This window comes from Alkalilimnicola ehrlichii (genome assembly GCF_003399765.1).
Classification (GTDB): domain Bacteria; phylum Pseudomonadota; class Gammaproteobacteria; order Nitrococcales; family AK92; genus AK92.
In genome coordinates, this window is the sequence record NZ_NFZV01000011.1 from 1 (window position 1) to 57,237 (window position 57,237).

Annotated in this window: 59 protein-coding genes, 1 tRNA gene and 2 pseudogenes (1 of these 62 only partly in view); 11 read left to right on the top strand and 51 right to left on the bottom strand. The window is 57.4% G+C overall.

Going from position 1 to position 57,237, the window contains the following annotated elements:
• The 3 genes from CAI21_RS23180 to CAI21_RS11600 all read left to right on the top strand — a co-directional run.
• A partial coding sequence (locus CAI21_RS23180) for a hypothetical protein (protein ID WP_220348055.1) occupies positions 1-3,104 on the top strand: 3,104 nt, incomplete at its 5' end.
• 14 nt (positions 3,105-3,118) lie between these two features.
• Entirely contained in the window at positions 3,119-4,177 is a 1,059-nt protein-coding gene (locus CAI21_RS11595) for a hypothetical protein (RefSeq protein ID WP_116302432.1), read from the top strand.
• 428 nt (positions 4,178-4,605) lie between these two features.
• Positions 4,606-4,992, top strand: a complete 387-nt coding sequence (locus CAI21_RS11600; RefSeq protein ID WP_116302433.1) for a hypothetical protein — start codon at positions 4,606-4,608, stop codon at positions 4,990-4,992.
• Here the strand turns inward: CAI21_RS11600 and CAI21_RS11605 are convergent, their stop codons facing one another.
• The 5 genes from CAI21_RS11605 to CAI21_RS11625 form a co-directional block, all read right to left on the bottom strand.
• Positions 4,993-5,661, bottom strand: a complete 669-nt coding sequence (locus tag CAI21_RS11605; RefSeq protein WP_116302434.1) for a polysaccharide deacetylase family protein — start codon at positions 5,659-5,661, stop codon at positions 4,993-4,995.
• The gene (locus tag CAI21_RS11610) at positions 5,658-6,221 is read right to left on the bottom strand and encodes a YkoP family protein (protein WP_116302435.1); all 564 of its coding nucleotides are present in this window, start codon (positions 6,219-6,221) and stop codon (positions 5,658-5,660) included. Before CAI21_RS11610 ends, CAI21_RS11605 begins: the two co-directional genes overlap by 4 nt.
• A complete protein-coding gene (locus CAI21_RS11615; RefSeq protein WP_181919400.1) occupies positions 6,218-6,901 on the bottom strand; it encodes a glycosyltransferase in 684 nt (227 codons plus the stop codon). Before CAI21_RS11615 ends, CAI21_RS11610 begins: the two co-directional genes overlap by 4 nt.
• Entirely contained in the window at positions 6,817-7,317 is a 501-nt protein-coding gene (locus CAI21_RS25970; RefSeq protein ID WP_116302437.1) for an MGDG synthase family glycosyltransferase, read from the bottom strand. The genes CAI21_RS11615 and CAI21_RS25970 overlap by 85 nt, the downstream gene beginning before the upstream one ends.
• Before the next feature lie 446 nt (positions 7,318-7,763).
• Positions 7,764-8,345, bottom strand: coding sequence for an HPF/RaiA family ribosome-associated protein (locus CAI21_RS11625; RefSeq protein ID WP_116302438.1), 582 nt, complete (start codon positions 8,343-8,345; stop codon positions 7,764-7,766).
• Between the two features lie 384 nt (positions 8,346-8,729).
• Here CAI21_RS11625 and CAI21_RS11630 point away from each other — a divergent pair, with 384 nt between their 5' ends.
• From CAI21_RS11630 to CAI21_RS11650, 5 genes are all read left to right on the top strand, one after another.
• Positions 8,730-9,476: an SIR2 family NAD-dependent protein deacylase gene (locus CAI21_RS11630; protein ID WP_116302439.1), complete on the top strand. Its 747-nt coding sequence runs from the start codon at positions 8,730-8,732 to the stop codon at positions 9,474-9,476.
• A gap of 53 nt (positions 9,477-9,529) precedes the next feature.
• Positions 9,530-10,306: an ATP-dependent DNA helicase DinG gene (locus CAI21_RS11635; RefSeq protein WP_116302440.1), complete on the top strand. Its 777-nt coding sequence runs from the start codon at positions 9,530-9,532 to the stop codon at positions 10,304-10,306.
• Complete coding sequence (locus tag CAI21_RS11640) at positions 10,276-11,673, top strand: helicase C-terminal domain-containing protein (protein WP_181919389.1); 1,398 nt, start codon at positions 10,276-10,278, stop codon at positions 11,671-11,673. Before CAI21_RS11635 ends, CAI21_RS11640 begins: the two co-directional genes overlap by 31 nt.
• Positions 11,674-11,902: 229 nt before the next feature.
• On the top strand, positions 11,903-12,388 hold the full coding sequence (locus CAI21_RS11645; RefSeq protein ID WP_258868940.1) for an ABC transporter substrate-binding protein: 486 nt from the start codon (positions 11,903-11,905) through the stop codon (positions 12,386-12,388).
• A complete protein-coding gene (locus CAI21_RS11650) occupies positions 12,352-13,071 on the top strand; it encodes an ABC transporter substrate-binding protein (RefSeq protein WP_258868096.1) in 720 nt (239 codons plus the stop codon). The genes CAI21_RS11645 and CAI21_RS11650 overlap by 37 nt, the downstream gene beginning before the upstream one ends.
• 68 nt (positions 13,072-13,139) lie before the next feature.
• Here CAI21_RS11650 and CAI21_RS11655 read toward each other — a convergent pair whose 3' ends face one another.
• The 3 genes from CAI21_RS11655 to CAI21_RS11665 form a co-directional block, all read right to left on the bottom strand.
• A complete protein-coding gene (locus tag CAI21_RS11655; protein ID WP_116302444.1) occupies positions 13,140-13,409 on the bottom strand; it encodes a hypothetical protein in 270 nt (89 codons plus the stop codon).
• Between the two features lie 613 nt (positions 13,410-14,022).
• On the bottom strand, positions 14,023-15,312 hold the full coding sequence (locus CAI21_RS11660) for an SPOR domain-containing protein (RefSeq protein ID WP_116302445.1): 1,290 nt from the start codon (positions 15,310-15,312) through the stop codon (positions 14,023-14,025).
• Between the two features lie 20 nt (positions 15,313-15,332).
• Positions 15,333-15,560, bottom strand: a complete 228-nt coding sequence (locus CAI21_RS11665; RefSeq protein ID WP_116302446.1) for a hypothetical protein — start codon at positions 15,558-15,560, stop codon at positions 15,333-15,335.
• 190 nt (positions 15,561-15,750) lie between these two features.
• Between CAI21_RS11665 and CAI21_RS11675 the strand changes: the two genes are divergently transcribed.
• On the top strand, positions 15,751-16,284 hold the full coding sequence (locus CAI21_RS11675) for a PadR family transcriptional regulator (protein ID WP_116302448.1): 534 nt from the start codon (positions 15,751-15,753) through the stop codon (positions 16,282-16,284).
• A gap of 95 nt (positions 16,285-16,379) precedes the next feature.
• Here the strand turns inward: CAI21_RS11675 and CAI21_RS11680 are convergent, their stop codons facing one another.
• Positions 16,380-17,369 (bottom strand): NAD(P)H-dependent flavin oxidoreductase, encoded by a 990-nt coding sequence (locus tag CAI21_RS11680; RefSeq protein WP_116302449.1) that lies wholly within the window; start codon positions 17,367-17,369, stop codon positions 16,380-16,382.
• A gap of 253 nt (positions 17,370-17,622) precedes the next feature.
• Positions 17,623-17,698, bottom strand: a tRNA-Glu gene (locus CAI21_RS11685).
• A 222-nt stretch (positions 17,699-17,920) separates the two neighbouring features.
• On the opposite strand from CAI21_RS11685, the gene fliK reads away from it, so the two are divergent.
• Positions 17,921-19,183 carry a flagellar hook-length control protein FliK gene (gene fliK, locus CAI21_RS11690; RefSeq protein ID WP_181919391.1) on the top strand — a complete coding sequence of 421 codons (1,263 nt, stop codon included), beginning with the start codon at positions 17,921-17,923 and terminating at the stop codon, positions 19,181-19,183.
• The gene (locus CAI21_RS11695) at positions 19,170-19,460 is read left to right on the top strand and encodes an EscU/YscU/HrcU family type III secretion system export apparatus switch protein (RefSeq protein ID WP_116302451.1); all 291 of its coding nucleotides are present in this window, start codon (positions 19,170-19,172) and stop codon (positions 19,458-19,460) included. Before fliK ends, CAI21_RS11695 begins: the two co-directional genes overlap by 14 nt.
• Before the next feature lie 55 nt (positions 19,461-19,515).
• Here CAI21_RS11695 and CAI21_RS11700 read toward each other — a convergent pair whose 3' ends face one another.
• The 41 genes and pseudogenes from CAI21_RS11700 to CAI21_RS11890 form a co-directional block, all read right to left on the bottom strand.
• Positions 19,516-19,920: a DUF2802 domain-containing protein gene (locus tag CAI21_RS11700; protein WP_116302452.1), complete on the bottom strand. Its 405-nt coding sequence runs from the start codon at positions 19,918-19,920 to the stop codon at positions 19,516-19,518.
• Positions 19,907-20,092: a hypothetical protein gene (locus CAI21_RS11705; protein ID WP_116302453.1), complete on the bottom strand. Its 186-nt coding sequence runs from the start codon at positions 20,090-20,092 to the stop codon at positions 19,907-19,909. The genes CAI21_RS11700 and CAI21_RS11705 overlap by 14 nt, the downstream gene beginning before the upstream one ends.
• 16 nt (positions 20,093-20,108) lie before the next feature.
• Positions 20,109-20,588: a chemotaxis protein CheW gene (locus CAI21_RS11710; protein WP_116302454.1), complete on the bottom strand. Its 480-nt coding sequence runs from the start codon at positions 20,586-20,588 to the stop codon at positions 20,109-20,111.
• Between the two features lie 125 nt (positions 20,589-20,713).
• Positions 20,714-21,496, bottom strand: coding sequence for a chemotaxis protein CheW (locus tag CAI21_RS11715; RefSeq protein ID WP_116302455.1), 783 nt, complete (start codon positions 21,494-21,496; stop codon positions 20,714-20,716).
• Positions 21,489-22,282, bottom strand: a pseudogene (locus CAI21_RS11720) (ParA family protein). The gene CAI21_RS11715 and the pseudogene CAI21_RS11720 overlap by 8 nt, the downstream one beginning before the upstream one ends.
• 33 nt (positions 22,283-22,315) lie before the next feature.
• The gene (locus CAI21_RS11725; RefSeq protein WP_116302456.1) at positions 22,316-23,413 is read right to left on the bottom strand and encodes a protein-glutamate methylesterase/protein-glutamine glutaminase; all 1,098 of its coding nucleotides are present in this window, start codon (positions 23,411-23,413) and stop codon (positions 22,316-22,318) included.
• A gap of 36 nt (positions 23,414-23,449) precedes the next feature.
• The gene (locus tag CAI21_RS25600) at positions 23,450-24,595 is read right to left on the bottom strand and encodes a chemotaxis protein CheA (protein WP_309544688.1); all 1,146 of its coding nucleotides are present in this window, start codon (positions 24,593-24,595) and stop codon (positions 23,450-23,452) included.
• Positions 24,592-25,500, bottom strand: coding sequence for an Hpt domain-containing protein (locus CAI21_RS25605; protein ID WP_309544689.1), 909 nt, complete (start codon positions 25,498-25,500; stop codon positions 24,592-24,594). The genes CAI21_RS25600 and CAI21_RS25605 overlap by 4 nt, the downstream gene beginning before the upstream one ends.
• Before the next feature lie 120 nt (positions 25,501-25,620).
• A complete protein-coding gene (locus tag CAI21_RS11735; protein WP_116302457.1) occupies positions 25,621-26,370 on the bottom strand; it encodes a protein phosphatase CheZ in 750 nt (249 codons plus the stop codon).
• A 5-nt stretch (positions 26,371-26,375) separates the two neighbouring features.
• Complete coding sequence (locus CAI21_RS11740) at positions 26,376-26,756, bottom strand: chemotaxis response regulator CheY (RefSeq protein ID WP_116302550.1); 381 nt, start codon at positions 26,754-26,756, stop codon at positions 26,376-26,378.
• A 158-nt stretch (positions 26,757-26,914) separates the two neighbouring features.
• Positions 26,915-27,643 (bottom strand): RNA polymerase sigma factor FliA, encoded by a 729-nt coding sequence (locus tag CAI21_RS11745; protein ID WP_116302458.1) that lies wholly within the window; start codon positions 27,641-27,643, stop codon positions 26,915-26,917.
• A 232-nt stretch (positions 27,644-27,875) separates the two neighbouring features.
• Positions 27,876-28,754, bottom strand: coding sequence for a MinD/ParA family protein (locus CAI21_RS11750; RefSeq protein ID WP_472974025.1), 879 nt, complete (start codon positions 28,752-28,754; stop codon positions 27,876-27,878).
• Positions 28,744-29,979, bottom strand: a complete 1,236-nt coding sequence (gene flhF, locus CAI21_RS11755) for a flagellar biosynthesis GTPase FlhF (RefSeq protein ID WP_309544691.1) — start codon at positions 29,977-29,979, stop codon at positions 28,744-28,746. Before flhF ends, CAI21_RS11750 begins: the two co-directional genes overlap by 11 nt.
• A 150-nt stretch (positions 29,980-30,129) precedes the next feature.
• Positions 30,130-32,223: a flagellar biosynthesis protein FlhA gene (flhA, locus tag CAI21_RS11760; protein ID WP_116302459.1), complete on the bottom strand. Its 2,094-nt coding sequence runs from the start codon at positions 32,221-32,223 to the stop codon at positions 30,130-30,132.
• On the bottom strand, positions 32,223-33,377 hold the full coding sequence (gene flhB / locus CAI21_RS11765) for a flagellar biosynthesis protein FlhB (protein ID WP_116302460.1): 1,155 nt from the start codon (positions 33,375-33,377) through the stop codon (positions 32,223-32,225). The genes flhA and flhB overlap by 1 nt, the downstream gene beginning before the upstream one ends.
• 464 nt (positions 33,378-33,841) lie before the next feature.
• Positions 33,842-34,621 (bottom strand): flagellar biosynthetic protein FliR, encoded by a 780-nt coding sequence (gene fliR / locus CAI21_RS11770; protein ID WP_116302461.1) that lies wholly within the window; start codon positions 34,619-34,621, stop codon positions 33,842-33,844.
• Between the two features lie 15 nt (positions 34,622-34,636).
• Positions 34,637-34,915 carry a flagellar biosynthesis protein FliQ gene (gene fliQ / locus CAI21_RS11775; protein WP_116302462.1) on the bottom strand — a complete coding sequence of 93 codons (279 nt, stop codon included), beginning with the start codon at positions 34,913-34,915 and terminating at the stop codon, positions 34,637-34,639.
• An 18-nt stretch (positions 34,916-34,933) separates the two neighbouring features.
• Entirely contained in the window at positions 34,934-35,668 is a 735-nt protein-coding gene (gene fliP, locus CAI21_RS11780) for a flagellar type III secretion system pore protein FliP (RefSeq protein ID WP_116302463.1), read from the bottom strand.
• A complete protein-coding gene (gene fliO / locus CAI21_RS11785) occupies positions 35,669-36,136 on the bottom strand; it encodes a flagellar biosynthetic protein FliO (protein WP_116302464.1) in 468 nt (155 codons plus the stop codon).
• 11 nt (positions 36,137-36,147) lie between these two features.
• Positions 36,148-36,591, bottom strand: coding sequence for a flagellar motor switch protein FliN (fliN, locus tag CAI21_RS11790; protein WP_116302465.1), 444 nt, complete (start codon positions 36,589-36,591; stop codon positions 36,148-36,150).
• Complete coding sequence (fliM, locus tag CAI21_RS11795; RefSeq protein ID WP_116302466.1) at positions 36,588-37,610, bottom strand: flagellar motor switch protein FliM; 1,023 nt, start codon at positions 37,608-37,610, stop codon at positions 36,588-36,590. The genes fliN and fliM overlap by 4 nt, the downstream gene beginning before the upstream one ends.
• Before the next feature lie 3 nt (positions 37,611-37,613).
• Positions 37,614-38,129, bottom strand: a complete 516-nt coding sequence (locus CAI21_RS11800) for a flagellar basal body-associated FliL family protein (protein ID WP_116302467.1) — start codon at positions 38,127-38,129, stop codon at positions 37,614-37,616.
• Positions 38,130-38,533: 404 nt separating this feature from the next.
• Positions 38,534-39,505, bottom strand: coding sequence for a flagellar hook-length control protein FliK (locus tag CAI21_RS11805; protein ID WP_116302468.1), 972 nt, complete (start codon positions 39,503-39,505; stop codon positions 38,534-38,536).
• Positions 39,478-39,765, bottom strand: a complete 288-nt coding sequence (locus CAI21_RS11810) for a hypothetical protein (protein WP_116302469.1) — start codon at positions 39,763-39,765, stop codon at positions 39,478-39,480. The genes CAI21_RS11805 and CAI21_RS11810 overlap by 28 nt, the downstream gene beginning before the upstream one ends.
• Positions 39,766-39,829: 64 nt before the next feature.
• Positions 39,830-40,252: a flagellar export protein FliJ gene (fliJ, locus tag CAI21_RS11815; RefSeq protein ID WP_181919392.1), complete on the bottom strand. Its 423-nt coding sequence runs from the start codon at positions 40,250-40,252 to the stop codon at positions 39,830-39,832.
• A 77-nt stretch (positions 40,253-40,329) separates the two neighbouring features.
• Entirely contained in the window at positions 40,330-41,694 is a 1,365-nt protein-coding gene (fliI, locus tag CAI21_RS11820; RefSeq protein WP_116302471.1) for a flagellar protein export ATPase FliI, read from the bottom strand.
• The gene (locus CAI21_RS11825; RefSeq protein WP_116302472.1) at positions 41,691-42,407 is read right to left on the bottom strand and encodes a flagellar assembly protein FliH; all 717 of its coding nucleotides are present in this window, start codon (positions 42,405-42,407) and stop codon (positions 41,691-41,693) included. Before CAI21_RS11825 ends, fliI begins: the two co-directional genes overlap by 4 nt.
• A pseudogene (gene fliG / locus CAI21_RS11830) lies at positions 42,407-43,392 on the bottom strand (flagellar motor switch protein FliG). The gene CAI21_RS11825 and the pseudogene fliG overlap by 1 nt, the downstream one beginning before the upstream one ends.
• A gap of 22 nt (positions 43,393-43,414) precedes the next feature.
• Positions 43,415-45,139 (bottom strand): flagellar basal-body MS-ring/collar protein FliF, encoded by a 1,725-nt coding sequence (gene fliF, locus CAI21_RS11835; protein WP_116302473.1) that lies wholly within the window; start codon positions 45,137-45,139, stop codon positions 43,415-43,417.
• Between the two features lie 53 nt (positions 45,140-45,192).
• Positions 45,193-45,507: a flagellar hook-basal body complex protein FliE gene (gene fliE, locus CAI21_RS11840; RefSeq protein WP_116302474.1), complete on the bottom strand. Its 315-nt coding sequence runs from the start codon at positions 45,505-45,507 to the stop codon at positions 45,193-45,195.
• 234 nt (positions 45,508-45,741) lie between these two features.
• Entirely contained in the window at positions 45,742-45,966 is a 225-nt protein-coding gene (locus CAI21_RS26275) for a helix-turn-helix domain-containing protein (protein WP_181919393.1), read from the bottom strand.
• Positions 45,967-46,010: 44 nt separating this feature from the next.
• Complete coding sequence (locus CAI21_RS11845; RefSeq protein ID WP_220348065.1) at positions 46,011-47,186, bottom strand: sigma-54 dependent transcriptional regulator; 1,176 nt, start codon at positions 47,184-47,186, stop codon at positions 46,011-46,013.
• Between the two features lie 419 nt (positions 47,187-47,605).
• Complete coding sequence (fliT, locus tag CAI21_RS11850; RefSeq protein ID WP_116302475.1) at positions 47,606-47,929, bottom strand: flagellar protein FliT; 324 nt, start codon at positions 47,927-47,929, stop codon at positions 47,606-47,608.
• Entirely contained in the window at positions 47,930-48,325 is a 396-nt protein-coding gene (gene fliS, locus CAI21_RS11855; protein WP_116302476.1) for a flagellar export chaperone FliS, read from the bottom strand. It lies immediately after the preceding gene.
• A gap of 43 nt (positions 48,326-48,368) precedes the next feature.
• On the bottom strand, positions 48,369-49,742 hold the full coding sequence (gene fliD, locus CAI21_RS11860; protein WP_181919394.1) for a flagellar filament capping protein FliD: 1,374 nt from the start codon (positions 49,740-49,742) through the stop codon (positions 48,369-48,371).
• A gap of 55 nt (positions 49,743-49,797) precedes the next feature.
• Entirely contained in the window at positions 49,798-50,136 is a 339-nt protein-coding gene (locus tag CAI21_RS11865) for a flagellar protein FlaG (protein ID WP_116302478.1), read from the bottom strand.
• Positions 50,137-50,209: 73 nt separating this feature from the next.
• Positions 50,210-51,031, bottom strand: coding sequence for a flagellin N-terminal helical domain-containing protein (locus CAI21_RS11870; protein ID WP_181919395.1), 822 nt, complete (start codon positions 51,029-51,031; stop codon positions 50,210-50,212).
• Between the two features lie 212 nt (positions 51,032-51,243).
• A complete protein-coding gene (locus tag CAI21_RS11875; protein WP_116302480.1) occupies positions 51,244-52,311 on the bottom strand; it encodes a pyridoxal-phosphate-dependent aminotransferase family protein in 1,068 nt (355 codons plus the stop codon).
• Positions 52,312-52,341: 30 nt separating this feature from the next.
• Positions 52,342-53,139, bottom strand: coding sequence for a LicD family protein (locus tag CAI21_RS11880; protein ID WP_116302481.1), 798 nt, complete (start codon positions 53,137-53,139; stop codon positions 52,342-52,344).
• A 1-nt stretch (position 53,140) separates the two neighbouring features.
• Complete coding sequence (locus tag CAI21_RS11885) at positions 53,141-53,860, bottom strand: phosphocholine cytidylyltransferase family protein (RefSeq protein WP_116302482.1); 720 nt, start codon at positions 53,858-53,860, stop codon at positions 53,141-53,143.
• Positions 53,861-53,938: 78 nt separating this feature from the next.
• Positions 53,939-57,237, bottom strand: partial view of a Mur ligase family protein gene (locus CAI21_RS11890; RefSeq protein WP_116302483.1) — the 3' portion only. It continues 343 nt past the right edge of the window; the window shows 3,299 of its 3,642 coding nt (coding positions 344-3,642); its start codon lies off the right edge, out of view; the stop codon is at positions 53,939-53,941.

Consider the following 57,237-nt stretch of genomic DNA (forward strand, 5'->3'; position numbering starts at 1 on the left):
CGGACGGCATGACCGTGCGCAGCCACAACGGCAACGTCACCATTCAAGCGGCCCGGAACATTCGCCTGACCGGCCGCGGCGGCGGCGATATCACCGTCGCGCAAAGCGGCGCCGGCTTTAGCGTCAAAAAAGACGGCACGGTGCGTCTGTTTGGCAACACCGTGACGCTGAAGGCCGATCAGGGCGTCACCTTCAACGGCCCGATCTGTTATGAGACGGGCTGCGACAATGCACCTGAGCAGGTCAACGTGTCGGCCAACCGAACTACGACACCGATTCCGCAGCTTGTCAGCGAAGCCGACGAAGGAATGCTAGTCCAAGAATCAATAGCAGACGTCACCTGGTCTTTAACTGAAGCCCCCTTAGATCAAGTTATCGATTTCACCTTCCGCACACGCGCACTTGGCGGCAATCGCTCGGCAGAAATCGCTATATTGGAATGCAGCAGTGGCGGGCAACGCCGCCGCGTCGCTCATTGGCAACTACCTCTCAACGCTGATACCACCCTGCACACAGGAAGCTGGCAACCAGAGGGGAGCGATCTTGGGCAAGTTGATGAACAAAGCCTGAACGGCCCCTTAGACTATCAGATTGAGGTTAGGCTTGAAGATGCTGCCCCCGCGACCAGCCGCACACCCTTGCGCCTGTTGCAGAACTTGATAGTGAACGCACGTAGCTCCGATAATCAGACATTACCTGACGGAAGTCGTTTACAATTGCGGGACGCTTACGGTCGTCTAAGGGACGCTACCGTCCGGAGAGGGAAGGTCGGATTTGCCGCCGTTCCGCTCGGCGTGATGGAACTGAGCGCCCCCTTCATCGGCAACGGCAGCTCAACAACAGTGAACAGTGATGACACTTCGAGTGATGAGGTTGCCGTAGAGAGCCTCGGCAACGCCTGCAGAATACCGTTACTGTGCCGTAACGGCAGAGACCGCCGTGTCGGCTTTACTTATCAAGCTGACACCAACCTTGAAATCGAAATGCCCGCAATAGGCCAGCCGTTCTTTGCTGTCTCGACCATTGAGGATCAGAACGAGTGGACACTGACAGGCATCCCCGATAGTTATCACGGTTTCGAAGGTTATCGTAGAAATGTGCTATGGGATCAATTTTTGGGATTTGGCGGTACAGCGCCAGGCGAGCTACAGGGAACGAAAAGCGGCACATTCCTCAATAACGATTACAACGATCAGTATGAGGTCATTCCGGATAGGGCCGTCCCTCCACAGTGCCAGTTTGCGAACTTTACGGCTAGCGGGATTCTCAAAGATCCGTCAATCGACCGTCTAGACGTTCGATTGCTGAACGAGCAAGGCCAGCCATTAAGCTTTGCCGGCGACATAGAAGAGACGATTAAAACTGTCACCGCGCAGCTTAATGGACAACGTTGGACCGTTACCCTCCCCCCACTGGCAAACCCTTACTTCGGCATTGCAACCTTAGAAATCAAGGCATTCTATGGCGGTGAGCCATTAGCACACTCATCGTCTGTACTTCAGAGAGACATCCTTTTGCTTGGTGTCCAAGCAGGTTGGGCGGAAGGAACACAACCACGCACACATGCCGACGAACGAATCGTTACGGATTTTACCGATTTAGACTTTATTCGCGACGATGCCGGGGATGACTCTGCTGCCACCGAAGCGGCCTCTCGATTCCGTACTCGACGCATGCAGACCTTTACGATTGACAATGTCGAGCGGCCACTGCCGGCCTACATCGATGGCGAGTGGTCAACCGAACAGTCATTAGCACCTCGTATGCCGGAAGCTTACGCCGAACTTCAGATCCTGGGGCTAGGCAGCGATCGGGCGGTAAGCCTTTATGAGGCTTATGCCGAAGAGCTCGACGCTTCGGGTGACCGCCAGATGGTAAGTTGCCGCTGGTCAGGGGCGCTTCGCTTTGGCGGAGGGGCGTTACGCACTCCTACAGACTCTTTCGCGCCAACACGCTCAGATATTGAAAGTATCAACGGGAAAGCCGAAGTAGCTCTAAGCGAATTCCGCAGCGCTACGCAATACTATCACACACCGGCACTACCTCCTGAGGCGGAGATCCAACAGCGAAAACCGTCGTTTGAAAAACGGTCCTGGCACAATAGCTCAAACGAAGCGCTAGAATTTGACAGTTTTGTACTCCCCTGGCACCCAGCTTTAGGCACCTGGAAAAACCAGCAAAACAATATCATTGAAGGTAACGAGGCCGGCGCGGACGAGCATTATTACCAATACAAGGTTCGCGGCGGCGATATACAGCTCACTGCGAATACACAGGTTCTCGGCAGTAGCTTTGAGCTTTCTCTGCCTATAGCTCGCATTGAAGGTAAAAACCCGACAGTTGGTGATGTTCGCCAGATCCTCGATAGGAATTTTCTCCACGAGACTCTAGCCCCTTACCAATCGGGAACTCCAAGCATAATCGATGACGAGCTGTCAACCAGAGAAAAAATTGAAAAAATTATCGAAACATTCGGGTTTGAAGAGTTCATCGAACTCTTTATAAAACTTCTCTGGCATGAGTCGGAGAGTCAGCTTCCAGGTTCCCGTAAGATATCAAACAACAAAGAAATTTATCACTTCATGCGCCAGAGGTCCCGTTATCGTCGTTATAACGGAGTGTATAACCTTCGCATTCAAAACTGGCCACAGTTTGGACCGCCTGGGGGATGGGGGGTAGCTCAGCTAGACAACCCGCCTCCTACCCAAAACCAAATATGGAACTGGAAAGAAAATGTAACAGGAGCCTTTCAACTCCTTGTCAAGAAACTGTCGGAGGCGCTAGACAGAAACTTTGTTTTTGAAGGATCTAACACTCAAACAGTGTACAACACAAACGAAGATTACAAAAAAGAGTTCGAACAGTATGTAGGCGTGCTTAGCAAGGAACCAAAGCACGTTTGGCAAGGCAATGAATGGTACAGCAACCGTATTCGGTCCGGCAGAATAGCTCAAACTGTACTAATCAGCCCCAACAGCACTAATGAAGAAAAGAATGATGCAGCAAAAGTACTATTATGGATTGCCTTAGGAAGTTATAACGGGTGGAATTTTAGAGGCATACTGTACCCAGGAAAAGTTGGCCTCAACCTTGGAAACTACTAAAACCGAAGATTCGCATGGCGACAAACCTGACTATAAGCACCACCATCTTTCGTTGCCTGGTAATCGGGCTGGCTTTGTTTAGCACTGCCTGCGGCGCTGCCTCATCGCAACAAGCCGAACCTACGGACGACGAGAAGCCCTACAACTGGCAGATATTCTTCTTCGACCCTGGCGACTACGAAACCTGTTTCCAGCAATCGACTCCGACCAGGGCTAACTCTCAGGAAACAACCGAAGGCGCTCGCACTTGTTTATTGCCGGATTACGCTAAGATTAAAACCGAGGGCGGCATTAGCGACATCAGGGTCAGGCACTGCACGGACGCCAACGACAAGCTACAAGGCGTCCTTTGCATCATAACGATTAACCGGGAAGGGCAAGGGTGGACGGAAGCGTATTCAGTCATTGATTTTCGAGATTCGTCACTGATACAGGAGCGAATCCCGATATTACGGCGCGGAGCTATCGACCCTAGCCCCTCTGCCTACCTCACTCCTGACGGCAAGTACTTGATCGACCGCAACGGCCTAGGTGTCTATGACATCGAGCAAGGGAAACCGCTCACGCAACCGCTTCAAACCGATGGATATTATCTCTCGGACCTGACGACAGTCAGGCCGGACGGCACACTTGCCTTTAAGCTGCTCACCGCGGAAGGCCATGAGGCACGCCGAGGTAAAGCGTACCAAGCCATTTTGGACGACATCCTCGCCGCCGAAGGCGTAGATTTTCCCTATGAAGAAGCAAAGCCAGAAGGCTTTGACCCTCGATACACGCAAGCCTATATTGGCGCGGGCGATCTGGCGCTCTACCCTGATTTCCCTTGGCTGCAAACATGGGAGCGAGAAGACCTGGGGCACCCCTTCCATTGCAAAGTAACCCCCGACGGGGTGCTCAGCGCATGCCGATTGTACGCCCGGCCTAATGCGCAAGGCGAAACCCAAGGTTGGATACTGGTCGATAACGCCACAGGCGTTCCCCTTCAGCATTTCCCTAACATCGCATCACGCTTGCGGGACACCTTCTGGATGTGGACCGGGCCTGCCGAGGAACATCCGGGCTACTCGTGGTAAGGAGAAAAAGCAACGTGCCTGGAGGGTGCCCCCATACGCTTCAGGCACGCTGCTTTTCTCGCTTTAACCGCCGAGAAAAGTGCGTTTATGTACAAAGCTTCCCTTTCTAAGCCCTTTCGTCCCTTGAATAGACCACTCGCAGTACACAACTTTCTAATACTGTTATAGAAGTTCCAGGAGAGGCCGATGCTCAAACGCTACTTGCTTATCGGCTGCCTGGCGGCGGGCCTTGGCTTAGTCGCCTGCGAATCGGCAGAAGAGATCCCTCACGATCAGCCACCCACGCCGGACGTCTCGCCGCCGGAAGAACCAGACGACCCGGTCGTCGAAGAACGCGCCGAAGCACGACCCGACCAAGCGCCGGAAGTTAACCTTTCGCTGTTTTTGAATCGTTACAGGAAGGCGAACCGGATCGTGCCGCGCAGTTTGTGGCCAGAAATACCTTACAGGTGGACGAGGAAGAGCTGGCTACCAGTTTGGAACAGCTATCGAATGTGTTTCGCGAACTCGACGAAGAAGAGCCGATTTCGATTCTAGCCGTCGAAGAACAAGGCGAATTTGCCATTGCCGTTACGCGCTTTCGCTATACGGAGAGCCCGGATGGGATGCCGGAGCTCCGCCCCATCGTCATGGTTCAGGACGACGGCGCGTGGCGCGTCGACTGGGAACTGATGGGGATGGAACCGGTACAGGCATTGGCCATGTCGCCCCTGGCCCATCAACTAGAACCTTTATACGACTGGTACAACGCGGAGCAGGAACAGCTCGAACTGGAAATCGTTGCCGGCACCAACGAACCCGAGCCGAGCGGCTAATTAAGCCGGATTCGGTTGAGTCCTGAGGCTATCCGTCAAAGTCGACGAGCGTAAACCCGTCTCCCGCCACCGACGCAGTAGATCCGGCAAAATACCCACGGTTACCTCCGGACGGTTATGGCGGTTAGGCGCATCGTGCAATAACACCACATCGCCATTTTCCACTCTAGCCAAACGCCTCCGAACGCCAGCCTCGGTTCCCCACGGCCCCCAATCGATAGCGCTGCGACTCCACAACACGGTGCGCTGGCCTTGCGCGGCCGCCTCCAGCACCATACACCGTCGCAAACGCCCGAATGGCGGGCGAAACCAGTATATGCGCTCGCCACTAATGTCAGCCAAAATACGCCCCGCTTCCCGAACCTCCTGCCTGGCAAGCGGCACGCTCAATCGCCATGGATGACGATGGCTACAGCCATGACTGCCAAGCTCATGGCCTTCGGACGCAATCCGGCGAGTTAACAGCGGGTAACGCCGGGCCTGATCGGCCAGCAGGAAAAATGTCGCCCGCACCGAATGGGCCGCCAGCAAGTCAAGAATGGCCGGTGTATAGCGAGGATCGGGACCGTCGTCGAAACTTAACGCCACCCCGTTAACGCCGGGCGCTAGGCGGCGCCGGACCAATCCGCCCCAGAACAAACTGTCCCAATGCGTTGCCATACGGCTCATCGCGGCTTCCTTCCATCCGCAAAATGCTCCAACAGCTGCTCCCGCGATAGCCAGAACTCATAAGGCTGTAAGCGTTTTCCGACCCGGCGGGCGGTGGCGGGATTGAAGGCATAAAGCAACACGCGCAAGTAGGCGCCACGCAACCTTGCACGCCAAGTCAACGGTAACGGCTCCGCCTCGAAACCGACTTTACGGCCATGCGGCGGAATCCAGGTCACGCCATGGAAGCCGGCCACATTCTGTAGCTCCGGATCGTGCTGGACCTTATCGGCAAGCGTTTGCAAAGCCGTCACAAGAAGCCGTGCGAAGACAAAGCCGCCATGAGAGCGCCCGCGCGCGGCTTGCTCGCGACTCAAAGCGCTGTTGTTAAAATGCAGTTCGGCAACCGGCACCCCCGGCTCCAAACGCACTCCGCCCACCAACTCTTTCGCCGGCCCTCGATAGCGCTGACGCTGGATAAAGATCAAGCTGCCAACGGGCTCCAACCGATGGAAGCGACAGTAAACTCGCTCTATGCCGCGAAAGGCCGCATTGAGCACACGCCAAGCAGGCACCGTCATGGGTTATTTCCTTTATGTTCACCCAGCGCTTGCGGCATTACCGTTTGCAGCACCGAGCCGGCAATGGCCCCAGCGCCCTCACGCCAACCGTACGACCACGCTTTGGCTTGCAGCTGAGCCAGTAGCAAAGGGTCTGCCAACCATTGGCGCAACCGGCTAATCAGTTGCTCCGAATCAACCGCTTCGCCTAATCCATTGGCTTCCAAAAAAGCGACGTTAAAGCTTTCCTGGCCGCCCAAAGAACAGACCGCGAGGAACGGACGACCGCAGGCTAAGGCTTCCGAGACGCTCAAGCCACCGGGTTTACCGACAACCACATCGGCAGCTCGCACCAACATCGGCATCGGCACGTCATCGTCGAAGATACGCAACCGTCCCGGATAGTTGCCGCTTAGGTCGAGCAGACGGTGCCGATCGGTCTGACCGCCGGCGGCAACCAATAGCTCGCAATCGAGCTCGCACTGCAAAATAGGCTCCAGCGCTTCAACAGCGCCAATACCGCAGCCGCCCCCAGTTACCAATACCGTCTTCGCAGCGTGCGGGACACCAAGCTGGGCTCGGGCCTCTTGTTGCGCAACCGGGTGCCGAAAGCCGTTCAGCATCGGTATCCCTGTGACGGCAATCGCCGATTTCGGCACGCCATGGGCCCGTAGTTCGGAGGCCATTGCCGAGGTCGCCACGCAAAATAATCCATTGCCGAACGCAACCAGATGTCATGCACGCCGTAGTCGGTTAAAACGCCGATGGCGGGAATAGTCACTTCATCCCGCCGCTTTAAATGCGATAACACGGCGGCCGGCATCATTTGGGTGGCTATTATGGCTTGGGGGCGGAATGCTTGGATGCGCTGTTTAAGACGACGCGATAAACGCGTGTGCATCCAGATCACCAGCCCGCGCCGTATCAAATTACCGTGTTTGGCGGCACGGTGAGTGAACGTTCCCAACAAGTTGAGAAAATCGTACGATCCAAGTTGGTACCGGCAGCCGGGAAACTCGACCGACCGGGAAACCAGTGAGATAACACGCGTTCGATAGTATCCAACAGCTCTTGAGGCAATTCCGGCTGACGAAAAACTCTCGCCACCGCTCGGCATCGAATTGATAAAGCTGATCGTAGAGTCGCGGATGTTGCGTGACTGCTTCTAAGTACCCTTCTTTAACAGCGCCACTGACCCGCGAGTCCATTAAAGACCAAAAGTCGACATACTCGATCTCGACGCGCGGCTCGCGTTCGGCTAAAGCTTGCGCTACAGCTTGTGCGGCCTTTATATGCCCGAAACCGAGCGTAGAACTTAGTATTAGAATCCGCATCCTTGCCTCTTCCTGGGAACCGGTCCTACGGGTCAAGCCGCCCCATCATTGGGCACGCTGACCCTTACGTAGGCTAGAAATCTTCTCGTAGCTATCGTCAGGTATCAGAAACCCGGGCAAGAATTGATCTATAGGCCTCCCTAACAGCAGGCAAGGATAGCGGCGATACGAACGCTTCTGGATTCGCATAATCTATTGGCGGGTTTTGGAAAACCTGTCAATAACAGCGTTACGGCGCGGACATACGCGAGCCCGGCTTAGCGACGATCTGCGCACTACTCGCTTGCGGCCCCTCTTCGCCCATTTCCGGCATGAAACGCACTTCCGTACCCACTTCCAAACGGTCGAAGTCGTCATGCAGAACGCTATGCTTATGGACGTAGAATTCTTGTCCGTCTTCGGTTTGTATAAAGGCATATCCGTCGTCGCGGAACATCCGCACTACCATGGCGTAAGATTCGCCTTCCGCGACCTGCACCTTCACATGGCCTCGACGCCGCTGGGTGGTCGATTTCAGCTTCCGTTCCATAATCTCGAACGCCTCCCGCACGACGGTGCTAAGCTGTACATGCGGCTCGACATTCCGCTCTTTATCGACAACCAACTCCTTACGCTTGGGCAAGGTCAGTTCGATCCGTACTCGAAAAGGGTTGCCGGTGTGCCGGTGCGCGTGAGGCCGCTCTACGACTACCCGGCACGAAATAATGTCATCAGCCATGTTGTCTAAACGACGAATACGCTCGCGGATAAAGTCCTCGTTATAGTCGGAATGGGAAATGCCGTTAAAGGTGATTTCAGCCGGGACCTGCATTAGGGCCTCCTGTCCTCATCGGCGCAAACGCCTGACCTGTCAGGATGCGCCGGTCTAAACCCGACGCAACACTTTGCTATATGCTTACAGAGGAAACCTGGGAGCCCGGAGCGGGGGTTCCAAGCGCGCGCGCTAGGCAAAAAAACACCGGTCGTAAGACCGGTGCCTCAATAACAGACAGGAGGTTTAGTCTTATTGGCTAGAAGCGGGCTAGCCGCCCCTCCTGCCCCTCACCTTGTCCGCAGGATCGATTATTCCTTAAGGCGCCGGTTAAGGTTGGGCCTTCGTCACAATTCGACTCTGGGCGTCCCGACCTTGATACGATGAAGCGACGGAGGTCACAAACAGCCGCAACTACTGATAACGGGAGGCTCACGAGTGACGATGGTTACTCCAGAATTGATAGATGCGCTCAAAAATAGCCGCAGAGTCGCCGCCATCACCGGCGCGGGCATTTCCGCCGAGAGCGGTATTCCTACTTTCAGGGATGCTCAAACCGGCCTCTGGGCCAAGTACGATCCCATGCAATTGGCCACTCCGGAAGCGTTCTTAGAAAACCCGGAACGGGTGTGGAACTGGTATGCATGGCGGCGCGAGCTACTGGCCGCCTGCCGTCCCAATAAGGGGCATCAAGCCCTGAGCCGAATAGCGCGACACATTCCCGAGTTTCAGCTGATCACTCAGAACGTCGACGGCCTTCATCAAGCCGCCGGCAGCCAGGACGTCATCGAGCTCCATGGCAATATTCAACGGACGAAGTGTTTCGACCACGGACACACCGTCGAACAGTGGGACGCGCAACAGGCGCCGCCGCCCTGCCCTTACTGCGGCAGTCTGTTACGGCCGGATGTTGTTTGGTTTGGCGAGATGCTGCCGGTGCAAGCCTTGCAGCAGGCCGAGCAGGCGGCGGCAAGATGCGAAGTTTTTCTAAGTATCGGCACGTCCGGCCAAGTCTATCCCGCTGCCGATTTGGCCTACCAGGCCTTAGCGAGCGGCGCTATGGTGGTAGAAATCAACGCCGAGCCGACCCCCCTAACCGCCCGAGCGCATTATGCGTTCACCGGCAAAGCGGGCGACCAGCTCCCCCGTCTTCTTGCCGAGATTTGGCAAGAAAGCGTGCCTGACGCCTGATAGAATACAGGCTCCGATCCACTTCAACGCGCCTAGCCTGCGCGAGATGCCCGATGCCATTAACCGAGACGACCAAAACCCAGATTCGCGAGGCGCTAGGCGCCATACGCGAAGCCCTGCCGGGCTTTCGCAACCGTCCGAGCCAACGTCGCATGATCGCCGAGATCGCGAAAACGCTGGCTGGCGAATACGGGGATAGCCGGATTATCGCCTGCGAAGCGGGAACCGGCACCGGCAAAAGCCTGAGTTATCTGTTGGGGGCTATTCCGGTTGCTCAGGCACTGGGCAAACAAGTCGTTATCAGTACCGCGACGGTGGCTCTGCAGGAACAACTGCTCAACCGGGATTTACCCGCCCTTGCCACGCATTCGGGCTTAAAATTCTCGTTCGCTCTGGGTAAGGGCCGGCGCCGTTATGCCTGCAACCTCAACCTCGCCCGCCTAGCCGGGGAAACCAGCCCGCAAGAAAGCTTGTTCGACGAACCCGTGGCGGCCTGGAAACACGCTCCGCAAGCCTCGGAATTGGCGGCGGTCAAGGCAATGCGGCAGGCGCAACGAGAAGAGACCTGGAACGGCGATCTCGACGCGTGGCCGGAAGCGCTGAGCAACGACTTCATTCAAACCGTCACCACCGACCGCCACGGCTGCCTCGGTAACGTCTGCCCCCATATCCGCCACTGTTCGTTTTCCGGGCACGAGATAACTTACGCGACAGCGCGGTCATCGTCGCCAATCACGACCTGGTCCTCGCCGACCTCAGCATGGGCGGCGGTGTCATACTCCCGCCCCTCGAAGACACGGTGTTCATATTCGACGAGGCCCATCATTTAGCCGACAAAGCGGTGAAATACTTCAGCGCCCAAACGCGCTTGCGAGGCGCGCGGGACTGGCTCAAACGTATTCCGAAGCTGTGCTCCGATGTGCTCGAAGTATTACCTGGCGATCCGCGTCAACAACGCCTGGCAGACGAAGCGGCCGACCTTGCCGGCAAGTGCATGGGGTTGTTAGAACAAGCGCATGAAGACCTGATGCTGCTGTTTCCGGAACTGGAAGGCGAGCGCCCGCTGTGGCGCTTTGCCAACGGCGAAGCGCCGGAGGAGATTCGCCGCATGGCGAGCACACTCCACAAACCGGCCAAAACTATCGGCGACAACCTCAATTTCTTGCGCAACAAACTCATCAAGGCCTTGGACGAAGGACACGTCGCGCCGAGCCGGGCCGAACAACTCATTCCCGACCTAGGCTTCTTATCGGCCCGTTTAGAGACATTTCAGGCGCTATGGCAGATGATGGCCAGCGAGGATCCGGCGGACGCACCGCCGACGGCGCGTTGGGTGGAAATAACCGGCCAAAGCGGTCGCGCCGATATGGATTTCCAGTTAGCCGCGTCTATGATCGCCCCCGGCGGACTTCTGCGCAAAGCCCTGTGGGATATCTGCGCGGGCGCGGTGCTAACGTCCGCTACCCTAACCGCACTGGGCCGCTTCGACCGATTACGGATGAACACCGGCCTTCGCGACGACGACGGCACGCAGTACCTTCGCCTCGACTCGCCGTTCGACTATGCCAGCCGCGCCGAGCTGTATCTTCCCTGGATGCGAAGCGACCCGAGAGACCCGCAAGCGCATACCAACGAAGTCAGTGCTTTACTGGAGAAACTGATTGATCGAGACGAAGGCACGCTGGTTCTATTCGCCTCGGGTTGGCAGCTCGATGCAGTTTATCAACAGCTTCCCACGTCGCTCCAAGCTCATATTTTGCGGCAAGGCGAACTACCGAAGGCCGCAATATTACAACGCCACCGCGAACTCATCGAAGGCGGCGCCGGCAGCGCTATCTTTGGACTTGCCAGCTTTACCGAAGGCGTCGATTTACCCGGCGACCTCTGCCGTCATGTGATCGTCGCCAAGATACCGTTTGCCGTCCCTGACTCTCCCGTGGAGGCAACTCTATCGGATTGGCTCGAAAGCCGCGGCCGCAATCCTTTTCTCGAAATTACGGTACCCGACGCCAGCCTCAAACTCATCCAGGCCTGCGGCCGCTTAATCCGCTCCGAAGCCGACTCCGGAAGAGTGACGCTACTTGATCGCCGCTTACTGACAAAACCCTACGGCCGCCAATTACTCGACGCCCTTCCCCCGTTTCGGCGCCGAATTGAACGCCAAGCGCCTCGCCCCCAATCTAACACCATCGCTTAGGGAAACGCTTCGATTCTCGTAAGAGAATATCGGCCGCTCTCCTGCACCAGAACACCGGCAACGACAATGGGCACAGGCGCACTCCACACATTGGCCAACCGGCAGGAGGCGCGATGCTGACAAAACTACTGGTCGTATTTCTCGCCTGCTTAGTGTTTAGCACAACCAACGCCAGGCCAAACGACACGGCTGGCGAGCCGATCCGCATCGCCGTAGTCGGGCCCATGGCATTCACTCAGGGGGTCAATCATTGGCGGGGGCCCTACTGGCACGGGACCAAATCAACGCCGAAGGCGGGATCAATGTAGGAGGCGTGCATCGGCCGATCGAACTGATTCAAGTCGATAGCAACGAAATGGTGAGTATCGCCGATGCCGTCGCTCGGCTTGAGCAGGCACTGGCAGCACACGATATCGACTTCATCATAGGCGGCTTTCGCAGCGAAGCCGTGCTCGCCATGCAAGACCTTGCCATGGAACACGAAACGATCTTTCTCGGAACCGGTGCAGCCCATGGAGATCTCGGCGCCCGGGTCGAGCAGGACTATGAGTTTTACAAGTACTGGTTCAGGCTCTCGCCTATCCAATCCGAAGACCTCGGCCGGCAAGTATTTGCCTACTTACGTCCGTCGCCGAGCAGATACGACAAGACCTGGGCCGAGACGAAGTACGGGTTGCTATATTGGGAGAGCGGGCGGTGTGGGCCGATCCGTTAGTAACCGCCGCACAGCGTAATCTTCCACGGCTGGGGATGGAGATCGTAGGAACTTGGCGGCCATCCGCCACAACCGGCGATCTAACGGCGGAACTGACTGCAATCGGGCGCGCCGAAGCAGATATTATCCTCACGGTACTATCCGGCCCGGTCGGTATTGTATTAGGCCAACAGTTGGGCGAGAGAAACATAGCGGCCGTACCGATTGGCATCAACGTCGAAGCGCAGCAATCCGGTTACTGGGAAGCGACTGACGGACAAGCCAATTATCTGGCAACCACCGTCAACTATGCGAGAGTCGCCACCACAGAGTTAACGCTTCCTTTCGTAGAGGCGTTTGAAGAACGATTCGGCGAATTTCCCACTTACACGGCAGCGACCTACGACGCTATTAACGTATTGCGGCAATCCTTGGAAACCACTCAATCGCTGGATATCGATGAGCTAGTAGCCTATCTAGAGGAAACGACCTTCACCATCGCAGCCGGCCGTCTTAAGTTTGACGAGCAGCACAACCCAACCTGGGGGCCGGGCCTTGTAACGGGTGCGGTGGTACAATGGCAGGACGGAGAACCCGTACCCTTTTGGCCGAACGGTTGGAGAGGAGTTAGTTACGAAGGCATGCAGCCGTTTTTATTTCCTTCCGCGATGGCGGAAGAGCAAGAGGCAGCCAACCATCGGTGACTACGGCGTCGGCGGCAACTCGTACCGCCGACAACCTAGCACAACCTTACCGTCCGAGCTGCAACCGTTTACGCGGCCCGTAGTTCAGCGGCCGGCGCACTATCGGCGGTAGAGCGTTCGGTTACCGATAGCTCAACCGCCCCCTTCAGCAGGCTACGCACGGCATTGCCGTAAGGCCCTAGGCGCTCGAGCTCGCGTCGGCTTAAAACCACCGCCTCCATGCCCAGCCCCGCATCGATCGCGGCCGAAAAAGCCGCTTCCCGAGAATCGGCGTATACCTTAAAAGCGCGGGGCATCCCGGCAACCGTAACCCCGGAGACCAAGTACAAGTCATTCATATCATTCACCCCTTCCAACGCTATCCAGTCTTAAAAGTCTGCTTTTAAGCTAGTTGTTGCATTGCAATATATCATTTTTTGCGGCACCGCACAATAAGATATTCTATAGCAATGCATCTTCTAACGCGCATACGCGCGCTATCCTTGCAGCGAGGCGGGCGGCAAACAGTAACGCGACTCGCAATAGGCCAGAGCGCTTCGCGAGCGTAGACTTGATGGCGGGACACTATTTATCGGCTCGAACCGATGACCGAGCTCCGGCTGCAACGGCCGTCTGCGGTGCAATGCGCTAACCTGTACGTTGGCCGTAATAGCACTGGCGTCGATTTTTGGCGGGGTGAATTTTCTTATTTTGGGCTGCTGTTCGTGAGAGGGAAGGCTAAGACAGGAGACCTACGAACGTCCCTGTTCGCGTACCGCCATCCTGGCGAAGGTCGAATCCCTGTCAGTAGCTTCCTTCTACTCACTTGCGTCGATCCCTGACGCATAATTAAGTGTAATGCGAACCCCCTATCGGGGCTGTAAGAAAATTCCGACTCTTACTGTAGGAAAGCGCTGTCTTGCGCGTTCCCTGGCTGCTCGGATAAAAGGAGCCTTGGCCTAAGGCACTCCATTAATTGGGCAAACTCTGTTGTACGGAACCGAAACTACGCACCCAGGCGCCACTGGCACGCAGCGAGCTTGGCAACTGCCGAAGCGCGGCCACGGCTGCATCCTGATTCGGGTAATCGCCCGTGAGCACGACGTACCAGTCACGCCCGTTCCGGCGCGTCCTGACCAATTCGACGGTGTCGGATAGATTCTGCTCCTCGATATATTGCAGCAGAGCTTGTCGATCGTAAGCGGCGATCAGTTGTATGGTAAATCTGCCTGGGGCTTTCTCGCGTACCCATTCAACGCCACGCGGAGTAGCTACCGCCACAGGCTTCGCCTCGACCTCGACAGGCGGTTTGTCTTCCGCTATCTCTTCGATCAACAACGGAGAAGGCGCCGCCGGCGGCGCTTTTTCAGCCGCATCCGACACTTTAGAAGTATCGGCGGCTTCCTCGGCACCGTCGGGGCTTTCGATTACTTGCGACCGCTCCGCCGCCGAACCCTCCGCATCGGCTTCGGCGACCACGTCGCTATCGAGATTATTCCCATAAGCGTACCGGTTGGGCATAGGCAGGCCAAAGGGATCGCCCGCTTCCGCGGCGTCGCTCGGTATAGCCAGTTCAAGCGTATCGGGCTCGTTAGCGGAAGGTTCGATAAGCTGCGCGACGACAAACAAGCCAACCCCAAGCACCAGCAACCCGCCAACGGCGATCGCCATGCCGCGCCCAGGTTTGGCACGGGTTGCGGCGCTAGCCTTAACGGCCGGCTTTGTCTTATGCCGCTGCCCGCCTTTGCGCACCAGTATAGCTGTCGCCTGACGATTAATAGCGCCGGGCATGCCTTGGCTTTCTCGAAAAACACGCCGGCCCTCGGCTTCACTCAACAGGCTGCCATCGTTGCCCGCCGCCTGCAGCTGTTGCTGGATATAGTCTTGCGTTTGTTTTTCGGTCAGCGGGTACAGCGTTATTATGTGCAGCGCGTCGGGCTCGAGCTTTTGTTCCGCCAGTTTCGCTAATCGACCTTCGAGACTACGCTCTACCGCCAGCACTAAGCCGAACGGACAGCCTTCGCCCTTAGCCTTGTGCCATAGCGTCAGCAGATTTCCCAACACCGTGCCGGACATCCTATGGACGTCGTCCAGCAGTAGCAAAGGCAAGCCGCTGTCGTTGCCAAGGGCATCCTCCAAGCGGCGCAGAAACTGCGCGGCATCGTCGCCGGGTTCCATCGCCGAACCTAATGTGTTGAGAAAGCGATCGCATAGGTCGATCAGACTCAACGCCTCGGTCGCAACAATTCGGCAGATCCGCAATTCCGAACCGTCCTGCCGGCCTAAGGCACGCAGAAGGTGCTCTTGCCAACGCCCTCTTCGCCGCGCACGGCCACTACGTGATCGCCCGCGTGCAGCAATTGCAAGCCGACATTAACCTGCGTGCTATAAGAGGCGTCGGCAAAGATAAAATCGCTATCGATAAACGGCTGTTGATCCAAACCTAGTCGTGCCAGGCTCAGTTCGTCCAGCTTGTTATCATCTGATTGTTCAGACGTCGCTTTGCGCATATCCCGCTTGCCGCTTTTCCGTATTTAAAGGCGCTATGGTAGCAAAGGGATGAGTTTCTGGCGCGATCTCCGTCATACCCTTCACAAGCAGTTGAAATAAAACGCTATCGAAATGCCCCAGGGGGGTACGGAATAGGCGCTGCTCGCCGAGCGCGTTGACACCGCCTAAGCCAGTATTAGAATGCGCCACATGTCTATTCAACATGCGCTATTGGTATCCCTGCTGGAACGCCCCTCAACCGGCTATGAACTGGCTAATCGGTTCGACCGCTCGATTGGCTACTTTTGGCAGGCCACGCACCAACAAATCTATCGGGAACTGGCGCGCATGGCCAAAAAAGGCTGGCTCCGTGCAGAAGACGCTCCCGAGGGCGGAAAACGTCGCCGAAAAATCTATCACGTTTTGCCTGCCGGCCGCTCGGCGCTGATTGAATGGGTAAAAACGCCCGAGCTTTCGCTGGAAAGCACCCGCGGGCTATTGATCAAACTGCGCGCCGAAGCCACCTTAGGGCCTTTAGGAGTCGAGGACGAACTCCGCGAACTCATCGAACAACATGAAGCGCGGCTGCACGTTTATCGCAATATCGAGCGCCGAGACTTCTCCGGACGGCCCCTAACGAGAGCGCAGCGACTGCAATACGCGGTGCTTCGCAGCGGCATTGTGAGAGAGGAGAGTTGGCTGCACTGGGCACGCGAGGTACTTCCACTGCTAGCTACGGATTAATCGGCAAGGCACTGGAGTAGGTCACCCTGGACCTACTCCGGCTTAGCGGCGAGATGCGAGGCTCGCGCCATAAGGCAATCCAAACAAGCCGCCGTTTACGCCTCGGCCACTTCCCGAACCGGGGCTAACTCCAAGCGCTTGCGGGCCGCCTGATACTCGTCTTTTAGCCGTGCGACCAGCTCCGCTGTGGGCACCACCCTCTTAACCGCACCAACCCCTTGACCTGCACCCCAGATATCCTTCCAGGCTTTCGCTTTCGTGTTGCCGCCGGAACCGAAGTTCATCTTTGACGGGTCGGATTCCGGCAAATCGTCCGGATCGAGTCCGCTCTTGACGATGCTCTTTCTTAAATAGTTGCCGTGCACCCCGGTAAAGAGGTTGCTATAGACGATGTCCTCGGCTGCGCTTTCGACGATCATCTGTTTGTAGGCTTGCTCTGCGTTAGCCTCTGCCGTCGCAATAAAAGCCGATCCGATATAAGCCAAATCGGCGCCGGCAGCCTGTGCGGCTAACACCGCATTACCGTTGGCAATAGCGCCCGACAATAGCAACGGACCGTCGAACCATTCCCGGATCTCATGCAGCAACGCGAACGGAGACAGCGTGCCCGCGTGACCGCCCGCCCCTGCCGCAACCGCTACCAGCCCGTCAGCCCCTTTCTCGACCGCCTTTTTGGCAAACTTATTATTAATAACGTCGTGGAACACAATACCGCCGTAGCTGTGTACGGCTTTGTTTAGATCTTCCCGGGCCCCTAACGAGGTAATAACAATCGGCACCTTGTACTTAACGCAGAGCTCCAAATCGTGCTCAAGACGATCATTGGATTTATGCACGATCTGATTGACCGCGAAAGGCGCCGCCGGCCGATCCGGGTTTTGCGCGTTGTACTCCGCCAACTCGGTGGTAATACGCTCCAGCCACTCCTCCAGGACATGGGCCGGCCGTGCATTCAAAGACGGAAAGGAACCGACGACACCCGCTTTACACTGCGCAATCACCAAATCCGGGGTGGATATGATAAACATCGGAGAACACACAACGGGCAGTGACAAGCGATCTTTCAGAATAGCTGGAAGAGCCATGAATCCCTCCGGAAAACTAAGATAGAACGAGCAGGCCCAATTAGCGGCCGATATTCATATGCAACCAGTTGCATATGAATATCGCACCTCGCCGGGAAATACAACCAAACACGTCAAACAACCTCTTTAATCCTCTGGCCAAACGGAGCTTGCCGATGCCAAAAGAAAGGTTTTGAACATGTCAATTAATGCAAAATGGGATAAAAGTCGGAAGTGAGTGCTGTAGTTTCACGTACCCACTCGACGAAGAGATTGGCGTCCCCAAGGGGATTCGAACCCCTGTCGCCGCCGTGAAAGGGCGGTGTCCTAGGCCTCTAGACGATGGGGACGTGTAGATGCCGTTGCAATGGCGCGTATCTTACGGATGCCCTTTTGGAGTGTCAAGGTATATTAGAAGTTTTTCCAAACCATATCCTCTAACAAGCGCGAACTTATGCTGTAGCTTCCTAGCCATCTGCCGCTATTTCAGTTACGACTGTACGTCTGATGAAAAAGCACTTTCTGTGTCTTTCCCCGAGGCATTACCGGCAATGCTGGCGGAGCTAAAACGTATGCACATCGACAACCGCTCGCTCAGTTTCATGCTGCGAAACGATTCGGGCACCGCAGCCCCCCGTTCGTGGCAGGCAGGGACGGTGTTGCAGGCCGTTGTCCGCCAGGAAGGCGGGCGTTTACTCCTCGATGTCGGCGGACAACGATTAGAGCCGCGGCTATCCGGCCAGGACCGCCTCTCTTTACGGGAAGGCCAACAGCTACAGCTTAGAGTCACACAGAGCCAGCCACTGATGCTCCAGGTGTTGGCAGATCGCGCCTTGCCTTCGCCGTTGAACGCGGCCCTGCGCCAACTATTGCCGCAACAACCTAACTTAAGCCCTTTGGTGCAAGCCCTTAATATGCCAATACGGCCTCAGCTCCCACAAACGGTACGGAACGCACTGGATCATTTCCAGCAACAACTGCCTTCCGCCACCCAATTGCAAACGTCGAGCGGGCTCGCCCAGACTTTATCGCGCTCGGGCTTATTCCTTGAAGCGGCTCTCGCCAACGGGCAATTCGCCGCTCGCCACCCCGTCACAGCGGCGCCCGACGTAAAGACCGCGCTGCTGAGGCTGGCAGCGCAAATCCGCACCGAGGCCTTACAGCGAGCGTTGCCGTCGGCCTCGCCCCGAACAGCCGAACAGGCTACGCCATCGCCGCGTCCGGATGCCGCAACGGCTTCGCTTACGCGAACGCCTCCAGGCTACGGTACGGGGCCAACCGTGCGCACATGGATGCCTCTTCCTCAAACCACACAACCAGCGCAGCCTAACACTCTGCCAAGCAGTACAAGCGTCGACGACGCGGCGACGCGACGCTTGGCGGAAATTGCCTCGCAAACCGAACGGGCCGTATCGCGCCTACACATGCTCCAGTTGCATGCGGCCAGCAACGATAGTTTAGATTTACTGTTTGAAATACCGTTACGCTTCGGCGCAGCCGTAGAACTGATGCAGCTGCGTATTCAGCAACAACAGGCCGAGAACGAGGAAGCCGAGGCGGCACGCTTATTTCGAATTCGGCTTGCCTTTCAGTTTCGCGATATTGGCCCGGTGTATGCGAGCCTGCGGCTGGCGGGACAGCGGGTGGGATTAACATGGTGGGCGGAACACACGGACACCGCGTATCGGCTGGAGACGCAGCTGCCGACGCTACAGGCCCGCCTGGAAGGCGCGGGCTTTGAGATAAGCGCGGTCAGTTGCCACACCGGCCGCCCGGCGGAAGCGATCGATCAATTGACGCCGCAGGAAGGGGGGCTGCTAGATGAAAAAGCGTAATCAACCGCCGCGTCTTGCGGTCGCACTGCACTACGATGGCGAAGGGGCACCGAAAGTCACAGCAAGCGGTGCGGGTCATGTCGCGGAGCAAATCGTCGAGCTCGCCCGCGAGCACGATATCCCCTTACATCAAAGCGAAGAGTTGGTTGAATTGCTAGCGCAGGTGCCCTTGGAGCATGAAATCCCGGAAGCGCTCTACCGGGTCGTCGCGGAAGTCATTGCCTTTGCTTACCTCATCAAGGGGAAATTTCCGGAAGACGCTCGCCGTCGTCGTTAACCGCGGTGGCGGCGAAGACGTGCGCGGGGCACCGGCCAAGTTTTGCTTGGCCGGATTACTGCCCGGCTTCGTCTCGGTGCAGTAGCAACACCAAGTCGGCTTCAACCTGCGAAATACCGCAGGCTTCCATAATCTCCTCGGACGAAGCCCCTTTTCGCGCCATACGAATCGCCTGGTTGAAGGAACTACCGTTGGGATCGCTGTTGGCGACCTGTTCGATTCTCTCTTTCAAGCGCCCCAAGTCCTGCCGCACACGCACTAAATGCTGCCCCTGCCCCACAGCACCGGCCGATAGGCCCTGGTAACATTCGGCATTTTGTTGCAGGGTCCGCTCCAACGACGCAACCTGCGCTTGTACGGCTTGCAAACGGCGACTCAGGCGAATCGCCCAAATCGCGACCAGCAGACCGACGAGAACTCCAAGGGCTAACACTACCAAAACAAATTCAGGCGTAATCATCTACCAGTGGCGGGTCGTCTTCGTCGCCTTCGCCAGCGTCGTCGGTCACCTCGCCGTCCTTGGGCACCTTTTGCTTCGGCGCCCGCCGTTTGCGGGGCTTGCTGCCCTCCCGCGGTTCCTGTCCTATCGACGGGTAAGGGGAGGTCGGATTAACCGGATCGACTTCTGACATAGCCCTTTCGGCAGGCTTATAAGGCGGCGACGTCCTGCCATTCCTCCTTGGTCAGCAAACGGTTAACATCGACCAGAATCAACAAATCCTTGGGCCGACTGACAACACCATAGATATAGCGCGACGATTCTTCGTTCCCGACATTCGGTGCCGTATCGATTTCCGCGTGTTTGACTTCCACCACTTCGGAAACGCTGTCGACTAAGATGCCGGCAATCTGATCGTTCGCCTCGATGACGACAATTCGCTCGGACTCCTCCGGCTCTCGCGTCTGTAAGCCAAACCGCATACGGGTATCGATAACGGTCACGACATTGCCACGCAAGTTAATGATACCCAAAACATAAGGCGGCGACCCGGGGACCGGGGCAATTTCTGTCATCGGCAGCACTTCTTGGACCTGCATGACGTTAATACCGTAGGTCTCGTCGTCGAGCTGGAAGGTCACCCACTGGGTCACCGGGCCCGTTTGTTGCTGCTGTTCCTGCTCCGCCATATCGCTTCTCCGCAAAGCTTTTGTCTACTGTTATCCACACTATCGGCACAACCGAGCCCTGGTTTATCAGGCTGCCGAAAATAATTTTTCAGCAACCTGCTAGGGCGCATCGAGCGAATCCGCCTCTATGGGCGTTTATTACCCTTGCGCGTGCTTTCCGTAAGCATATCGGCGAAGGCCTCCGTATCGAGTAACGCGCACAAGTGACCGAGCACCGTCCCCGCCAGCCAAGGCCGCTGCCCACGCCCTCGACGCCATTTGACTTCGGCGGGATTGAGCTTAATGACGTCGCCGATCGCCGTGCACGATAAGCCCCACTCGCCATCGCCGACGACGAGGATGTGATTGGTTTCTAAATCGGCATCCCGCTTATCCGGCGGAAACACCATCGTTGCAGTATCGACCACCCGCACATTGCGCTCCCGATAACGAAACAAGCCATGGCACCACGCCGGCAACCCCGGCACCGGAGTAATCTTCTCGCTCCATGGCACCACGCTATGCAGCTTTACCAACGGAACCGCAAGCTTGAGGCCACCCACCTGGAACAACAGTGCCTGAAAATCCGGCTCCGCCCACTCGGGAATACCCGACCTCGCAGCAACAGGCTCGGCCTGAGGCTGCACATCCGGCTGCACCTTCGGCGTCGACTCGGGTACCGGTGCGTCAACAACGACTTCAACCGGAGCCGGCGCTTCGACCGCCACCGGCTTGGACGGAGCAATCGCCCGCTTCGGCGGCGCTTCTTTAGGAGGCAACGGCTCCGCAACCGGCGCTGTCGGCTCCGGCACGGGCGCCGGCTCCGGGTACTCCTCCGGCAACTCTCGCAACAGGCCGTCCAGATAGTCGAGAATCGCGTCCTGTTGGGCGACTAATACTTGCTTTCGCGGCGCTTTCCAATCAGCCATGAGCAAGCTCCCGCGCTTCTATCTCCTCCAGCGACTGTAGCGTTTCCAGTAGCTTGCGATAGGCCATGCTGCCGCGCGCCCAGGGGTGTAAAACGGTTAGCGGCTGCCCTTGTTTGCTCGACTCGCGAAACTGGGTGTCGACTGGAATCGCGCTATCCCAAACCAGCTCACCGTACTTACGCCGCACTTCCTGCAAGGACTCGACGGATGCTTTAGTCCGACGATCGAACATGGTCGGTACGATAAGATAGGGTAAGCTCTTTGAGCGGGAGCGCTGTATCATCTCCAGCGTGTGAACCATTCGTTCCAGGCCCTTTAAGGCCAGGAACTCGGTTTGCACCGGAACGATCAGGCGGTCGCAGGCGGCTAAAGCGTTAACCATCAACACCCCCAGCATCGGGGGCAATCGATAAAGGCATAGTCGAAACGGTCGGCAACGGCAGCCATAGAACGCTGAACGACCAGCCCCATTCCAGAGCGAGTCCCCAACTGTCGGTCCAGGGTTGCCAATGCCGTCGAGGCCGGCAGCACGCTCAAGCCTTCTATGTTGGTCTCTCGCAACACCGGCAATACCGCGTCCCGATCGCCGCGATTCTTAAATAAGTCGTACACGCTCGGCTCGATGGACTCAGGGTCGAGGCCAAAATAGCTGGTCAACGAACCGTGCGGGTCCAAGTCCACAACCAATACCCGCCGACCGCGGTTGGACAGCAAGCCTGCCAAGCTCACCGCTGTGGTGGTTTTGCCAACGCCGCCTTTTTGATTCGCTACAGCCCATACTTTCATGGCTAGCTCCCCCTACGCTTGCAGCCCAGCCGACTAACGCAACCGCGCCAGTTCGGCACCGACCGACTCCAGCGGCAAAACCCGATCTGTCAGTCCGGCTTTAGCGACTGCGCCCGGCATGCCATAGATGACACTCGTGGCTTCGTCCTGCGACCAGACCGACGAACCGGTTTGTTTTAACAAGCGCGCCCCTTCGCAACCGTCGGCGCCCATCCCGGTTAACACGACGGCTAACACTTTCCCAGGACAAGCCCTGGCGGCATCGTTGAACGCGATGTCGACACTTGGTTTATAAAACTGTCCCGGCTCGGCTTCGAAAATGCGGACGCTGAGGCGACCGCCTTTATGCTCTACACCGGTATGCCGGCCTCCCGGTGCCAGCAGTGCACGACCGGGGATAAGGCTATCGCCGTCCTCGGCTTCTTTAACCTGAATCTGACACAGCTCGTTGAGTCGTTCCGCAAATGCCCGCGTAAAACTCTCAGGCATGTGCTGAATCAACAATACCGGCAATGGATAATTTGCCGGCAGCTGAGTCAGCACTTTCTGCAACGCCACCGGGCCGCCGGTCGACGTACCGATCACCACTAAACCGTAACGCCCGCTGCGCACGACCGCCGAAGGCCGGGGCGGCGTTATTTCTGCCGGCGCTCTCGCCACGTTCGCCCGCGGCTCGGGCGTCACGGTATCTCGACCGGGGGCCTCGCTTTGACGAAGCCGTCCGGCGCGGCCGGCCTGCCCGCTTACTTCGTGAATACGGCGCTGTAGCTGTCGTTGGACTTGGTCGGTGTCGCCGGAGATATCGGCGAAGCGTTTCGGCAAAAAGTCAACGGCACCGGCATCTAGCGCATCCAGCGTCGCTTGCGCCCCTTCATAAGTTAACGAGGAGAACATAAGAATCGGCGTCGGCCGCCGACGCATGATCTCTTTGACGGCGGCAATGCCGTCCATCTCCGGCATCTCGATATCCATGGTCACGACGTCAGGCTTTAAACGCAGGGTCTGCTCGATCGCTTCACGACCGTTTCCTGCCTCACCGATGACTTCCAGCGTCGGGTCGGCATCCAACATGGTGCGAATACGGCGGCGGAAGAACCCCGAGTCGTCCACCACCAAAACACGCAATTTCACCAGGTGTCACCTCCGCCAACCATAAGCCACACCTTGCTACATTCTCGAACCGAACGACTTGATCAGACTCGGAATATCGACGATGAGCGCGATTCGACCGTCGCCCGTAATCGTCGACCCCGCCAAGCCGGGCAATCCCTGCAACATCGCGCCAAGCGGCTTAATGACAACCTCTTCCAGCCCCAAAACTTCGTCGACGACAAAACCGACCGCTTGGTTCCCGATCACCACCGTAACAACCTGCCGCTCGCCGTCCAGCGCTTGTTGGTCTTTGCTGGTCACCACGACATCTGCTAGCCGCTGTAACCAACGCTCGAGGAAAAACAACGGCATGGCCTTGTTCCGGACCATGACCACTAAGCGCCCGTCGACAACGTTGGTCCGAGCCGATTCAAGCTCGAAGATCTCGCGCACGACCGACATGGGCAAGGCAAACTTACGCCCGTCTACCTTCACCATTAGCGTCGGTAGGATAGCCAGCGTCAGCGGTACCTTGATCCGCATCGTGGTACCTTGACCTAACTTGGATTCGATCTCTATCGACCCGTTCAGCTGGGAAATGCGGTTTTTCACCACATCCATGCCGACGCCGCGACCGGACACATCGGAGATTTCGGACTTGGTCGAGAAGCCGGCCAAGAAAATCAGGTTATAGCAGTCCTGTTCGTCCAACCGCGCGGCGGACTCCCGATCCATGAGGCCTTTTTCGATAACCTTATTGCGTAAAAACTCCGCGTCCATCCCTTTCCCGTCATCGGCAATCGTCAACAGGATATGATCGCCTTCCTGCTCTGCCGCAAGCAGAATCTTGCCGGCTCGCGACTTGCCTGCCATCTGCCGATCGCTCGGCTCTTCGATACCGTGATCGACGGCATTACGCACCAAATGGACCAAAGGATCCGCCAGGGCTTCGACCAGGTTTTTATCGAGGTCGGTGTCTTCGCCCTGCATTTCGAGCTCGACTTCTTTCTTCAAGCTTCGCGCCAGGTCGCGTACCACACGGGGAAAACGGCCGAAGACCTTCTTGATCGGCTGCATCCGCGTTTTCATCACCGAGTTCTGCAGATCGGCCGTGACCAGTTCCAGGTCCGATACGGCTTGACCGATACGTTCGTCGTTGAGGGTACTGCGCAACGTACTCAAGCGGTTGCGCACCAATACCAACTCGCCGACTAAGTTCATGATGTCGTCGAGCTTGGCGGTATCGACTCGGACCGAGGTGTCGCCTTTGGCGGCTTTTGCCGCTTTGGCGCTTCCGCTTTTGCTGGGGTGGCTTGGGCCGGTTCCGGCGAGGCTTGTTTGGAAGCAGGCACCGGTTTGGGCTCGTCTGCCCCTTTCGGACCTTTACCTTTGCCGTGCAGCGTATCTAGCAGTTGATCGAATTCCGCTTCGCTGATTTTATCGTCGTCAGCGCCTGAGCTCGTCTCTTCCGCCTTCTTGGTCTTCTCGCCGGAAGCCGCCGGCGCCGGACCTTTCGGGGCTCCCGAGCCATGCAAGCTATCGAGCAGCCGGTCGAACTCTTCTTCGGTAATATCGTCGTTACCGGTTTCACTCGTACCGTTGGAACTTGCCGTACCGGAATCCTCTCCGACGGACTGCAACAGGGCTTCGAACTCTTCTTCGGCCGGATCGTTTTCCGCCGGCACATCGGTGTCGGCCGAAGCGGTATCGCCTGCGGCAGCGGCCGGGGCGGCACTATCGGGCACATTATGCGCTTTCAAGCGCGCAATTAACTCAGCGGACGCCGGCGATAAATCCTCACCGTTATCAAGCTGTCCGAACATGCCGGTAACAACGTCCAACGCCTCGAGCACGGTGTCCATCAGATCGGCAGTAACGGTCTTGTCCCCGCTACGCAGCAGATTAAAGATATCTTCGGTCTGATGACAAACATCGACTAACGGCTCGAAGTTAAGAAAACCGGCGCCGCCTTTAATCGTATGGAAGCCGCGAAATACCGCGTTCAGGAGTTCTCTGTCGCCCGGACGCTGCTCCAGGTCCACCAACTGTTCGCTGAGACTCTCGAGAATCTCCCGAGACTCAACCAGAAAGTCCTGAACAATATCGTCTTCGATGTCGATGCCCATACCGTAACCTTTCGTCCGGTTGTGATAACGCTATCCCGGTGCCGCCTTGATCAAGAAACGCTCTCGAAAGTCCGGCCGCGCCCCTGCTTAAGGAAACCTTGGGTTGCCCCTGGTACCTCCTTAAAATCCCAAGCTGGAGAGCAAGTCATCGACGTCATCCTGTCCCTGCACCACGTCGCCTTTGTCCACCCCAGGGACACTGGGACCCTCTGCTTTAATCGCCCCGTCTTTGTTCTTATCGGCAGAAGCGGCGTTTTCCTCAAGTATGCGGCCACCCGAGAAGCGGACTAACTGAACCAGGTTTTCCTCGACTTCCTGCACCAGATTGATAACGCGCCGAATGATCTGTCCGGTTAAGTCTTGATAGTCCTGGGCCATCAGCGCCTCGGTGAGATTGCTCTGCACCTTGCCGCCTTCTTCCGCCGATGCTTCGAGGAATTCGTCGAGATCGCGGCACAAAACTCTGAACTCGTCCACCGCCATCTCGCGATTGCGAAAACGCTGCCAGTTCTCGCGCATGGGCTGCGCTTTCCCGATCACGACATCGACTCTGTTGATGCTGTCTTCGATCGCGGTCAGCGTGCGGTGGGCCGCCTGCTCCGTCATGGTAATGACGTAATTCAGGCGGTCGCGGGCATCGGGAATTTCGCTCTCGGCAATATCGCTTAATCGCGTATCGAGCCGGAACGCTTTGATGGACTCATGCAGCTCCCGCGTCAACATGCCCAATTCTTTAAAGAGGACGGTTTCCCGGATATGCGTGAGTTCGTCGATCGCCTTATCGGCGGCCATCTCGTCTCCGGCTTCCAGGCTCTGCACCAACATCCGTGCCGATTCGAGATATCGGTCGCCGGCACTTTCCTCGGCCATGGCCTCTACCCCTCGCCGTGGATACGTTCGAAGATTTTGTCGATCTTCTCTTTCAGCGTGTTGGCAGTAAACGGCTTAACGATATAGCCATTCACACCCGCCTCAGCGGCGGCTACGATCTGCTCGCGTTTGGCTTCGGCGGTTACCATCAGAATCGGCAGATTCGACAGCTCCGGATCGGCGCGCACGGCCTTGAGCAAATCGATACCGGTCATTCCCGGCATATTCCAATCGGTCACCAGAAAATCGAAGTTGCCCTTCTTGAGCATTGGTAGCGCGGTGGTACCGTCGTCGGCTTCCTGGGTATTGGTAAAGCCGAGATCACGCAGCAGATTTTTGATGATTCGTCGCATCGTGGAAAAGTCGTCCACGATCAGAATCTTCATTTCATTATCGAGTTCCACCTTCACTCACCTCATTTAGGCCATTAACCGTGCCAAAGTACTATTGAATGCTGCTTGCCTCCGGGGCATTTCGCCGGCCGTCGCGACAAGCGGCATAAGAAGTTATTTCGGCGGCTCCTTGCGGACCTTTACCGTTGGACTTAGTCCTTATCTACCCAATCGGCCATCATGCCGCGAAGTTTAATCATGATACGGCCATGGATTTGGCTGACGCGCGACTCGCTCACACCCAGCACTTCGCCAATCTCCCGCAAATTGAGCTCTTCGTCGTAGTACAAAGCCATAACTAAGCGCTCACGCTCGGGCAGCTCGGCAATGGCTTCGACCAGCGCGCCCCGAAAACCGTCCTCTTCGAGCAAGCCAAGCGGCGTTGGCCCGGTACCGGCCGGCTCATGAGCCTCGCCCAGTTCAGGGTCTTCCTGATCGATGCTGAAGATCTTGGAAGTCGAAACGTCCTGCAGAATGTGGTGATACTCATCGAGGCTAATATCGAGCCGTTCGGCCACCTCGTGATCGGACGGATCGCGTCCCGTCTCGTGTTCTAAGGCACGCACGGCTTCGGCAACTTCTCTTGCTTTTCGGTGCACCGACCGCGGCGTCCAATCCAGACGCCGCATTTCGTCCAGCATCGCACCTCGAATACGAATGCTGGCGTAGGTCTGGAAACTCGCCCCCTGCGACGCGTCATACTGTCGCGCCGCTTCCAATAACCCGATCATTCCGGCTTGGATCAAATCATCGAGCTGAACTGCCGGCGGCAGCCGCATAATCATGTGATGCGCAAGCCGCTTTACCAGCGAAGCATGCCGAACAACCAGGTCATTTTCCCCCTGCTGCTCGACCTCGCTATAGAGTGCATGGCCGTTCATCTGGGCACCTCCAGACAGATCTTATCGTTAGCGTTTTCAAGCACGGCTGTCGCTCAAGAAAACATAATCCTGTCAGCATGTAGGCGTAGCTGGAACCGAAGCCCCCTCTACACTCGTAAGGAAACACTGAACAATTCCCTCGTATCGTTGCGGGCCTAACCCTTGCCTGACACCGCACGCCCTTCGACTGCCTGGTCGAAGAGATGAACGAATTGTTCAGTGCTTCCTTAAATCATTCCCCCATCCCGGAGCTGTACTGAATCAGGCGTTCCACAAAAAACTCTAGATGGCCTTCCGCGCTGCTCGGCAAAGGCCAACGCTCCACCCGGCGCGCCAATTCCGCATAAGCCCGCGAGGCGGGGCTTCCCGGATAAGCCAGCGTGACCGGCCGGAGACGCTGGACCGCCTTCCGTAGATATTCGTCTTCCGGAACAGGGCCGGCATAGTCTAGGGTCACGTCGAGAAAACGCGTCGTCGCCATCGCCAGTTTGCCGAACAACCGGTGGCCTTCCTCGGGCCCTTGCACACGATTGGCAACGATATGAAAGCGTTGTACGCCATAATCGCAACTTAACACTTTGATTAAGGCATAAGCGTCGGTCAGCGAAGCGGGCTCGTCGCACACCACGACAAGCACATCGCGGGCGGCGCGGGCGAAACTGGTAACGCCGTCGGCAATGCCGGCCGCGGTGTCGATGATCAAATAATCGAGATCGAAGGTCAGCTCGCTGAAACTACGGATCAGGCCAATGTGCTCTGCTTGGCTTAGCTCCGCCATCCGCTGGGTGCCGGAGGAGGCCGGCACGACTTTAAAGCCTCCGGGCGCTTCGATGATGACCTCATCCAAGCTAGCCCGCCCCTCAAGCACATGCGCCAAGTTGTAACGCGAACTCAAGCCAAGCAGGACATCGACGTTAGCCAAACCCAGATCGGCATCCAACAGCATGACCTCGCGACCCAGCTGCGCCAGCGCAGTCGCTAGGTTTACGGAAACGTTGGTTTTGCCAACGCCGCCTTTACCGCTGCTAACGGCAATGACTTTTACCGGCTTTGGGTTCGTCATGCGTCTAAGGCTTGCCGCCTGGTCTCCGTCGAAGTTCTTAACGAGCATTAACGATCCCGCCAAAGCTTAGTGCGAGCGTCTCCTCGTCCAGGTCCTGGCGATACTGAGCCACAAGTTGTTGAGCCTTCTCGATGAGCTTATCGCTGTTGGCGGATTCCAAATCCTCCGGCACACGCTGGCCGACGCCGAGGAAAGCGAGCGGGATTCGGTGCCGCAGCGTAATCGTGAGCGCGCCGCCCAGGCTGGTCGCTTCGTCAAGCTTAGTTAGAATACACGCCGCCGGACGCACGCCTTTGAACGAGCGCACAACTTCGTTCAAAGTCGATAGCTGGGTATTGGCGGACAACACCAAGTAGCTGCGAATCGGGATGCCGCTGCCGTGGAGCGCCTGAAACTGCTCGGTCAGGCGCATATCGCGCTGACTCATACCGGCCGTATCGATCAACACCAGCCGCTTATCGCGCAACTCATCCAGCACATCGGCCAACTCCTCGGTCGTATTGGCGATATGCATGGGCACACTCAGAATACGAGCAAAGTTACGCAGCTGATCCTGAGCGCCGATACGGAAGTTATCGGTGCTGACCAAGGCCACGTGCTGACGACCGTGCCGCAACGCAAAACGAGCAGCCAGCTTGGCAATGGTGGTGGTTTTACCGACTCCGGTGGGGCCGACCATGGCAACGATACCGCCTTCTTCCAGCAGGTCTTCCTCGGCCACCGACAGGTTATGGCGCAGAATTTTCAGCGAGCGCTGCCAACAATCGTCCAGCTCCGGCTCTTCCTCGGTGCTGACGACGTGGTCGGCTAATTTACGGCAAACGTCCGTCCCTAAACCGATCTCGCTGAGTTGCTTAAGCAAGGTCGCACGCACCGGCTCGCGCTGCCCCATCTGATTCCATTCCATCAGGGTGACCTGGTTCTGAAATAGATTCCGCAGCGTTTTGATCTCTTCCCGCATCTCGCGCAACGCAGGCTCCTGGGTCCACTCGATCTGCGCGGCCGGAGCTTGGCGCGGCGCTGCTTCCGGCCGCGGCTGCCGGGCATAAGGGTTGACGCCGAAGTCGTCGTCCTCGTCGTCGACGCGGATGTCGACTTTTTGGCGGCTCGGTCGAGTTTCTGGCGTCGCAGGCCCCTCGGCTGCTCGCTCGGCCCGTTGTCGAAGCACATCCAGCGTACTGGCGAAGGCAGCCGTCGGCGCGGGGAGGCGGTGTCGTTCCTCGCGTTTTGTTGCCGCGGCAATGACCCGTTCGTCGTAATCGACAGCGGAAATAACCTCTACCCCCCGTCTAAATTACGACTAGAAAGGATAACCGCATCAGGCCCATGTTCTTCTCGGACCCTAAGAAAAGCCTGACGCATATCCTGAGCAAAGATGCGCTTGATTTTCATACCCCACCTTTTTGGTCGTCGCCGCGGTCAGCTAAGCCTTGTCCTGCCCGACTTGGCCGACAATTCGAATTTGCTTGTCGTCTGGCACCTCGTTATACGAGAGTACGTGCAGGTTTGGCACGCTGTGCCGACTTAACCGATATAACCAGCCCCGTAGCTGCGGTGCCGTCAGCAGTACCGCCGGTTGCCCGGCCATTTCCTGCCGCTGAGCCGTTTCCGCCAAGGATCGCTGGAGACGTTCAGCTAAACCTGGCTCGAAACCGCCAGCGCCTTCAGTCGTGCCCTGCATGGTATCAAGCAATATCTGTTCCAACTGGGGCTCTAGAGTGATCACCGGCAGCTCAGAGCTCATTCCCGTTATGTTCTGTACGATCATGCGGCCCAACGCCTCTCTGACGGAGATCGTCAATTGCGCCGGTTCTCGGGTGCGAGCACCCTGCTCCGCCAAAGTTTCGACGATCGTGCGGGTATCGCGAACCGGAATCCGTTCCGACAACAAGTTCTGGAACACTTTCACGACCACCGATAACGGCAAGGTATTCGGCACCAGCTCTTCTACCAGCTTGGGCTGAGTCTCGGCCAAGACGTCAAGTAGTTTCTGAACTTCCTGGTGCCCGAGCAGCTGATGGGCGTTGGTTTGAATAATCTGACTTAAGTGGGTAGCGACGACCGTACTGGCATCGACTACCGTATACCCCATCGTTTGCGCTTGATCGCGCTGCGACGGCTCGATCCAGTACGCCTCCAGGCCAAACGCCGGATCCTTAGTCGCGAAGCCCGGAATCTTACCGTGCACCTGGCCGGGGTTAATCGCCAACTCGCGATTCGTTTGAATCTCGCTCTCCGCTACCGGCACGCCGTGCACGCTAATACGGTAGGCAGTAGGTGTCAGATCGAGGTTATCTCGGATATGCACCGCTTGGATAAGAAAGCCCAGCTCCTGCGATAGCTTCTTTCGCACCCCTTTAATTCGGGTTAACAACTGGCCGCCCTGATTTCTGTCGACCAAGGGAATCAGCCCGTAACCGACCTCCAAACCGATGACATCCACCGGCGGCACGTCGTCCCAAGTCAGCTCCCGATTCTCGGGCTGAGTATCTTGCGGCGGCGGTTCCGGCGGTCGGTCGGCATCGTCGAAAGCGGCTTGTCGTCTCTTATTGATCAAATACCAAGCGCCCGCCCCGCAGGCGGCGGCAAACAGAAGAAACGGCAGATTCGGCATTCCCGGGATCAGCCCCAGCAACCCCACCACCGAACCGGCCACGATCAGCACACGCGGGTTATCGAACATTTGCTCCATAACCGCGCCGGACATGTCCTGCGATTTCGATACCCGAGTAACGAGAATGGCTGTCGCGGTAGACAAGACGATGCCGGGAATTTGCGCCACCAGACCGTCGCCGATGGTCAGCAAGGTATAATTGCGCGCAGCATCGGTGAACGGCATCCCATGCTGTAAGATACCGATCGCCAAACCGCCGATAATATTGATAAACAAGATCAAAATACCGGCGATCGCGTCGCCTCGGACGAATTTACTGGCACCGTCCATAGAGCCGTAGAAATCGGCCTCCTGCGCCACTTCCGAGCGCCGCTCCCGCGCTTGATCCTGATTAATCAAGCCGGAGTTTAAATCCGCATCGATCGCCATTTGTTTACCCGGCAAGGCATCCAAGGTAAACCGGGCGCTGACTTCCGAGATACGCCCTGCGCCCTTCGTGACCACAACGAAGTTAATGATCACCAAAATGGCAAAAACCACCAAGCCGACGGCATAGTTACCGCCGACGACAAAACCGCCAAAAGACTCGATAACCTTACCGGCCGCACCGGTACCCGTATGACCTTCCAGCAAGACAATACGGGTTGAGGCAATGTTGAGCGCCAAGCGCAGTAGCGTAGCGATCAACAAAACCGTTGGAAAAATGGCAAAGTCCAAAGGACGCAATGCGTAAATGGCGACCATCAAGATGATCAGCGAAAGTACGATATTGAAGGTGAACAGCATATCCAGCGCCAACGGCGCTAGTGGAATCACCATCATCGTCAACAGGGCGACCACCAGGATCGGAGCACCGATGCCCCGCCGGCCAATATCCCGGACCACATTAAGTGCCGCCTGCATCACTGCTCCTCTTCACCCATCTTGGTGTATTTCTCGAATTCGTCCGGCAGTTCCGGATCGGGCCGTACCGGCCGCTGGCCCGGTTGTGCCGGGCTGCGCACCTGATAGATGTAAGCCAGCACCTGGGCAACGGCTACGTACAAGCCGCCCGGAATCTCCTGTTCTAAATCGGTCGTAAAATACAAAGCGCGCGCCAAAGGAGGCGCCTCGAACAACGGCACCTTATGCTCCTCGGCCAGCTCGCGGATCTTCAACGCCAGTTCGCCGGCTCCTTTGGCCAAAACTTTCGGCGCCCGCATATTCATCTGGTCGTACTTCAAAGCCACCGCGTAGTGCGTTGGGTTGGTAATCACAACATCGGCTTCCGGAATGGACTCCATCATGCGCCCACGGGCTATTTGCTGCTGCAACTGGCGAATCTTGCCCTTAACTTCCGGTTTACCGTCAGTCTGTTTGAGTTCGTCCTTAACCTCTTGCTTAGTCATCCGCAGCTTTTTCTTGTGCTCGTAGAGCTGGTACGGCACATCGACCGCCGCCACCAACAACAACGACGCCGACAAAGCAAAGAACGCAATAAAGAACATTTGCGCTCCCAGGGCCAGGCCGCTTTCCAAGCCGACCCCCATCAGCGCTTTAACCTTGCCTTGGAATAACCAGGCCAACAGCAAGGCCACCGTCCCCACCACGGTCACCTTCGCCAAGGCCTTACCGAGCTCGACCAACCCCTTGACGCCGAACATACGCTTGAGGCCTTTGATCGGGCTCATTTTCTCAAGCTTCGGCGCCATCGCCTTGCCGCTAAATGCCCAACCGCCAATAAGCGCCGGTGCGGCCACCGCCACGACAAACACGATTGCCGCGAAGGGAGCGATCAACAACAAGCCCTGCCAAATCAAGCCTCGCAAGATCTCGAACACGAGCATGTTGTTGAAAAGATCGTCGCGGTCGGGCTGAAAGGTGGTCTCCATGATTGTTGCCAACCCGTTGCCGATATAGCCGGCAAACACCATCATGCCGAACGCGGACGCCATCATAACCATGGCCGTGTTCAACTCGCGCGAGCGCGGAACCTGCCCCTTCTCCTTCGCATCGCGAAGGCGTTTAGGGGTAGGTTCTTCTGTTTTCTCCTGACCGTCTTGGTTCTCTTCGGCCATCCGTACGGCTCTGGCTTAAACAAACATGTCGTTGGCCGGGTATTGCAAATCCAGTGCCAGCGGGGAATACGGTATATTATTCAGTGGGTAAGGAGTCTTAAGGGGGCGCCGGACGGCACTGGAGTCAGGTTTTTGACGGCTTAAGGAGATGGCGCTAATGCTGGGTTTAGGTTTCTTGTTGGGTAGATTTGTTTTTGTTGCCGGTGGTTAGTAGTTGTGCGCTTCGCGCGATTTGTTTGGAAGGCGGGGTCCCGCCCCCGCACGGCGGGTTCCTTTTCTTTGGCGACGCAAAGAAAAGGGACTCGCCCAGGAGGGCGAAACAGGCCGTTATGTATCGCTACAGGCAATAGCGACTAAGCGCAGGCCCCAGACACCGCCGTGCAGGGGCGGAACCCCGCCTTCTAAATCAATCGCGCGAAGCGCACCACAAAAACGACACCCACCCAGGCGCAACAACACTACCCCTACCCCGTCCCCAACAACAAACGAACCGCCGCAAAAACCTCACTCCACAACTGCGCCATACGAGGCCCTAACGCCGGCATCGTCAAGGTAAGGATAACGACGAAGCCAAGCAGCATAGTCACCGGCAAGCCCACCGAGAAAATATTCATCTGCGGCGCCGTGCGCGTCATAACCCCCAACGCCAGGTTAGTCAGCAGCAGAACGACCACCGACGGCAAAGCGATCAACACCGCCCCGGCAAACATCTCCGATGCCCAACCGATAACTAACCACATTTCGTCGGCACCGATGCCGGTCGTCCCGACCGGCATCCCAACGAAACTCTCCGCCAATAGCTCGATCAACATAAGATGACCGCCCATGGCCAAAAACAGCAGGGTCGCCACAATCTGGAAGAACTGACTGATGATCGGCATCGTATGGCCGCCTTGCGGATCGACCATGGTCGCGAAACCAAGCCCCATGCTATAGGCAATACTCTCGCCGGCTATGATCGCTGCGGCAAACGCTAGGGCCAACATCAAACCGATACTGAAACCGATCAAGATTTGCTGTACAGCAATTATCATCGCCGTCAGGGAAAGGAAGTCGACCTCCGGCACCGGGCCGACGGCTGGCAGGATCGCGACGCTAAGCGCTAAGCCTAACAGCACACTCACCCGAGCAGGTACCTGAGTATTGGCAAACAAGGGCGCAACGATCAGCATGCCACTGACCCGCAACCACGGCCAAACGAAGCCGCCTAACCAGGCAGAAAGCTCGGCGAAACTTATTTCCATCCGCCCGTCGCTCCGCTACAGGCCGTAATTCACCAGATCCGGAACCCGCGCGTACAAGGTGTGGGTGAAATCGAGTATCACATTCAACATCCACGGCGAGGCGATGAATAACACTACCGCCAGTACACCGAGCTTTGGTACGAAACTTAACGTTTGCTCGTTAATTTGGGTTGCCGCTTGGAACATGCCGATGAGCAAACCGGCTGCTAACGCCGATAAGAGGATAGGAGCAGCCAAGAGCACTACCACGGTTAAAGCTTGCATGCCTAATTCGATCGCAACGTCGGGGGACATGATTCAGCTCCAGCCTAGCTAAAAGAAAAAACTCGCCGCTAGCGTGCCCATAATCAAGGACCAACCGTCAACCAACACAAACAGCATGATCTTGAACGGCAACGAGATAATCATGGGCGATAGCATCAGCATACCCATCGACATCAACGTACTGGCAACGACCAAATCGATGATGAGAAACGGTAAAAAGATAATGAAACCGATCTGAAAAGCGGTCTTCAATTCGCTGGTCATAAAGGCGGGAACCAGAATCGATAACGGTAGCTCTTCAGGCGACGCCACCGAGTCTCGACCCGAAATACGCAGGAAAAGCGCAATATCGTCTTCGCGGGTCTGCGACAGCATGAAGTTTCGAAAAGGCACGCTGGCCGCTACCAACGCCTCGTCAGGCGCGAGCTCTTCGGCCAGATACGGCTGCAGCGCGTTAGTGTTCACCTCCTCGAAAACCGGCATCATGACGAACATCGTCAGAAACAGGGCCAAGCCCAGCAGAATCTGGTTCGACGGCGTGTTGCCGGTACCGATCGCGGTTCGCAAAATCGCCAGCACGATAATAATCCGCGCGAAGGCCGTCATCATCATCAATCCCGCCGGCAACAACGCCAGCAAGGTCATGATCACTAGAATCTGAAAGGTGACGCTATAGGTCTGACCGCCGCCGGTATTGGTAACGGTAAACGCCTCCAGTGCCGGAATCTGCGCGAACGCCCCCGTCGGCACAAGCACCAATAACAAAAAGATCAGCCGCTGCATTTAAGACTTCTCGTTTTGCTGCTGCATTACGCGGCGCAAACGCTCGGCGAAGGAGCCGCCACCGGATGCGCTCCGCGGCTTCTCCGCATCGGCGTCTGTCACAGGCTCATCCAGCACGAGCAAGGTCTGGACCCTTCCCGGCGCAACCCCAATCAACAATTGCTGCTTGCCTACCTGCACCAGGACGACCCGCTCTCGATTACCCACCGGAATGGAGGCCAAGGCCTTGATTTTGCCGCCCGCATAGCCGGAGAACCCGCCAAAGCGACGTAGCGCCCACGACAACCCCAAAATAAAAAGGATGACGAAAAATAAACCGCCGGTCAGACGTATCAACGCCCCCGCGTCGACCGCGCTGGCAGCGGAGGCTTCCGGCTTCGCCCAGGCAGCCCCCATCCAAACGATATTCAGCAACAGCACGGCACCGGCGTAAAACCGCCGCCGACGATCCCTGATTCCCTGCCCCATTCACCCTCTCCTCAGCGCAGTTTTTTCACTCGCTCAGCGGGACTGACAACGTCGGTCAGACGAATACCGAACCGCTCGTTAACCACGACGACTTCGCCATGAGCAACCAAGGTGCCGTTCACCATCACGTCCAACGGCTCGCCCGCCAGTCGATCCAACTCCACTACCGAGCCTTGGTTCAACTGCAAAAGGTTGCGAATGCTGACACGCGTGCGGCCAATTTCCATCGACAAGGTCACGGGGATGTCGAGAATGACATCCAGGTTGATGTCCTCGTCTTCCAAACCCTCGATATCCGGATCACCCGAAAAATCTTGCATTTCGGCGTTCTGTACCGACTCTTCGGGTCCCGCCGTCTGCTCGCCGGTAGCGGAAGTGTCCTCTTGTTCGGCCATGGCTTCCGCCCAGTCTTCGGATGCGGCAGCATCAACCTTGTTGGTATCCTCGTCGCTCATCTTCTCTCGTTCCTCAAGATCGGCAGTGGCAGCGAATCGATGTCCGGCGTTTGCACCGGCTCGATGATTTTGACCGCAGCATTACCGTTCGCAACGCCATACTCGGCCCAGAAGACCGGCACGTCCTCCACCATCAACGGCACGCGCGCCGGCATATCGATAGGCAGAATGTCGCCGGCCTTTAGTTTCAGTACGTCGCGCAGACTGATGGTCACGTCGGTAAGAACGCTGAGGGTTTCGACCTCGGCGGATTTCATCTCTTCCCGTACCGAACGCGCCCAACGCTCGTCCACTTCGTTGCGGTCGCTTTGAAAACCGGTATCGAGCAAGTCCCGTATCGGCTCGATCATCGTGTACGGCAAGGTGATGTGAAAATCCCCTCCACCGCCGTCAAGCTCGACATGGAACCGGCTGACGACAACGACTTCCGACGGACTCACGATATTGGCAAACTGCGGATTCACCTCGGAGTTCAAGTACTCGAACTCAAGCGGCAGCACCGGTGCCCAAGCATCGCGAATATCTTCAAAGGCTTGATCGAGTACCCGGCGGATGATTTGCAGCTCGGTGGCGGTAAACTCGCGGCCTTCGATTTTGGCCATAAAGCGGCCGTCGCCGCCGAAGAAGTTATCCACCGTCACGAACACGAGCTTAGGATCGAGTACAAATAAGCCCGTACCGCGCAAAGGGCTCACCTTCACCATGTTGAGGCTGGTCGGCACGTACAGGGTGTGTACGTACTCGCTGAACTTCATAAGCTCAACGCCGCCGACCGATACTTCCGGCGTCCGCCGTAACATGTTGAAAAGGCCAATACGGAATAAACGCGCAAAACGCTCGTTGATCATCTCTAGCGTGGGCATCCGCCCACGCACGATGCGTTCTTGCGCATTAAAATTGTAGGACCGTACCGGACCGTCAAAGACCTCTTCGTCCTCGCCGGTCCCGACCGAGCCGCTGTCTACGCCATGTAGCAGCGCATCGATCTCGTCCTGACTAAGTATGTCTTGTTGTGCCATACGCTACTGCATCACAAAGCCGGTGAAGTACAGCTCCTCAAGCAGAGCCGGAGCGCCTTTATCCTTAAGCACCTTATTAATCTCGGCCAACGCTTGGTGACGCAACCTGTCCTTACCCTCACGGGTCTGCACTTCGGCATATTCAACAGTGCCGAATAACATCAACAGGTTATTGCGAATCACCGGCGTATGCGCTTGCAAAGCTTCCGCCAGCTCTTCGTTCCGCGTCATGACCTCAACAGTGATCTGCAAGAAGGCTCGACGGCCATTGCGATCGACATTGACCACAAAAGGCGGTTCCAGCGCGATATAGATCGGTGCGCGGGCCGAGTGATCCTCCGCATCTACCGCACGAATCACGGTGTACTCGGGATGCAGCCCGGCGACCGGAACCAGCCCGGTAATCATCAAGCCCAAGGTCCCCGATATACCCAGTAACAAAGCAACCGCCGCGACCAAAGCCGCCAATACCATCGGGACGCCTTTTTTCTCTCTTTGTCCCGCCTCTTCCTTCGCCATCGGAAATTCTCTCCAGTTCGCTGTCAGAATGAGTAGAGCAAAACCTGTGCCAGCGTTCTGTGCCCCATTTGGCCAAACGTCCGCAGCACCTTCATCTATTAGCGGCCGCTGTTTCGGATGCTAGAACAAGGTCACGTATCTCCTTGAATTGTCGAAGGCCGCAACGCGGCCGCCGAAGTAGAACGTGCGCATACCGCTACACCCGAACGCGCAAGCCGCTCTGCATGCTCGCCACAGCCAGCGTCAAAAACTCGACGCAACAATATTGACTTGCATGCGGGCAATCCTCATGAGCAGAGGCCGGGCCCATGCCCGTTAGGTGCGCGCGTCGTTACCAAAAAGAAAAACCGACCTGGTTGCCCAAGTCGGTTCTCGGCAATAGAACATTCCGTTTAAGAAAACGCCTAAGCGTATTGATCCACCAACCCCAGCTGCCGAGGCGGGATATTGGCCTCAACGGCATCGTCCGCCACTTCCTCTTCGTCGGCACCCTTAAGCATGCGAGCGAACAAGCTGTTTTCCGGCGAATTGTCCTGGCCGGCTTGTTGCTGCGATACGCCAACATCAACGCTCGCAAACCCGCCTTCCTCCAGCATGCTACGCAAGCGCGGCATTTCCGCTTCCAAGGCCTCGCGCGCTTGTGCATTGTGCGTTTGGATCTGGATCGTCGTCTTCTCATCCTTGACGGCGATGGCAATTTCCATGGGCCCCAAGCTCGGCGGGTCGAGACGTATACGCGCCTGCTGGATGCCGTTGCGCACCATCCAGGTTAAACGCTCGCCCATCGCCTGCCCCCAACCGGGCTGATTAACCGGCGTCTGCACCGAATACGTCGGGATGCCGGCGACCGTCCGTTGCTGCGTCGTGCTTTGCCTCATGCCGGCCTCAGCCAACAAACCGGCTGCGGTCTCGCCTTCGACCCGCTGCGTAGCATCCGCATTAGCGGTGACGGCACGTAACGCGCCCTCGCCCTGCACCGTGTTCAACCGCGCTTGCAGTTGGTTAAGCAGCGCCGCCTCGGTCAGGCCTTGCGGCCGGGCGCCTAGCATCTCCGGCTTAGGCGCCTCGAACCCGTCGCTCACCCCAGGCGTAGGATTCATCAACTTACCCAGCACCCCGAGATTACCGAGTTCAGCCCACAGACGGTCGCCAAGATTAGTTTGTGGGCCGTTGGCCGCGGGCGTCGGTTTTCCGTCATCGTTCGCCGTACCGCCGCTCAACCCGCTTGCTCGGCCGCCCCCGACCAGCCCCACAACCTCACGGCCTTCTGTCGGCATCGCTGCGTTTTGTAAGCGAGCCAGGACATTCTCCGGAAGCTGGGCCAGCACATTGGGCGGTAACTTAGCAATCAGTTGTTCCCCAAGCTCATCGAGCATGGCAGTAGGAACGGGAGTTCCACCCTGCGACTCCGCTTCGCCGGAGAGCAACGACTGCAACTTTCCTTGACCGCCCGCCAGACCTTCCGCAAGCCCCCCTGCTGAAGCAAGGCCGTCAGCTGCTCTTCGGAAAACCCGGCCTCCTGCAACCCCGACAGAATGTCGAGAAACGTGCCGCCTTCCCCCTCTTCTAGCTGCACCCCATCGAACAACGCCTGTAACGCGTCGAGCTTCAGGTTAAACCCGGCTGAAGAAATCATGGTTCACCCCATGCAATACGCTTCGTTTGGACGAAGCAAAATTCGGGCCATTTTTATTTGGCTATCAATCGGAAAGCGGTCGCGGCCGCCACGGCCGCTCGTCCTGCCGACGCTGCTCGCGCTGTTCGACTTGCTTGACTTCATCGGCCCGCGCCCGGTCGACAAACTTATCGATCGCCCGCGACCGACTTAACACTTCCAGCCACTGACTGCGCGAGCGCTCGACATCGTACTCGCTACGGACGACCGCCTCTTTCTGCTGCACCACCGCCGCATCAATGCGGGCAATAAAGGCGTTGTAATCCTGTAGCCGGAACGGGTCGATGCCGCCCCGCGCGTTCGCCTGTAAGCGCCCTCGATATTCCTGTCGAAACGACTCCAGCTGCGCCAATCGCTGCTGTTGTTCGTCCAGTTGCTGGCGCTGTTGCGAGAATTGCTTCGCAGCACGGTCTGCGTGCTCGTTAGCGAGCCGCTTTACCGGCTCCATTCGCTTCGATCTCGGTTTGGCACCCATGACTACTACCGCTCCGTTATCCCACGTTCACGTCACGCTAGCCGACGTACTTACTGCTGTTCGGTATTCGGCGGAAACAGCAGCCGCATTAACGCTTCTCGACTGCTGGCAAAATCCTGGCTCGCGTCAAAATCTTGCTTCAAGAACTCCATCAGCCGCGGATAAGCGTTGATCGCCGCATCTATCCGTGCGTCTGAGCCGCGCTGGTAAGCACCGACATTGATTAAGTCTTCATTTTGCTGGAATAGAGAATACAGTTGCTTGAAGTGCTGAACGGCCTTGCGTTGATCGGAATCGGTGATATTGAGCATCGCCCGACTCACAGACGCCTCGATATCGATTGCCGGATAATGGCCGGCGTCGGCTAAACGCCGCGACAAAACCAAATGCCCATCGAGGATGGCCCGCGCCGCATCGGCAACCGGATCGTTCTGATCGTCGCCTTCGGCAAGCACTGTGTAGAAGGCAGTAATCGAACCGCCACCGTCTTTACCGTTACCGGCGCGCTCGACCAAATGCGGTAGCTTGGCAAATACGGAGGGGGGATAGCCTTTGGTCGTTGGCGGCTCGCCGATGGCTAAGCCAATCTCACGCTGCGCCTGCGCATAACGAGTGAGGGAATCCATCAACAGCAGGACCTGCAAGCCCTGATCCCGGAAGTATTCGGCAATACTGGTTGCCAGCATGGCGCCGTGTAAACGCATCAACGGGGAGTTATCCGCCGGCGCCGCCACAACGACGGACCGTTGTCGGCCCTCGTCGCCGAGGATGTTTTCGATAAACTCTTTGACTTCGCGACCACGCTCGCCGATTAAACCAACGACAACCACATCGGCTGTGGTATAGCGTGTCATCATGCCAAGCAGCACGCTTTTACCAACGCCCGAACCGGCGAAAAGGCCCATGCGCTGCCCTCGGCCGACCGTGAACAAGGCGTTGATCGCCCGCACGCCGACATCTAACGGCTCCTTGATAGGCGCCCGATCTAGCGGGTTAATCGCACGCCCGACCAGCGGCACCCGATCATCGGCATCAATCGGCCCTCGACCGTCGAGCGGCCGGCCGCTGCCGTCGAGCACGCGCCCCAACAGGGCTGGGCCAACTTTTGCCTCCGAATCGCGCCCTTTAGGTATGACACGTGCATTCGGCGTTAACCCGTGCAGATCGGCTGTGGGCATCAAATAGAGCCGCTCGCCTCCGAAGCCGACAACTTCCGCTTCGACTTCGGAACCATCGTGATTGCGGACCAAGCAACGCGAGCCAACGGGAGCCTCACAGCCGTCTGCTTCCAGGGTTAAACCCACCATACGCCGTAAGGTGCCTTCAACGGTGAGTTCCGGACGCCGCAGTTTGTCGCGACGAACCTTGAGCCGCGTCGCCCAACGCGCCGCGCGCCGCAGCTCTAGCCGGTTCATCGCGCCTCCTCCTCGGCATCTTCGTCGCGATTGCCGCCAAGCAGCTCGCTTGCCAACACGGCAATCCGATGCTCGACAGTGGCATCGATCCGCGTTACCGGCGTTACCACCCGACAACCGCCTCGACTTAACGTCGCGTCTTCGACAAAGCGCCAATTGCGCCCCTCGTCGCTATCGCCGAGAACCTCGCGTAACAACTGCGCATCCTCGGGATGAACATGCACTGTCACATCTCTACTTGCCATCGGCAGCACGCCCAAGGCTTCGCGTACAATCGCCACGACCTCGCCCGGTTGCGTCTGCAGCTCTCGACGAATGATCTGCCGTGCCAGCGCCATCGCCAGCTCAAGCAACTCCTCTTCCACCTCGTCGTCGAGCTGTTCGAGAGGCTCGGCTAAAGTATTGATAATACTACCCAGGTGCTCGGCAAGTTCGGCCTGAATTTTGCGCGCCTCTTTCTCGCCGAGCGCTAACCCGTCCCGATGCCCGGTCTCCCGCCCCTCTTGGTAGCCGCGCGCGTAAGCTTCTTCGTATGCGGCGTTTTGAATATCCTCGATTTCCTGAACCGTCAGCAGCTGGGTACCCGGCTCTAACTCCTCTTCGGGCTCCTCCGGCTCTTCCCGGGCCGGGTAATCGCCGACATCGGGCAGCTCCCAACGGCTGACCTCGCTATCGTCCAGTCCACGGCCCGATATAACCTTGGAGGAAGCCATTAGACGAACTCTTCACCGGTGCCGCTAAGGGCAATTTGCCCCTCGTCGGACATGCGCTTGGCGGTGGCCAAGATTTCTTTCTGCGCCGCTTCGACATCGGTAATCCGAACCGGCCCTTTGCTCGCCAAATCCTCTTTCAGCATCTCGCCGGCACGCCGCGACAGGTTCTTGAACACCTTCTCCTTCATACCTTCGTCGGCACCCTTGAGCGCAAGTACCAGGGTGTTGGTTTCCACTTCCCGCAAGAGGGACTGCATGCTGCGATCGTCGATATCGGTCAGGTCGCTGAACACGAACATCAGATCCTGGATCTGCTCGCCCAGTTCGTTATCGATATCGCGGATCTGGCCCATGATCGAGTTTTCGACACTGGAATCTAAGTGGTTGAGAATATTGGCTGCGGACTGCAATCCGCCGATACTGGAGGATTTCAGACGCTGCTTGCCGGTAAATTGACGCGCCATAATTTCGTCCAATTCCTGCAACGCGGCCGGCTGCACCCCTTCTAACGTCGCTACGCGCATGATGATGTCGTGTCGCGAACGTTCCGGCAGCTCGGCCACCACCTGTGCCGCGTGATCGCTATCCAGGTAAGACAGCACAATGGCAACGATCTGCGGGTGCTCGAGTCGCACCATCTCGGCGATGGTTTTGCCATCCAACCACTTAAGCTGCTCCAGCCCTCGGGTGCTGCCCCCATCATGATCCGATCGAGAATACCGCCGGCTTTCTCTTCGCCCAATGCCTTGACCAGCACCTTCCGGATATAGTCCGTCGCGTCGAGGCCGAGTGTGGTTTGTTGAGAAACCGCGCCGATAAAATCCTGTAGTACCTCGGCGGCTTGCTCGCGGTTGACGTTACGCAGCTGCGTCATCGCCTGACCAAGTTTTTGGACTTCTTTAGGCCCTAAATGACGCATCACGCTAGCGGCTTCGTCTTCACTGATGGACATCATGAAGATCGCGGCCCGCTCCGCGTTGGTCATCAGCTCTCCGCTACGGTCTCTCTCAGTCATCTTGTCCCAACCAGTTCTTAACCACGTTCGCCGCTAACGCCGGCTCCTGACTGACTACCTGGCGCGCCGCCGTCAGCGATGCTTCGTAGGAGCCACCGTCGTCGCCAAACATCAACAAGTCCCTCGTGCTGTCGCTCTTCTGCTCCGGACTGGGCAATTGGCGCGTCTCATCGTCATTCTCGAGCTGCGCTACATCATCGGCCCCGGCATCGGCATCTTCATCCGCGCGACGCGTGCCCACAAGCCCCATCACCAATGGCCGAATGACAGCAAGAATCAGGACCAAGCCCAGCAATAGCGCCAGCACACTCTTGCCCACTTCCCACGCCCAGGGTTGTTCCCAAATCGGGACTTCGTGGGGATCGTCGGCAATTACGACGTCCTGAAACGCGGCACTAATCACATTAATCGTATCGCCACGTGCGGCATCGAACCCAACCGCGTCTTGTACCAACAAGGTCAGCTGATCGATCTCCGCCTGCTCCATCGGCACGCGGACCATCTCGCCGGCCTCGTTAGCCTGCAGCGGTTGGTCGACCAGTACCGCCACGGTGACGCGCTCGATCACGCCCGTGGGGCGACGGTTATGCGTTACCGTTCTACTCACTTCGAAATTGCGGGTGGCGCTATTGGTCAGGTCGAACAGCGCCTGCTGATCGGCTTCCGCTGCCGCGTCTTCCTCCATCTGGCCGATGCCCGGAGGTTGGTTGGTCAGCGCACCAGGGATACCGATGGCCTCGTTTGACCCGCCCCGACGCCGCTCCTCAAGCACTTGCTCGCTGCGTACGGCGCTACGGTCGGGGTCGTAAATCTCGGAAGTGCTTTCCTCTTCGGAAAAATCCAACCGAGCGCTAACTTCCGCTCGCACACGGCCGTTACCGACAATCGGCGCCAACAGGTTCTCGACCCGTCGCGCGTAGCGTTCTTCTAACTGCTGCTGATACTCAAGATGGCGGGCGCTACCGCTTAAACGGTCTTCTTCGCGCCGACTCAAGAGCCGCCCGCGCTGATCGACAACGGTCACGTTCTCCGCTGACAGTTCGGGCACCGAACTGGCGACGAGATTAATAATGGCCTGCACTTGGCCTTGGCCCAGGTTGCCGCCCTGGGATAACTGCAAGACCACTGAGGCACGCGGCTCGCTACGCTGACTAACGAACACCGACTGCCTTGGCACCGCCAAATGCACCCGCGCGCTCTCAACCGCCTGCATCGTGGTAATAGAACGCGACAACTCGGTTTCCAAGGCGCGCTGGAAACGCGCATTTTCAATGAACTGGCTGGTTCCGAAGCTTTGATCCTGCTGCAGCATCTCAAAGCCGACACCGCTCCCCTGCGGCAAGCCGTCCGCCGCTAAGCGCATACGTACCCGGTGAACGTCGCCTACCGGCACTTCGATGGTGCCGTTACCGCTATCGACCCGGTGCGGGATATTGTTCCCTTCGAGCGCAGCCAAAATCTGCGCCGCATCGCGCTCTTCGAGATTGCTGTAAAGCGGGCGATAGACCGGTTCCTGGGCCCAATAAAACAACGCCACGCCAACGGCGATCGCAGCCACCAGGCCGAGAATCAAGCCGCCTTGGCGCAGCATCTTATCGTTGCCGAGGAACTGTCCGAACTGCGGAATTCCCCGCGGGCCGCCCTGAGCCTGCGCTAGCTGCGGTTGAGCCGGCGCAGTATCAGGACTCGGCGTCAATGCTTGACCAGCCTCAGCCATTACCCGCTCCCATTCCCTTCGTCATAGCCATGCCCACTGTCATCCGCCGTTCACTAAATCTGCATGCGAGAAACTTCTTGGTAAGCTTCCAGCACGTGGTTTCTAACTTGTTTTACGGCTTCAAAGGCAATACGCGACTTCTGTCCGGCAACGACCACATCCGTCAACGATACGTCTTCGCCGCGCACAAATGCCTCGCTTAGCTCGCCTGCTTTAATCTGTTGTGCGTTCACACCATCAATGGCTTGCTTGAGCATGTCGGCGAAGTCGCCGTACTTTCCGGCTTCTGCCGTCTGCTCCAGACCTTTCGCCTGTGTCGCCAGCGCCTGCATCTCAGCCAGGCTTTGTTGAATCTTCATGTCGGACATTGCAAACCTCGTGCTCGCAACTAGGGTTACCCCGCCCATACATAATTTGTGCCAAGGCCCCAACCCGTTCCAACAACGCCACCTAGGGCATTGTTTTTGCAGAAATTCCTTTTTCGATAGGGAAACCATGAAAGGTTGCAGGAGAGCGCTTCGACCTACGCAGCGCCTGTTTCTTGACGCTGCGCAGGTCGGCGTCAGACATTCGCCCCGGCCATCGCCAGGAAAAGCAAGGCCTCAGCCAAAAGAAGCCTCGTCCTGACGTTCGATACCGTACTTACGAAGCTTTTCGACCAGTGTGGTACGACGCAATTTCAGTAGCTTCGCCGCCTGAGCGACGACACCGTCGGCCTCGTCCAACGCGCGTCGAATCAGCTGCGTTTCCAACTCGGCCAGATAGTCCTTCAGATCGATGCCGTCCTGCGCCCAAGGCGCTGCAGGCGCCTCTTTGCTGGCCGCCAAGGTTCCGACGAGATCCTTCTCGACACCAGGTTCGCTGCTTGTCTCTAAGGAGTCGGCATCGTCGTCGGTACCCGCCCCCGAATTTTATCTGGCAGGTCGTCAAGCCCTACTTCGCCATAGGGATAAAGAATCGCCAAGCGTTCTATAACATTCCCTAACTCGCGCACGTTGCCCGGCCAGTGATACTGGCTGAGCGCCGATAGCGCGGCCGGACTGATGCGAACCGACCCACGGCCGTCATCCTCGATCCGACGTACTAGCTCTTCGACCAACACCGGAATATCAGCCGGGCGCTTCCGCAGCGGCGGCATCTCGAGCGGAAAGACATTCAGCCGGTAAAACAGATCTTCTCGGAACTCGCCGTCGGCAACTCGCGCTTCCAAATCGCGGTGCGTCGCGGCGATGACGCGCACATCGACATGAATGGTTTTATTCGAGCCCACCCGCTCAAAACACCGTTCTTGCAAGACGCGCAGCAGCTTGACCTGCATGTGCAGGCTCATATCGCCGATTTCGTCGAGAAACAAGGTTCCGCCCTGAGCCATTTCAAATCGGCCCTGACGGCTGCTAATCGCCCCGGTAAATGCCCCTTTCTCATGGCCGAACAATTCCGACTCCAGTAAATCGGGCGGAATGGCGCCACAATTAATCGGCACAAAAGGCTTATTGCGGCGGGACGATTGGGCGTGCAGATTGCGCGCCACCACCTCTTTGCCGGTACCGGACTCGCCTAATATCAATACATTGGCATCGGTCGGCGCCACCTTCTGCAGCAATTGTTGCACACGCTGCATCGAACGGCTTTGCCCAACTAGGCGGGGAACGGTAAACCGTGGCACCGAGCGATCCCGGCTCTGCGTGTTGTAACTCAAGGCTTGCTTGAGCGCCGCCGCGAACTGAGCCTGCTTCAAAGGTAGCTCCAGCGTTCCGAGCATGCTGGCACTCATGGTGGCGACTTTAGGCCGTCCCGCACCGGCCGATGCGAGCATAAAAACGGGTAGATCCGGCGCCTGTTCCCACAACAGGGTTTGCGCGCGTCCGTCCCCATCGCCCCCGGCGACAATCAAGCATAAGGCAAGCTGGTTACGCTGCTCGCGCAACGTCTCGCATAACAATGAAAAGTCGCTGACAACCAGCGGATCGTGATCCAGAAAAGTAACTACAGCTTCTACGGATGCAGCCCGTTCCCGATCCTGATCAATAACTAGGACCTTGACCACAGTCCCCCTCCTGTGTCTGGGATAAAGCGAGCGACCCCCCTGTCTTTTCTTTTCTATGTCGCCATTCAGCGACAATCGTCCGTCAAAAATCCGACGTTAGAGGAGGGGGAGGAAAGTGTCACGCTGCGGTGCAACAAAATAAGAAAAAAGTGGGCATTGGAAGTGCCTAAAACGCCGAGAAACCGTCATTCGGAGCGGAACCAGACCCCTTCATAAGGAGAAATTTGTCACAAGATCGAATATTCGCGCGCTGCTCCAAACCCCACAAAAGTCAGGAAGCGTCGGCCTATTCTCACGTTTTGACGCCATCCGCTGCGCAGGCGGATGCGGAGCGTTTTATTGACGGTCGTTGTCCCGCTTACGCGAACGGCCTACCTCAGCCCAAACCTGAACCGAGATAGGCCGCTCCTTAGCCACGATCAGCGGGAGAAGCGCTGGTAGGCCGCCGCACCCTGCTGTGCTTGTTTCAATTCGCGCATAGCGTGACCCGCCTCGTCTCGCGCTTGTTGAACGCGGGCCATTAATTCCGGATCCATCGCCAGCACTTGGCTCACCCGCTCGGCCACGAATTCCGCCGCGGCTTCGGGCATGTCGTCGGCGAACAGCGCTCGCGAAAGCGCATCTCGCTCCTGCTGCCGATGCTCAAAGTCTTCCCAAGCCTGCTCGCGCGCCAAATCCACCATGGTTTGCGTTAACTCAAGTAATTTATCGGCTTGTGCCTTGCGCGTATCGGCGTCGTTCACTTAACGCCCTCCGGTGGCCTGCTGGCTCGGCGCGATACCTTCCCAACCGCTCTTAATCTCTTTAAGCAAACGGACGACCTCATCCACACGCTTCGGATCGTTACGAGCATTGGCCAGGGTAGCCTGCTGCTGCATGTAGGCGTATAAGCTGTCGAGATTCGCCGCTAACTCGCCGCCTTGCTGATGATCGAGACTCGTCCGTAAGCCGTCGATGATCGCGAGAAAGCGGCTGATATGCTCTCCTTTCTCCGCATTCCGCTTGCTCTTCATCGCCACTTTAGCCTTCGCCAAGCGAGTCAGCGCTCCATCCAGAAGCATTTGCACTAGTTGATGCGGGCTGGCAACGGTTGCGTTAGAGGATGCAACCTGCTGGTATTGATTTATGCCCCAACTCATATTTCGCCGCTCCCGTATTGGATGTTACTGCGACAACAGACGCTTACCGCTTGCCTATGTTGTTAAACGGCAAGTTAGCCAATTGGCCGGTTAGGAAGTCGCTTGTGCTTTGCATCTGAGCGACCATCATATCCAGGTTAGTAAATTGACGCCGGACCCGCCCCTCGTAGCGCTCCATGTAGCGATCCAACGCCATCCGGTCGTCTTCCACCCGCCGTAAGGTACTTTGCACCCCATCTTCGCGGGTTCCCAACAAACCGTCGCGACCGCTGTATTGATCGAGGGCGTCGTCAAGCCGAGCGGCAAGACCGTCGTCGCCACCGAACATATCGCTAACCGCGTCGAAATCCTGCGCCAAGGCTTCGTTGAATTTCGTTTCGTTCAAGCGCAACGTTCCATCGCGCTGATATTCGATGCCGATCGACATCAAGCCTGTGAACGGAGAATCCGGATCGTCGTTAAGCGGTTGCGACAACTGCATCGACAAAGTCGACGAAATCGAGCGAATCGTCGAATCGCCGGCCAATGCCGCTCGCTGCCCGGTATCGACGTTAAAATGGGAAAGCTGCCGCATCTGCCTGTGCAACGCATTGTAGGCTTCGATGAAGCTGTTAACTGCCTCGGTCACCCCTTCTTGATCGAGGTCGATGCGAACGCTCGCTAAGACCCCCTCGGAGCCCGGCTGCAAGCTCAGCGTGACGCCGTCGATCACATCGTCGATGTCGTTGCTGCTGCGCGTTACCTGCTGCCCGTCCACCTGAATAATCGCGTTCTGCGCTTCTTCAAGGGTATACAGGTTAGCCGAATCGAAGCGATCGAGTTCGCCTCCGGCTTGAATGGAAATCTCGTTAGCGGTTCCCGTCTCGGTTGCGGTCAACACTAACCGGGCCACCGGCGTACCGTCGTCGCCGTCGACATTAACGATCGTTGCATTGACGCCGGCATCCGCCTGATTGATGGCATCGCGAATGTCGGACAGCTTGCTGCCGGCTGCAATATCGATATCGACCGCCTCGCCGCCAACCGTCAACGTAATGACGCCGGCATCGGTGTTTACGACTTCGCTAGCACTGTCGAAATCGCCGGTTCGAACCTTGTGCGCCTGCGCCAACTGGTCGACGCGGACACTATACTGGCCTGCTTGGGCCTTGCTACCGGCAGTAACGCCTACCGCATCTTCATGACTGCTGCTTGCCAGACGGCTATTGAAGGCGGAACCGTCTTTAAAACCTTCCAGTGTGCCTTGAAACTTTGAGAGGCCGGATTTCAAGGTGCCTAGTGCCGACAACTCGGCCTGCGCCCGACTTTCCCGCTGATCGATCCGCGCCTGACGCGGCGCTCGCTCGGCAGCCACTAGCTGATTAACGATCCCTGCAATATCGAGCCCGGACCCCATTCCCATCGCGGTAATAGTCATACATTCATCTCCTGCCATCTCTTGCAAGACAAACTGCAAGATTCTCGCCAACGATTCACACTAGCTCGTCAAAAAATGCACCGCCTAAGGCTTCGCCTTCCCGTAGTCGCCGCGCGATATCGAGCACGACTTCGGACGGTATTTGCCGGACCAACTCTTGCGTGCTGCTATCCAGCACTTTCACCACAACGCGCCCGGTCACATCGTCCACCTTAAATTGCAGCTCGCGCCGCACCACCTCGATGTGCTCGTTCACTTTCTCAACGGCGTCCGCTAGCGTTTCTCGGTCGGCAATCGGCTTTGCAAAGCCGACCCCCCGTTTATTAGCGGACGGGTCTACAACGACATCCATGCCGTCTTTACTGGGCACCGCTACCCCGCTTCGGATCTCCATGTGCTTACCCTCATTTCGGAATCGGGAAAACGATCGGCTCCGCTCGCGCGGAACCGATCGTTATTAAGCGCTATTACTGGAGCAGGCTCAGTACGTTCTGCGGAGCAACGTTAGCCTGTGCCAGCATGGCGGTACCCGCCTGCTGCAGTACCTGGGCACGGGTCAGGTTAGCCGTTTCCTGAGCGAAGTCGGCGTCCATGATCTGGGACTTAGCGGCTTCCAGGTTCTCGGCGGTAACCCGCAAGTTAGCAACGTTGTGCTCAAGACGGTTCTGAGCGGCACCGAACTCAGCGCGGATTTCGCTGACCTGGTTGATCGCTTCGCGAATGGTGCCCATGGCGGCAACAGCGTTAGCGTTGTTGTCCACAGCCATCGCGTCGAGACCCGGCAGATCGCTAACGTTGGTGCTGAAGTCCAGCTCGATCTGGTCGCCGGTGCCCTGGCCGACCTGGATGATGATGCCATCCGTCATGTCGCCGTTGAGCAGGGAGTCGCCGCCACCGAAGGTGGTGCGATCGGCAATAGCGGAGATCTCGTCGACCAGCTCGTCGATTTCGAGCTTGATCAGGTCGCGCTCGTCTTCGCCGAGGGTATCGTTAGCAGCCTGCATGGCCAGCTGTTCCATACGCTGCAACATGACGTGAACCTCTTCCAGCGCGCCTTCGGCGGTCTGGATCATGGAGATACCGTCGTTCGCGTTACGGATGCCCTGGTTAATAACGTTAACCTGGGATTCCATGATTTTGCCGATTGCAAGGCCAGCGGCGTCGTCTTTCGCGCTGTTGATGCGCAGACCGGAGGACAGACGCTCCATAGCAGTCTGCAGGCCACCCTGCGTGCCAGCCAGGTTACGCTGGGCGTTGATCGACATGATATTAGTGTTGATCACGGACATGATTCGTCTCCTACTATTCCCGGCGTTATAGCCGTTTAATCCCCGTTGGTTCGGGTTGCTTGGTCTTCAGTTAGCTTATCGACCAGCTGCGGCGGACCTTTAGCCCTGGGTTGAAAGCCTGACAGCCCTGCAGCAGAGACCATTAAGTGCCTCTGTTTCGGTTTATCGGCGATCCACGGGAATGCTTTAGGGGAAGAACGGGACAAAGACGATCAAGAGGTTGCGAAAGAGTCAAGGAACTGGATCAAACGTTCGTTATCCGCCGACTGCAACTCGCCTAAGTGCCCAACGCGCAACAAGAAATCGGCCATTTCACCGCCTGCTGGGGTCAACACCAAGGAAGCCTCTGCCAGCGCCCGCCGAAATACTTCCTGTGCATTCTGGTTAAGACAAATCACCGGCGTAAGCGCGTTCGACAACGGATAATCGGGCAGTCGAAAATTGGGCAAACCGCGCAAGCGGCGGCGAAAATCCTCCGCCAATCCCCCGACGCGATCCAACAGCGCCGGCAAACCTGTTTCGCGTAAGCGCAGCAAACGCTGATGCATCTGTAAGAGAACGCCTACGGCCGGCGTGTAGGGGGTTTGCCCTCGCCGGATATTGTCGAAATAGTCCGCCAAGCGGAAATACAAGCAAGGCGGCGCGGCCCGTCTCACGCGCTCCAGCCATGTTTTCTCGTTAACCACAACGGCGGAAATCGCAGGCGGCAAAGCCAAGCCTTTGTGAGAGCTAACAATACTGACGTCTATTCCCCATTCGTCCATATAATAGGGATCCGCTAAAAAAGTGCTGATGGCGTCAACCACCAACGTCAGCCCTGCGCTCTTGGCAAACCGGCTGATGAGCTCGATCGGGTATAGCTGGCCGGTTGTGGTTTCGTGCAGGTTGACCAGGAGCCCCGTGTATCCGCCTCCTTCGAAAGCATCGAAATGCGCAGCCGTCAGCACCTCGCCGAATGCTAACTTAAGCTCCGTGTAAGGGACCCCCTGCACCGCCAGCATTTCAGAGAAGCGAGCGCCGAAACCGCCGCCGTTAACGACAATAACCCGGTCTTTATCGGTAAAAACATTCATTACCGCCGCTTCCATGCCGGCCGTGCCGGAAGCGGTCAACAAAGCGACTTTGGAGGAGGCAGCCGTACCCAACAACGCCTTTAGATTTGCCTCCAGCTCCAGCACTTTGTTTGAGAACTCGGCGGTTCGAAAATAAGGCAGCGCTTGCCCGCCAAGTTGGCGGGTCTCCGCATCCATTTCTACCGGGCCTACCGTAAATAAGGTCATATCAACCACCTTCTCGATGTATCCCTTCTCTTAAGGGGCAGTGTCCGGCATTCGGTAACACTCAACAAAGTGTCTTTTGCGGTCTACGTCGGAGGGCGGCTTCATATAATCGCCATATAAATCCGACAACACCTGGTGAAAACAACTCGGCGCGGGAAAACGGCGCCCTTCGATATGCACCTCCGCAAGCGGAAATACGGCTTGCTCAGCGTACAGACCGCCGAGCCATCGATCGCTTATTAGCCGTTTTCGTTTTGCCGGCCACTGCGCCAAACCTAATGCGAGTAGCTGCAATAACATTAATATAGGGCGGCCTACGGCTTTACGGATTACTCTCCGACCGTCGGCGGCCATCCAGGCCAGCAGTTGTCGTTCCAGGGTGTAATTCAACCGCGTCAGCGGCTTGATAGCAGGCACGGCCATGACATCGACGAATAATCCTCGCGCCCCCGCTGCGGCGTTATCGCCCACTGTCTGGCCAGGCTCGATGACGACGGTACGGCAATCGCGAACGCGGACGTCCACATCCCAACCGAAGCTGTCTTCGCCACGCCCGAGGACGGCGAAATGCGGCGGCAACTCATTACTCAAGCATGCGATGGCGCGGGGTAAGTCTTCTTGTAACACGCAGATATCGACATCGTCGTCCCACGGTATAAAGCTGCGATGGCGCACCGCGCCTAAGAGGGTGCCGAAACCGACCATGTAACGGATTCGATGCCGAGCGAGGATGGCATCGACCGTCGCCAGCATATCGAACAAGATGCGATGGATCTCATCCTGCGTAAGCGCGCCGCCATGAGTCGCTCCCGGCTCCAACAGATGCATATTAGCCCGTAACCTTCTGCTTTGCGTTCAACCATCGCAAGATATATCGGTAATCGCCCATTTGATCGATCTCCGACCAGAACCGCCTACCGATTTCGACCACGTCTATCGAAGCACCCTCGTCGGACAACTCATAGAGCACGTTTTCCCACCAATCGTTGTAGCGTTCCGCGCTAATCATTTCGAGCAGCTTATCGAGAAACGTCGCTTTAAACGGATGCGCCACTTTGGCAAGCCCGACGTATTCCCCAGTACGCTCCTCCACCGGCAATTGCTTACCGTACTTCAGCAAGCGGCCGTTTTCGTATTGCAGAAAGAAATCCCCCTGCTCGACCCGCCGGCAATCCGCCAACAACATGGCGGAAGAGCGCTCGCTAGCGATAAGATCCAGCGTATCTTGCTCGATATAAACATCGGCATTCATCAACAACACATCGTCGTCCTGCCAAAAATCCTTGGCAAACCAGAGGGAGGCAATGCTATTGGTGACGCGGTAGAACGGATTAAAGAAAACGTCTACCGGCAACCCTCGTAGCTGCTCGACCACCTGCCCCGACCGGAAGCCAACGGTCACCGCAACGTCGACGCCGTTATCCAGCAATAATTCGGACGTATACCGAATCAAGGATTGTCCGCACACGTCTAACGTGCATTTAGGCACTCCATTGATATCCTTGCTGATTCGCGTCCCCCGACCAGCGGCCATTAAAATAGCTTGCACTAAAGCGTCTCCTATGGTCCGCGCGCTTCTAAAACGGCTGGCTATAGGGCATGGCTGAGCCCCGAATCGCGCGAGCGATCACGACCCAGCCATGAAACGTTCTTTTTCGGCATTAATGATGGGTAGTGCGACATCCGGCTCCGACAGCACCAACACCAAGTCGCCCGGCCGCCCCTTGGCCAAGCCTTCTCGGATGGCCTGTTGCTGATCGATATGCGTTTCGATAATGGACGGATCCACGCCTGCCTCGATTAAGCAGGATTCGAAATAACCGAGCATATTGCGCAGCGGATCGCGACCGGCATACTCCGGGCTGTCTTCCACGACTTCCGGGCTACAACTGAGGGTGAAGGTATCAAACGTATCGGCAAGCACCGGCACGATCTCGCCGATGTGCGCTTTGTGCCGTAAACCCAACTTCAAACTGACCAGGTGCAACTTGCCGGAAACCGGCAGCTGCCTCACAACGCGGCACAACTCCTTCGCTGCGTCGGGGTTGTGGCCATAATCAAGCACCACTTGGAAAGGAAAGCCATCGATGAAGTTATAGCGCCCGGGATTGCGCTCCGGCGTACTAACAAAGCTGCGCAAAGCCTGTTCGATGGTTGCCAGCGGCACACCTTGCGCCCAGGCCAACGCCGCCGCAAACAAAGCGTTCGCCTCGTTGAAGCGGAGCAGCCCGTTCATAGTGGCCGGGATAGCGTCCAGCGGCACCAGATAATGCTCATTGGCACCTTCCGCCAACACCAGCCAACGGGTCCGATCGCGCTCGCCGATATAAGCACCTGCCCCGCCGTCGCGCAAATGCGCTTGCATGGGCGGCGAATCGAGACTTTCGGCGACGAGCAAATGCCGCTTAGCCCCGGAGCGCTGCAACATTTTCATACACAGAGGGTCGTCGGCATTCACCACCACCGCATCGGTCGCGTGCTCAAGCACTTCTGCCTTAAGCCATGCCATTTCCTCTAAGCTATGGATGCCGTCGACGCCGATGTGATCGTCTCTAACATTCAGCAGCGCCGCGACATCGTAGCGATCGCACGGATGACCAAGATAAATCAACCCCTTACGTGGCATTTCGATAACGGCGGTTTCTACCGTACGATCCGTCAAAATCCTGACGCCGCCCGGATTACCGGAGAGGTTCCTATCGTCAACCAGGAAATCGTCGATCCAGACGCCGTTAGTGGTCGCAACACCGGTCGTTTTGCCAGCCGTCATCCAAATCCAATGCAACATTCGGCAGACCGTGCTTTTACCGTTGGTACCGGTAATCGCGGCAGTCGGAATGCGCCAGTGATGTTGGGGGTATAAGTTATCGATGATCTCGCCGCACAACTCCCGCTGCGGAGCCCCCAACCAGTGCGGACGCAAACCCGGGCCGCCATTGAGCTCGCAGATATAGCCGCCGGTTTCGCGCCAGGAGCGACTAATATCCGGACACAGCAGATCGACGCCGGCGATTTCCAGACCTAATATGTTGGCCGCTCGCACCGCAAGATAAGCATTATCCGGATGCACTTCGTCGGTCACGTCTACCGCGGTGCCGCCAGTACTGATATTTGGCGTCCGCCGTAACGCCACGGTTTGACCGGCGGCCAGGACTGAGTCTTTGCTAAGGCCTTGATCTTCTAATAAGGCAAGCGCCTCCGCATCCAGCTCGAACTGCATCAACAGACTGCTTTTGCTGGTACCGCGCCGGGGGTCGGCATTGGTCGCTTCGACAAGCTCAACTACCGTGCGCTCGCCATCCCCTACCACCGCAGCAGGTTCGCGCCGTGCCGCAGCGATCATCTTGCCATTCACCACCAACAGGCGATGGTCGTCTCCGCGCACATGTTTCTCGACCAGTACCGCGCCCTTGGTATTCCGGATGGCCTTTTCGAAGGCTTCCCGCAACATCGTACTGTCGATAATGCCTGGCACGACATCGACGCCTTGATCTTCGCCCGCCGGTTTCACAACAACGGGCCAACCGAATTCGGCGGCCGCTGCCCGTGCTGCACTGAGCGTGTTCACCAGCTTGGCCGGCGGCACCGGAACGCCGCCGCGTTCCAGCAACACGCTCGCATAGTACTTATTGCGGGCTGCGATCAAACTGACCCACGAGGTGTTCTCGGAAATCGAGAGATTCATGCGCCGACCGTTGACGCCCCACCCCATAAACACAAACTGCTGACCCAGCGAGCGCACAGGAATGCCCCGCCGTTTCGCCGCCAAGGCCAGATAGCTATTCATAGGTTCCAAGCCGCCGGCCCGATACCCTTCATGCCACTCATAAATAGCGGCGAGCGCTTCATCCCGCTTTTGCTTCGCCTCCCGCGTCCATTCTTGAATACACTGCACCGCATGCTGCAACGCCTCGGACGCCGCTTTACGGCGTTGCCAAGGGATAGCGATCGTGACCCGCTCGTCGTCCGCCGCGAGCACACGCCCTTTCCACACCGCGTCGCCGATCAAACGCTGCGCGGCGATACTCAATGCGACTACCCAAGCCCCCACCTCGGCTAAAGGCTTACCGTCGAAGGATATCTCTTCCTCCTCCTGTATCAGGTATGCGCTCGGCCAAGCGCCTTCGTGCAGCCCGGCTAACGGGCCCTCCGGGAAGAAATTGTCGGCCTTGGCTCGCATTCGCCGGTTAAAGGCAGCGACATCCTCCGGCGCCTTGCGCAAATAAATATCGACGGTGAAGGTAGGCTCGGCCAACCCTAACCGGCAACCTTCCGTAACAAGCGTATTCTTAAGGGCCTTAAAGGTGGTTTTGATGCGATTCTTGCCCGCCGCACCGCTAGTCATCGGAACGGGATCGATGTTCTTCGCTACAGGCACCGGAGCGGCTGTTGGCGCTCCGGTATTGGCAGGTGCGCTCTGCTGCGTCGGTTTCCGAGCATTCGCCCCGCTAACCCGCTCAGCGGTCGTAACGCCAAGCGCTTTCGCCTGTTGTCGCGCGTTTTCTGCCTCTATACTCTGCCCCCGAACCTCAAGTAAGTCGGCGTACAAAGCCCACCACTTGCCTTGCGCGGGATCGCGATCTAAGGCACGTTCGATAAAGGTTATACCTTTACGTAAATCGCCGACATGGCGATTTAACAACGCCAGCAAGTACAAAGGCCGGGCATCCCCGTCCGGTACCTGCTTCGCAAAGGCGGCACAGGTCTCGGCCGCCTGCTTGAAGTCTCCAGCCGCAATCAAGCGTTCAACGTCCGCCAAAGTTTGGTCATCCGCCGGCGCTATTGCGTCCCCTGCTTGCCCGCTTTCCTCCAGCGCTTGCGAAATCGCCTTAAAGTTATCCTGGGCATCGCGATGCGAAGGGTCGATCCGTAACGCCGCATTAAACGACGCCGCAGCATCGCGCAGCTTTCCCCGCCGATACTGAA

Excerpts from the sequence above, each read along its gene's own strand:
- flhB (WP_116302460.1), bottom strand. The coding sequence starts at position 33,377 with ATGGCCGAAGAGAACCAAGACGGTCAGGAGAAAACAGAAGAACCTACC.
- fliP (WP_116302463.1), bottom strand. The coding sequence starts at position 35,668 with ATGCAGCGGCTGATCTTTTTGTTATTGGTGCTTGTGCCGACGGGGGCG.
- CAI21_RS11705 (WP_116302453.1), bottom strand. The coding sequence starts at position 20,092 with ATGTCAGAAGTCGATCCGGTTAATCCGACCTCCCCTTACCCGTCGATA.
- CAI21_RS11810 (WP_116302469.1), bottom strand. The coding sequence starts at position 39,765 with ATGATTTCTTCAGCCGGGTTTAACCTGAAGCTCGACGCGTTACAGGCG.
- CAI21_RS25970 (WP_116302437.1), bottom strand. The coding sequence starts at position 7,317 with ATGCCGAGCGGTGGCGAGAGTTTTTCGTCAGCCGGAATTGCCTCAAGA.
- CAI21_RS11710 (WP_116302454.1), bottom strand. The coding sequence starts at position 20,588 with ATGGCGGAGCAGGAACAGCAGCAACAAACGGGCCCGGTGACCCAGTGG.
- fliF (WP_116302473.1), bottom strand. The coding sequence starts at position 45,139 with ATGGCTGAGGCTGGTCAAGCATTGACGCCGAGTCCTGATACTGCGCCG.
- flhA (WP_116302459.1), bottom strand. The coding sequence starts at position 32,223 with ATGCAGGCGGCACTTAATGTGGTCCGGGATATTGGCCGGCGGGGCATC.
- CAI21_RS11625 (WP_116302438.1), bottom strand. The coding sequence starts at position 8,345 with ATGCAGGTCCCGGCTGAAATCACCTTTAACGGCATTTCCCATTCCGAC.
- CAI21_RS11715 (WP_116302455.1), bottom strand. The coding sequence starts at position 21,496 with ATGGCTGATTGGAAAGCGCCGCGAAAGCAAGTATTAGTCGCCCAACAG.
- CAI21_RS11595 (WP_116302432.1), top strand. The coding sequence starts at position 3,119 with ATGGCGACAAACCTGACTATAAGCACCACCATCTTTCGTTGCCTGGTA.
- CAI21_RS11800 (WP_116302467.1), bottom strand. The coding sequence starts at position 38,129 with ATGGCGAAGGAAGAGGCGGGACAAAGAGAGAAAAAAGGCGTCCCGATG.
- CAI21_RS11875 (WP_116302480.1), bottom strand. The coding sequence starts at position 52,311 with ATGACCTTATTTACGGTAGGCCCGGTAGAAATGGATGCGGAGACCCGC.
- CAI21_RS25600 (WP_309544688.1), bottom strand. The coding sequence starts at position 24,595 with ATGAACTTAGTCGGCGAGTTGGTATTGGTGCGCAACCGCTTGAGTACG.
- fliK (WP_181919391.1), top strand. The coding sequence starts at position 17,921 with ATGCACATCGACAACCGCTCGCTCAGTTTCATGCTGCGAAACGATTCG.
- fliN (WP_116302465.1), bottom strand. The coding sequence starts at position 36,591 with ATGAGCGACGAGGATACCAACAAGGTTGATGCTGCCGCATCCGAAGAC.
- CAI21_RS11695 (WP_116302451.1), top strand. The coding sequence starts at position 19,170 with ATGAAAAAGCGTAATCAACCGCCGCGTCTTGCGGTCGCACTGCACTAC.
- CAI21_RS11805 (WP_116302468.1), bottom strand. The coding sequence starts at position 39,505 with ATGCTCGATGAGCTTGGGGAACAACTGATTGCTAAGTTACCGCCCAAT.
- fliO (WP_116302464.1), bottom strand. The coding sequence starts at position 36,136 with ATGGGGCAGGGAATCAGGGATCGTCGGCGGCGGTTTTACGCCGGTGCC.
- CAI21_RS11655 (WP_116302444.1), bottom strand. The coding sequence starts at position 13,409 with ATGAATGACTTGTACTTGGTCTCCGGGGTTACGGTTGCCGGGATGCCC.
- CAI21_RS11630 (WP_116302439.1), top strand. The coding sequence starts at position 8,730 with ATGGTTACTCCAGAATTGATAGATGCGCTCAAAAATAGCCGCAGAGTC.
- CAI21_RS11745 (WP_116302458.1), bottom strand. The coding sequence starts at position 27,643 with ATGAACGGCCATGCACTCTATAGCGAGGTCGAGCAGCAGGGGGAAAAT.
- CAI21_RS11605 (WP_116302434.1), bottom strand. The coding sequence starts at position 5,661 with ATGAGCCGTATGGCAACGCATTGGGACAGTTTGTTCTGGGGCGGATTG.
- CAI21_RS11870 (WP_181919395.1), bottom strand. The coding sequence starts at position 51,031 with ATGTCCGTGATCAACACTAATATCATGTCGATCAACGCCCAGCGTAAC.
- fliR (WP_116302461.1), bottom strand. The coding sequence starts at position 34,621 with ATGGAAATAAGTTTCGCCGAGCTTTCTGCCTGGTTAGGCGGCTTCGTT.
- CAI21_RS11825 (WP_116302472.1), bottom strand. The coding sequence starts at position 42,407 with ATGGCTTCCTCCAAGGTTATATCGGGCCGTGGACTGGACGATAGCGAG.
- fliQ (WP_116302462.1), bottom strand. The coding sequence starts at position 34,915 with ATGTCCCCCGACGTTGCGATCGAATTAGGCATGCAAGCTTTAACCGTG.
- CAI21_RS11610 (WP_116302435.1), bottom strand. The coding sequence starts at position 6,221 with ATGACGGTGCCTGCTTGGCGTGTGCTCAATGCGGCCTTTCGCGGCATA.
- CAI21_RS11735 (WP_116302457.1), bottom strand. The coding sequence starts at position 26,370 with ATGGCCGAGGAAAGTGCCGGCGACCGATATCTCGAATCGGCACGGATG.
- fliM (WP_116302466.1), bottom strand. The coding sequence starts at position 37,610 with ATGGCACAACAAGACATACTTAGTCAGGACGAGATCGATGCGCTGCTA.
- CAI21_RS11665 (WP_116302446.1), bottom strand. The coding sequence starts at position 15,560 with ATGCGCAAAGCGACGTCTGAACAATCAGATGATAACAAGCTGGACGAA.
- fliJ (WP_181919392.1), bottom strand. The coding sequence starts at position 40,252 with ATGGAGCCGGTAAAGCGGCTCGCTAACGAGCACGCAGACCGTGCTGCG.
- fliE (WP_116302474.1), bottom strand. The coding sequence starts at position 45,507 with ATGTCCGACATGAAGATTCAACAAAGCCTGGCTGAGATGCAGGCGCTG.
- fliS (WP_116302476.1), bottom strand. The coding sequence starts at position 48,325 with ATGAGTTGGGGCATAAATCAATACCAGCAGGTTGCATCCTCTAACGCA.
- CAI21_RS11740 (WP_116302550.1), bottom strand. The coding sequence starts at position 26,756 with ATGAAGATTCTGATCGTGGACGACTTTTCCACGATGCGACGAATCATC.
- CAI21_RS11750 (WP_472974025.1), bottom strand. The coding sequence starts at position 28,754 with ATGCTCGTTAAGAACTTCGACGGAGACCAGGCGGCAAGCCTTAGACGC.
- fliI (WP_116302471.1), bottom strand. The coding sequence starts at position 41,694 with ATGAACCGGCTAGAGCTGCGGCGCGCGGCGCGTTGGGCGACGCGGCTC.
- fliD (WP_181919394.1), bottom strand. The coding sequence starts at position 49,742 with ATGACTATTACCGCGATGGGAATGGGGTCCGGGCTCGATATTGCAGGG.
- CAI21_RS11635 (WP_116302440.1), top strand. The coding sequence starts at position 9,530 with ATGCCATTAACCGAGACGACCAAAACCCAGATTCGCGAGGCGCTAGGC.
- CAI21_RS11700 (WP_116302452.1), bottom strand. The coding sequence starts at position 19,920 with ATGATTACGCCTGAATTTGTTTTGGTAGTGTTAGCCCTTGGAGTTCTC.
- CAI21_RS11865 (WP_116302478.1), bottom strand. The coding sequence starts at position 50,136 with ATGGAGATCCGAAGCGGGGTAGCGGTGCCCAGTAAAGACGGCATGGAT.
- CAI21_RS25605 (WP_309544689.1), bottom strand. The coding sequence starts at position 25,500 with ATGGGCATCGACATCGAAGACGATATTGTTCAGGACTTTCTGGTTGAG.
- CAI21_RS11680 (WP_116302449.1), bottom strand. The coding sequence starts at position 17,369 with ATGGCTCTTCCAGCTATTCTGAAAGATCGCTTGTCACTGCCCGTTGTG.
- CAI21_RS11675 (WP_116302448.1), top strand. The coding sequence starts at position 15,751 with ATGTCTATTCAACATGCGCTATTGGTATCCCTGCTGGAACGCCCCTCA.
- CAI21_RS11880 (WP_116302481.1), bottom strand. The coding sequence starts at position 53,139 with ATGCATCTGTTGGAGCCGGGAGCGACTCATGGCGGCGCGCTTACGCAG.